The organism is Telluribacter humicola, assembly GCF_017355935.1.
In the GTDB taxonomy this organism is placed as follows: domain Bacteria; phylum Bacteroidota; class Bacteroidia; order Cytophagales; family Spirosomataceae; genus Telluribacter; species Telluribacter humicola.
On the sequence record NZ_JAFIQT010000011.1, the window covers coordinates 57,672 to 108,100 of the forward strand.

Sequence of the window (50,429 nt, forward strand, 5' to 3'; positions counted from 1 at the left end):
TGTGTCCCAGCCGTCGCTCAGGATAATGACCAGCGTCTCTCTATTAAGCAAACGCCCGTAGTCGTTGGCGAACGTCCATAGGCTAGGCCCGATGCGGGTCCCGCCCGACCAGCCGGCCGTATGCTCCGACAATTCCCGCAGGGCCTCCTGAAAACTCTGCTGCTTGAGGTCCGCCGTGACGTGGTGAAGCTGGGTACTGAAGACAAAGGTTTCGATCCGTCGAAATACCGACTGGAAGGCGTACAGAAACTGGATCAGGAAGGTGCTGTACAGGTCCATGGACTTACTCACATCGGCCAGTACCACCAGCCGTACCCGGTTTCGACGCGGACGTTTGTACACTAATTCTACCAGTTCGCCTCCCCGGCGCAGGTTACGACGCAGAGTATTCTTCAAGTCAAATTCTTGTGCAGAATGCGATTTCTCCCGGCGGCGGTTCAGCTTACGGGCCAGTGCCTGCGATACTTCCTGTATAATTCTGACAAGCTCCGCCAACTGGTCGGCGGGTACCAGCGAAAAGTCTTTCTGGCTAAGTGTTTCGGTAATGGAGTGGCTGGCCGTTTCTGTTTCTTCGTTGTTCTTTTGACCGTTCAGCCAGCTTTTCAGGGCATCGAAGGAAGGCTGCTGAGTACCATTCTGCTTTCCGTTCTTCTTCCGGCTGTCTTTGGTTTTGCTATCCACCGCTTTCTCCAGTTCCTTCCAGTACTGATCAAACAGCTCCGGAAACTGCTGAACTTGCTGTGCATTATGTGTAAGTGCTACCTGTAAGGCCAGCGCAAAGCGGGAACGATCGTCGGGCGTAACCAGCGACATGGCCCGTAGAGCCGTAGCCTCTTCCTCCGATCCAATCCTGAAATCATGTGAGCGAAGGAATCTACAAAAGTCAACTACGTTACTGGTCAGGTCGGTACGGCGGTTGATCATAGGCTTTTATTTGCTGTAGGCTTTATGCTATAAGCATTTTATTTGGTGCTAACCCTGATTTGTAATCAGGGTTGGATCTACTAGCGTTTTTAACGCGAAATTAGCCAATGCTATTTTATAACCGTCGCTGCTCATACGCGTTATAAACGCTATTTGAGTATGCACTGATTGCAAATCAGTGCAAGCATACGCCGAACGAAGTAAACCAATTGCATAAAGCATACGGCTCTAAGTTTTATAAGTTATCAAATTTTGAAACCACGCCCGTCTTTTCGTACAGTTCACTAAGCGATAGCTGGGCGGTGCGGGTATCCTTCCAGTCTTTCAGCACTACACCCAGTGTTTGCTCGACAATGTCTTTGGGTAAATGATCAAAATGGAGGATGGATAGCGCCCGGGCCCAGTCGATGGTTTCGGCGATACCGGGTGTTTTTTCCAGCCGTAGCTTACGCAGCTCCTGCATAAAGCGGCAGATCTGTTCCGCCAGTTGTTCATTGATTTGTGGTACTTTACCTCGCACAATGGCCAGCTCCTTTTCATAATCAGGATAATCAATCCAGAGGTAGAGGCAGCGTCGGCGCAGGGCTTCTGATAGCTCCCGGATGCGGTTGCCGGTCACGATCACCTGCGGGATGTGCGTGGCTTTGATGGTACCTACCTCAGGGATAGTAATCTGCCAGTCCGAAAGTACCTCGAGCAGGAAGCTTTCAAACTCCTCATCGGCCCGGTCTACCTCGTCGATGAGCAGTACCGGTTTCTTTGGATAGGTGATGGCTTCTAGAAGGGGACGCTTCATCAGGAACTTCTCCCCGAAGATTTCTTCTTCCAGGTCCTGAGTGGTACCTGTACTTTGTGCTTCCACCATTTTCAGGTGCAGGAGTTGCCGCTGGTAATTCCACTCGTAGAGGGCATGGGTAGCGTCCAGCCCTTCGTAACACTGCAGGCGGATCAGGTCGGTATCCAGCGCTCGCGCCATTACCTTGGCTATTTCGGTTTTGCCTACTCCGGCTGGCCCTTCGATGAGCAGGGGTTTCTGCAGCTGCATGGAGAGGTACACCGCCATGGTTACGCTGGGGTCGGTAATGTAGCCCTGGGACTGGAGGAGATCAGCTATTCTTTCTAATTCCTGATTGTGCATAAATATTAAAAATTAGGTTAACCACAGAGGTACGCAGAGTGATGGCCCAGAGTATCTAAGAGTAAAGTTTTGTGTCCTCTGTACCTACCTCCCTTTGACACTATGATAAAGAAAGTGCCCCAAACTATAAAACCTTGAAGCCGGTCCGAGGGGTGACGGCCCAACTTCAAGGTTTTAATCAAAAGCGAGATAGAGCTATGCCACCGCCTTCAGGGCTCGTTTGCAGTACACGCGGGCCAGGTGCTGACGGTACTCCTCTGTAGCGAAGTGGTCGCTGTTGAGGGATACGCCTTGGGCGGCTTTGGCTGCTGCTGCCTCAATGACATCATCTGTAAGCTGCTGACCCGAGAGAGCTTCCTCCACGCCTGTATCGCGGAAAGGTGCGTCGGATACTCCGGTGAAGGCTACCCGTACGGAGCCATCCGGATGACGTACCACCGAGCAGCCTACAATGGCGAAGCGCGAGGCCGGCTGGGCAAACTTCTGGTAGTTCATACGAGTACCCTCGGCCGGAACAGGAAGGCGAATCTCGGTAATGATCTCGCCTTCTTCCAGAGCCGTTGAGTAGAAGCCAATGAAGAAATCAGCCGCGGCTACCAAGCGCGAGCCATTTTTACCCCGTAGTACAACCTCACCATCGGCCGCAATGACCATAGCGGGCCAGTCGGCCGAGGGGTCGGCGTGGGCCAAACTACCTCCAAGAGTACCTTTATGCCGTACCATAGGATCGCCAATGAGGGCGGCACCTTCGGCAAACATGGGGAGGTGCTGTTTGATCAGATCTGACTTCATGATCTCGTCGTGGGTAGTACCCGCTCCAATCACAATCTCACCGTTTTCTTCGCGTATGCCCTTGAGCGAGGGGATACGGGCAATATCTATCAGTTTGCCGGGAGCGCTCAGCCGAAGCTTCAGCGCTGGTACCAGGCTGTGACCACCGGCCAGGATCTTGGCGTCGTCGTCGAGCAGGTCCAGTGCCTCCTCGACCGACTCGGGCCGGGCGTAATCAAATGCGTAGGGTATCATCTTGAAATGTCGGTTTAGGATTGAGTGATAGTCGAGTTACTGCTCTGCATGGCACGCCAGACCCGCTCCGATGTCAGCGGCATCCGGATGTCTTTAACCTTATGGCCACCGCTCCACAGTGCATTGATGACCGCGTTTACCACCGCTGGCGTAGAACCGATGCAGCCCGCTTCACCGGCTCCCTTCACGCCCAGCGGGTTGTGTGGGCAGGGGGTTACCTGTCGCTCTATTTCAAACATGGGAAGGTCGTCGGCACGAGGCATGGCGTAGTCCATGTAGGAGCCGTTGGTCAGCTGTCCGTTTTCATCATAGATAGCCTCTTCCAGCAGCGCCTGTCCGATACCCTGAGCCAGTCCACCGTGAATCTGGCCGTCCACGATCATCGGATTGATCACGTTTCCAACATCATCCACCGCGATAAAACGCTTCAGTTTGACCTTACCCGTTTCCTTATCCACCTCCACTACCGCTATGTGGCAGCCGAAGGGGTAGGTGAAGTTGGCGGGGTCGTAGAAGCTCGAAAAATCAAGTCCCGGCTCGAGGCCCTGCGGGTACACATGAGGTACGTAGGCCGTAAGCGCCACATCGCCGAAGCTGATAGACTTATCGGTACCTTTTACCGTCCATTTACCTTCAGCATATTCCAGGTCATCCGCCGAACATTCCAGCTTATGGGCGGCTATCTTGGCTCCTTTCTCAAGTACTTTCTCAATGCTCTTGACAATAGCCGAACCTCCCACAGCCAGACTGCGCGAGCCGTACGTACCCATACCAAAGGCTACCGCGTCGGAGTCACCGTGGATAATATCAATGTCCTCCATGGCAATGCCCAGCTTGTCGGCTACTACCTGTGCGAAGGTCGTAACGTGTCCCTGCCCGTGCGAATGGGACCCGGTGTACACGCTCACTTTGCCTGTAGGCTGCACCCGTACCTGCGCCGATTCGTACAGACCAGCGCGGGCACCCAGCGCCCCCACTACCGCCGAAGGCGCAATACCGCAGGCTTCAATGTAGGTAGATAGCCCCACGCCGATGAGCTTGCCGTTCCGGCTGGACTCTTGTTGGAGCCGACGGAATTCTTCGTAGCCCAGCATCTCTACGGCCCGGTCTAGTACGCCGTGGTAGTTTCCCGAATCGTACTGCAGCGCTACCTGCGTCTGGTAGCCAGGTTGCTCTACGCCGTCAAAAGACGGGATGAAATTTTGCTTGCGAAGTTGTATGGGGTCCCGGTCCATTTCCAGCGCTGCCAGGTCAATCAACCTTTCAAGCAGGTAGGTGGCTTCCGGGCGTCCGGCTCCGCGGTAGGCGTCGACAGCTACGGTGTTGGTGAATACGGCAGAGAGTTCTAGGTGAATCTTGGGCGTAGTATATAAGCCCTGCAACAGGGTACCGTGCAGGTAGGTAGGTACCGCCGGCGCAAAAGTCGAGAGATAGGCACCCAGGTTAGCGTAGGTCTTGATGCGAAGGGCTTTGATATTTCCATCGGCATCAAAACCCATTTCAGCTTTGGAAATGTGGTCGCGGCCGTGGGCGTCCAGCATGAAGGCTTCAGAGCGAGTTTCTGTCCACTTAATAGGGCGACGAATCTGTTTGGAAGCCCAGGTTACCAGTGCTTCCTCGGTATAGTGGTAGATCTTGGAGCCAAATCCACCTCCTACGTCCGGCCCTAGTACCCGTACCTTGTGCTCGGGTATACCCAACACAAAGGCGCACATCAGCAGGCGGATCAGGTGGGGGTTTTGGGTAGAGGTATACAGCGTGTACTTGTCGCTGACCTCATCGTAGTGGCCGATGTAGGCCCGGGGCTCAATGGCGTTAGGTACCAGGCGCTGGTTTACAAATTCGAGCGTAGTTACGTGCGCCGACTGCTCAATGGCCTCATTCACCTCATCAATTGGATTTCCGATTTCCCAGTCGAAGGCCAGGTTGCCGGGAGCGTCAGGGTGTACCTGTGGCGCGCCTTCCTCCGTCGCTTTGAGGGCGCTGACTACGGCAGGTAGTTCTTCCCAGTCTACTTCCACGAGTTCAGAAGCATCAAAAGCAGCCTCGCGCGAGTCAGCTATAATTACTGCTACGGGGTCTCCGATGTGCTTCACGGTACTGCCGGTAGGTACCAACAGGGGGTGCGGGGGCTCTTTCATGGTGTCCCCGTTCTTGAAGTTAACCTGCCAGCCCGTAGGTACTCCCACAATACCGGCACTGGCAATGTCGTCGCCGGTAAAGATGGCTACGACACCCGGCATATCCTTAGCGGCGGAGGTATCTATGCTGTTGACACGGGCGTGGGCGTAGGGGCTCCGTACAAACGAAGCATAGGTCATGCCCGGTAGTTTTATATCGTCGGTATAGCGGCCCTTACCGGTAATGAAGCGCTTGTCTTCGAGTCGTTTAACCGACTGACCTATATAGTTAGTGCTCATACTTGTTGTTGCTGGTTGAGGTTCACGGATGCGTAAACTGGGGAGGTACTCACAGGAGCTCCGTCCAGTGCCCTGGCACTGGTTTTCATCTTTTCGGCAGCCCACTGTATCGAGCGGACAATATTATGATAGCCCGTGCAGCGACAGATGTTCCCTTCCAGCGCGTGCCGTATGTCCTCTTCGGTCGGGTCAGGATTATTCTGAAGCAAGTCAGTTGCCGACATGATCATACCCGGCGTACAGAATCCGCACTGCAGACCGTGGCACTCTTTAAAACCTTCCTGCACCGGATGCAGCTGGTCCCCCTTGGCCAGTCCTTCAATGGTGGTAATCTCACAGCCGTCCGCCTGAACGGCCAGTATAGAGCAGGATTTAACAGCCATGCCGTCCATATGGACGGTACAGGCGCCGCAGCTGCTGGTATCGCAGCCGATGTGGGTACCAGTGAGGCCCAGTTTTTCCCGCAGGTAGTACACCAGCAGCTGGCGTGGCTCTACCTCGTGGGTTTGGGCGGTACCGTTTACAGTAACAGATATTTTGGTCATAGTTTATTGGGTAAGGGTGATTAGGTCTAAAATTCAGGAATAGGCGCAGGTACTAAGTCTGCTTCGTCGTCTGCAATTCCTTTTCAAAATTCTCGAAAAACTGCTTCGTGAGAGTATTGGCCACGCCGCTTAGGACGCGGTTGCCGGTACGGGCCAGCAGGCCCGATAGTTTGGCTCCTCCGTCGAAGGTGAGCTGGGTCTGAGCCTGCCCTACGGGAGCTAGGTCGATCCGGATGGTAGCGTCGGCGTTACCAATTTTGCTGCTTTGCTTGACATGGATGACATATCCTTCATTCTCCCGGATATCCGACAGGGTAAGACCGCCCGAGAAAGAACCGCTGACGGGGCCCATCTTGATATCGGCTACAGCCTTGTACTCATTTTCTCCGGTTTTTTCCAGACGTGAGATACCCGGTACAATACGAGCCAGTACATCAGTATCCATGAGCATTTCCCATATCTGTTCCGGTGGGGCATTTAATACGTGCGAACCTTGTAATTCCATAGGTAGGTTAGTTGTTAGTAATTAGCAGTTAGCTATTAGTCTTAGCGGGTGAACGTATATTGTACCAGCAGTTCGTATTGGCACATTTCTAAATCTGTCCCCCGCTATTGTAGGCTAAAAGCTACTGGTTAATCCAAAATTATGGTGGAATAATCTTGTTTTTAAGAACAATTATATCAATCTGCTACACTATCCTATCAGAAAATAGGGGGTATATTACAAGTACCTGACATAGACTCTACGTACCGATGAAAGGGACGAATCAGCTTTAAGCTAAGAACTAATAGCTACTAGTTAATAACTAATACGCTCCGTTATCGAAGTAGTTGGTGGTTGCCAGCAGGACCTGCTGGGCCTGTGAGCGGGAGTGGTGCCGCCGTCGGAAGTGCGATGGGGGTATACCTACCTGCCTGCGGAATACTTTCAGGAAGTAGTTTACATTGTTATAGCCGCAGGCGTAGGAGATATCCGTAACGGTGCGGTCGGTCGTAGTGAGCAGTTCGGTAGCCTGCCGAATTCGTTCGCGGTTGATAAACTCGATAGGGGTAAGACCAAACTGCTGCTTAAAGCAGCGGTAGAAATGGGGCTCGCTCATGCAGGCTTTTTGCGCCAGAGTACCTACGGTGAGGTCTTCGTGCAGGTGCTCGCGGAGGTACTGTACTGCGTAAGCCAGACGGTTCTGATTGGCCTGAGCGCCCGGATTGGTTAGCAGCAGGTGGCGGGCCTGGGTTTGCATAAGCCGGATGGTCAGCTCCTGTAACACCAATTCAGCAAATACATCCCTGGCCTGGTTGCCTTCTGTACAGATATACACCAGCCGGTTCAGAAGCTGGTTGACCGCTGCATCGTTGGTAAAGTAGAAGTTTTTGGAGGTGATCTTCCAGCCTTCCGGCATATCAACCAGGGGGTACTTCTCGTTCAGGACATCCGTAAAATGATGAATCTTTTCTTCGGAAAGAGCCAAAGCCAGGCACCGTGTAGGATTGGTCTCGGTAGCTTCCGGAAAATCAATGCACATCAGTTCGTGGCTGGGCAGCATCACCGACTCACCCGGTAGGAACTCAAACAAAGGAGTACCATTGAGGTGCATAACCTTCTTGCCCCGGATCATGCTGGCCAGTACCGGATGACCAAAACGTAGCTCTACGCGTTCGGCATAGGCATGGGTTTCGTAGATATTAAGCTCAGCGGCCTGCAGGGAGTAGGCAGTACGGTTCTCCACGATATCAGTCAGCTGGCGGGTCTGTAGATGCTTGCTGATATTGATATTTTCCCTTGCTTTCATGCCCTTATGTAGTTTATTGGTTGATGCAGAATCGATTAATCAAAATAGGCGGTAGGTATGTACTTACCAAATATATAATTAATAACGGAAATATTTAGATATAATCTACTTTAAGAAATTGTGAATGAGGGAACGGTTAATGCAGCAGTTGAGGAGGAGGGAAGTAATACATATAAGTAAGGATTATAGGAGAGAAATCTATTCTCAAAGGCAGCGGGTCGGGCTGGTGGGGGTGAGGGCTGATAAAACAGCCAGAGTAGCTGTATCAATCAGCTGCTTTGTTATAATTTAGCCTAAAGTACGCACCTGGATCTGCCACATGAGTGACGGTTATCACGCTTTATTGTTATTGAGTTTTACAAGATTTGTAAGGATATTGGCTAACAACCTAACCCTTTATAGCTACCTATGAAAGAGATCAGGAATATCTGGAACGCCTACCAGAACATTGATTTTACCCAACAACAAGCCGCGCTGGCTACCGTAGTGCGGGTAGAAGGGTCATCCTACCGCCGCACCGGTGCCCGCATGCTCGTGACTGACAATGGCGACTGGATCGGGGGCATCAGTGGGGGCTGCCTGGAAGGGGATGCTCTCAAGAAGTCCCGTCTGGCTATGGCTCAGAGGAAGGCCACCATTATCACCTACGACACCACCGACGATGATCCCTATCAGATAGGAGTGGGGCTAGGCTGTAATGGGATTATCGATGTACTGCTGACACCGCTTGACCCAAACGATAATCAGAACCCGGTCCTGCTCCTGGGCCACTACCTCGACCAGCGCCGGCCCGACGTACTGGTGACCGTGGTGGAGGCACCTGCCTACTCCGGTACCCTTACCCTGGGCAAGGCCTACCGCTACTACAACGACGCCTACTTCCGGGCTACCTTTCCCATGGAAGCCGTAGCTGAGCACGATCTGGTCCAGGATATTGAGGCATGCCTGAAAGAAGAAAAGTCGGCAACAAAAACGTACGTACTGCGTGACGGGGAACGGGTTAGCTTTTTCTTTGAAGTAATCCTGCCACCCATCCACCTGATCGCCATGGGAGGCAACTACGACATTTACCCCATGGTACGTCTGGCGAAGGAAACGGGTTGGAAAGTATCCGTAGTATGTAATATGGCGAAGGTACATCGTTCGCTGTTTGACATGGCCGACGCGGTTGTTCCCAAAGATGGAGGAGATATGGCTGTCGATCCGTACACAGCGGTGATCCTGATGGCCCATGACTACGAAACCGACTACCGCCACCTGCGCCGGATGCTGGGCACGGAGGTACCTTACATCGGGATGCTGGGTCCCCGCAAGCGTACCAACAAAATGCTGACACGGGCGCTGGACGAGAGGGATCCTATTACCGACGAGGAGATGGAGCGGGTGTACAGTCCGGTGGGGCTGGATATTGGGGCCAATACGCCCGAGGAGATTGCTATCTCAGTCATTGCCGAGATAAGGGCCTACTTTGCAGGGCGCAGTGGTTCGTCACTCAGGCTGCGCGAGAAGCCGATTTATGAAGAGTAGGGAAGGATTTGAAGTAGGGGTAGCCTGCTACGACACCTGCACGCGCTGGTGCTTCGTCATGCCGCCCATTACTTTCTCCATGATTCTTACTTTGGCCCAGCGGGGTACCGTCCGGAGTGCGTACACCAATAGCTTGGTAAGCCGACCCGGTAGTACTGTGGACTGACGGCCCAGGGCTTTCAAAATAGGAACACCCACCTGAGCGGGAGTCAGGGCCATAGTTATCTGCAGGTTGGCACGTGCTTCAAACCCACTTCTGACGGGCCCAGGTGCGGCGGCCAGTACATCGATGCCAAAATGTTTTAGTTCAACGGCCAGCGCTTCGGCCAGCCCCTGTACATAGGCTTTAGTGGCAGCATAATGAGCCGCGTAGGGTACGCCCTGAAAAGCAACCAACGAGCTCAGCAGAATAATACCACCCCGCCGCTGGTGCCGGAAGCGCTGGCTATAATGGTGGGTCAGCGACAGAACCGCTTCGCAGTTGACCCGCAGCATATTAACCTCCTGAGAAAGAGAGGAGTCAGCAAACAGCCCCGAGGTGCCATAGCCTGCCGAGGCGACCAGCAGTCCTAAATTGAGGTATTGCGTGGCCTGAACGATGGTATCCAGGCCAGCGGGAGTGGCCACGTCGGCGGCTACCGGTAGTACCTGTACCCCGTAGGTAGTTGCCAGAGAGGTAGTCACTTCCTGCAACCGATCGGTGGAGCGACCCACAATCACAAGGTGCAGACCTGATTCGGCCAGGCGGGTAGCCAGCTCAAGCCCGATGCCCGAGGTCGCCCCCGTAACCAGAGCCCAGGGACCGTACTTTTGCTGCAAACGATTTTTGTCTTTTTCAGTGAGTACCATAGATAAGCTTTGGTTGTGAGAACAAAAAATACACAACAAAGCTAGGGTACCTGCCGCGTGGCCAACGATAACAAATGTTTAGACTTTGGGACGGTCTGCTTTTTTGAGCCGGCTTAGGTGGACGGGCGTAATGCCCAGGTAAGAGGCAATCATGTGCTGGGGAGCGCGGTTATGAATATTCGGAAATACGTCGGTAATGGTGTCATACCGCTCCTTAGGGGTGCGGGCGTACAGATTCCGGATGCGGTTGTCCTGGTAAATGAAATAAAACTCGGCCACCAGACGGCCCAGTTTATCCCCCTGATAAAGGTGAGCATACCCCCACTCAATCGCGGAGCGGGGCAGTACTACTACCTGCGTTTCTTCCAGCGCCTGCACGGAATATAATGAGGGCTGCTGCAGCATAAAGCTCGAATAGTCGGTGATGAACTGGTGTTCAAGTGCGAAGTGAATGGTATGTTCCGTACCAGCCTGGTCGGTAACAACGACACGGACCAGCCCTTGTTCAATAAAAAAGATTTCGTTGGGGACAGCGCCCGGCCGCAGCAGGAGCTCCTGTCGCCTGAAAGACCGGGACAGGCACTGGCTCTGAAACTGGTCAAGTTCCGGATCCGACACTGAAATCATCTGCTTAATTGCCTGTCGTAGCTTATCCATGGATTAGCGTTAGTAAAAGCCCCTTTTCGGCTAAGATGTATGGTTTTCGACCATGCGGGTCACTACCTCCTGTACGTGCGCTACGGCGGTGGCTATATCGGTTTCGGTCGAAAATCGGCCAAGACTAAAGCGGATAGAGGCATAGGCCAGGTCGTCGGGGACTCCTAGGGCTTTGAGTACATAAGATGGCTCCACCGAGGCCGAGGTGCAGGCCGAGCCGCTGGACACGGCTATGCGGTTGAGGTTCATGAGGAGTTGCTCGCCGTCTACGTCGCCGATCGAGATATTGGTCACCTGCGGGAGGCGGTGCTCCCGGTTCCCGTTGACCTGCGTATTGTTAATAGTACTTACTATCTCATTTTCCAGCTTATCGCGAAGCTGAGCCAGGCGTTTTGCTTCTAACGCCATTTCAGCACCAGCCACTTCACACGCTTTTCCCAGCCCTACAATACCCGGTACATTGAGGGTACCTGAGCGTAGCCCCCGCTCGTGACGCCCGCCATCCTGCTGGGCCGTTAGCTTAATGCCCTTTCGTACGTACAGCGCCCCTGCACCTTTAGGCCCATATAGCTTGTGCGCCGACAGACTCAGCAGGTCTATATAGTCTTTGTCCACATCAACGGGTACTTTTCCTACGGCCTGCGTAGCGTCGGTATGGAACAGTACCCCCCGCTCCCGGCATAGTTTTCCAATCTCGGCAACGGGTTGAATGACTCCTATTTCATTATTCGCATACATCACCGACACCAGTACCGTATCAGGGCGCAGAGCCTCGGCCACCTGCTCGATGGAAACCAGACCATCGGCGGCGGGTACCAGATAGGTTACCTCCGCTCCCCAACCTTCCAGGTGCTTGAAGGTATCCAGTACTGCTTTGTGCTCCGTGGCTACGGTTACGAAGTGGCTGCCCCGGTGGCGGTTGGCTTCGTAAGCTCCTTTTATAGCCAGGTTATTAGCCTCCGTTGCGCCGCTGGTAAAGGCTATTTCTTTTTCGCTGGCTCCCAGTATACCTGCCACCTGACGACGGGCTTTCGCTACGGCTTCCTCGGCCTCCCAGCCGTAGAGGTGGGTGCGGCTGGCGGCGTTGCCAAACTGCTCCGTAAACCACGGCAGCATCTGGTCCAGCACGCGCGGGTCCACGGGGGTAGTAGCGTTGTAGTCAAGGTAGATGGGGCGGGTAGAGGTAGTCATGTTGTGCTGCTTGTTTTACCACAGTGTAACACCGAGTAGAGGCGCAGAGTTGATAAGAGTTTTTAAAACTCTGTGTTCACTGTGCTTACCTCTATTTAACTCCGTGGTTAAATTCTTTCTTTATTGAACGACAAATCTAACACATTCCCGCTACCCCAGCAGTTTCGAAAATACATCTCTGGCGTAGGCGAGGCTGCGTTGGTGTGCTTCTACAGCCTGCATGGTATGGGGTGAAGGTTTTTCGATGCACTGCTCCAGTACTATGTGCGGACGAATGCCTAATACTTTGAGTTCCTGGGCCAGGCGGCGGTAGTCAATATCGCCTTCGCCCATGGCTTCGGACCATACACCTCCCACCGACTGCCGCACGTGCAGTTCAGTAATGCGTTTGCCATAGAGCTTCAGTACATCAAAGACTGCTATCTGCGAGTTGCCGGAGCCGCGGTACACCCAGTGTACATCGAAGCAGAAGGTCACGTTACGCGGGTCGGTGGCCAGCAGCATGTGGTGAAACTCGCGTGCCCCCGCCCGTAGCTCCACGTCGTGGGTATGGTAGGAGAGGGTAACGCCCCTCTTTCTGAGTTCAGCGCCTAGCTTATCCAGATTTTTGGCCTGCTCAGCCAGCTCCTGATCATTTTTGTTCTCGGTACCACCCCAACTAATCGGACTCGGATTGGTAACCAGGATGCGGGTACCTAGTGGTTTGGTAGCTTCGGCAATCGCCAGTACCGAATCAATGGAATTCTGAGCTTCGTCCGCCTTGTGCAGCACGCTGTTAACGTAAGCGGAGGGTACAGTCAGACTATGCTTTTTTACCAGAGGTATCAGTTTCTTTACTTCATCCGCGTTGTTAAAGCTGGGTTCGTAGGCGGTCAGTCCCGACTTCTTAAATTCCGCCAGCGAAGCATCCAGGTCAGCCGTCCAGTTGCGGCCTTCGCGGCTATAAAATGTAAACCAGGTGTACTGATTGCAGGCAATGGGAGAGGCCTTCACCTCTTCTGCTTGTAGTAGCTGAGGAGCAAGCAAGGCAGCTCCGGTAAGACCTGTGACAGTACTCAGAAATTGGCGGCGATGGGTAGGCATGGCTGTGGGTAGCTTAGTCAGTACCAGTGTAAAATACGGCTTTCCCATTTTCTACTGCCTAACATCGTGTGGCTATTGTGGTGAATTAGGAGTGGGGAGTGGTTAACTTTGTAGCGTTACCTGCTTTTTGACAGTATACTTTTACTTATAACTATGCGATCAAAACACATCTTTGCTTATGCCTTATTCCTGTTGGCTCCGCTCCTGGGTGCCAACACAGATGATACCTCCCTTATAAAAAGTGGTGCTACCCTACAGAAGCTGGCGGGTGGCTTTGCCTTTACCGAAGGCCCTACCTCCGATAAGCAGGGAAATGTATACTTCACCGATCAGCCCAACAACCGTATACACAAGTGGAGTACCGACGGCCAACTGAGTACCTACATGGAGCCGGCGGGTCGGGCCAATGGCCTTTTTATAGACAGTAAGGGAGATCTGTGGGCCTGCGCCGATGCTAATACGGAGCTTTGGAAGATTGACAAGAACAAGAATGTAGTCGTAGCTCTTAAAGACTATACCGGACAGAAGTTCAACGGACCTAATGACCTGTGGGTAGCCCGCAACGGCAACATCTACTTTACAGATCCATTCTACGCTCGTCCCTGGTGGGAGCACAAAACTCCCCCGCAGGATGTACAGGCCGTATACTACCTGAGCAAGGACCGCAAGACGCTGAACCGTGTAGCTGCTGATCTGAAGCAGCCTAACGGCATTATTGGTACCCCCGACGGTAAGATGCTGTACATCGCAGATATTGGCGCCAGTAAAACTTACTCCTACCAGATTGAGAAGGATGGCTCACTCAGCAATAAGAAGCTATTCTGCGAGATGGGCTCCGACGGGATGACCCTGGACAACCGGGGGAATGTGTACCTGACCAACCGGGCGGGCGTGACGGTATTTAGCCCGCAGGGGGAGAAACTACTGAACATCCCGGTAGATGAGAGCTGGACGGCCAATGTCTGCTTTGGGGGCAAAGACCACCAAACCCTGTTCGTGACGGCTAGTAAAAGTCTGTATGCAATTGATATGAATGTAAAGGGAGTGAAGCCCTGATAGTAGCTGGATTTGAAAGCGGAGCGGGAGACTTTTTCTTCCCGCTCCGCTTTTTTTAGTACCCCAGCGTAACAAAGGCCGGATGCTCTGACTTGGTGCGGGCGGCATCGAGTAGTTGCTCCATCTGACGGAGCCGATCGGGCTGCGTAGCCGCCAGATCCTTCTGCTCACTCAGGTCTTTTTTTAGATTGTACAGTTCAGTTTTTATACTGCCGTCTTTCTTCTTCAATCGCACGATCTTCCAGTCACCTTTGCGGAGGGCCTGTGAAAATCCTCCTTCGTGGAACTCCCAGTAAAGCGGACGTTCACCTACATTAGGCGCTTTGTTATCCGTAAATAGCGAAGCCATGGAAACACCATCAGTCTCGGGACGGGCCTTACTACCTGATAGCTCGAGTAGTGTAGGGAGCCAGTCCCAGCTAGCGGCGTAGAAGTCGGTAGTCTGGCCGGGCTTGATCTTCCCTTTCCAGTACGCTATACCCGGTACCCGGATACCTCCCTCGTACATATCGCGCTTTACACCCCGCAGCGGACCGCTGCTCTTAAAGAATTCCACATCCTTCGTCGTACGTCCGCCCTCCACGTGGGTACCGTTGTCGCTGGTGAAGAAGATGAGGGTATTCTCTTCCAGCCCCAGTTCACCCAGTTTGGCCCGTACATTACCTACGTAATCATCCACCCGACTCACCATGGCCGCGTAGGCGGCACGGGGCTGGCGTTGTCCGCCGTAGTGCAGGCCCGGATAAGGTACCTCTGTACCAAATACACTGTTACCGTTGGGGTCCTGGTAGCGGCTGAGCAGTTTGTCCGGCATCACCAGTTCGGCGTGGGGAATGGTCAGAGAGAGGTAGAGAAAGAAGGGTTTCGATTTATTTTCTTCGATAAAATCAACTGCCTTTTCGGCGATAAAATCATTGGCAAATCCCTGATGTGCGGTACCTATGCGCTCCCGGATCGGAGTAGTGCCTTGCTTGAAGTGCCACAGAATACCCGGTAACTGAAAGTGCGCCTCTACATGGTGAAGGAATCCAACAAAACTATTCCAGCCTTTGAGGTCAGGCATACCGGTCGTGTTCATATCTCCCAGTCCCCACTTGCCAAACATCCCCGTAGTATAGCCTTCCTTTTGCAGGTACTGGGGCAGGATGGTGTCTTCGGCGCGGAGGGGTATCTCACCGTTGCCCCGTATGTAGTTATGCCCCGTATGCTTACCTGTCATAAGGGCGCAGCGGGAGGGAGCACATACGGTACTACCGGCGTAGAATTGATTAAACTTCAAACCCTCGGCCGCCAGTTGATCGAGGTGAGGGGTATTGATCTTTTCTTGTCCGTAAGGGCCTATATCACCATAGCCCAGGTCGTCGGCCATGATATAGATGATATTAGGCCTTGCAGCTACCGGTTCCTTTCGGGGTGATAGAGCCAGGAGTCCAAGTCCTCCGCAGAGTACCAGAAGGGCCAGAAAAGGTAAGCAGATGGATCTCATACAGGTAGGGGTTAGGAGTCGTAGGTAGGGAGCTGTCTGTCAAAGAAAAATGAACATAGCTCTCCTATTTCTGTTTTCTTTGAGAAAAACCTTTAGACCCCAAATACTACTCATGCCCCGTATCGCCTTAATCACCGGGGCCTCTTCCGGTATCGGGAGGGCCACCGCCGAAGCCTTTGCCGTGGCAGGCTACGATCTGATCCTCTGTGGACGACGCGAAGATCGTCTGAAAGAACTGGTAGATAGTGTCTCTACAAGAGTACGTGCCATTGCGCTGGCATTTGATGTGCGCAGCCGTAAAGCTATGGCTCACGCGCTGGATTCGCTGCCTAATCAATGGCGGGCCATTGATATCCTGGTCAATAATGCCGGAAATGCCCACGGCTTTGACGCTATCAACGAAGGAGAGCCGGATGACTGGGACGCCATGATGGACAGTAACGTAAAAGGACTACTGTACATGACCCGGGCCATCACTCCCGGTATGATAGAGCGCGGGAGAGGACATATAGTCAATCTCAGCTCCATTGCCGGTAAGGAAACGTACGCCAACGGTGCCGTCTACTGTGCTTCCAAAGCGGCCGTAGAAGCCCTGAGCCAGGGTATGCGGCTGGACCTTACTAAACATGGTATCAAAGTAACCAACATAGCTCCGGGAGCCGTGGAAACGGAGTTTTCCGAAGTTCGCTTCAAGGGAGATAAGGATCGTGCCAGTAAAGTATACGAAGGCTTTGAGCCGCTTCGGGCCGAGGATATAGCCAAAACGATCGTGTTCGCAGTTAGTGCGCCCGACCACGTTACTATAGCGGATATTACAATCCTGGCCTCAGCTCAGGCCGCTGCTACTACTGTTCACAGGAAGTGAGTTTTGAGGACGTGCTCATTGATAGCATGTCCACCCTGGTAGCGGATGATCTGTAAATCCGGTGCCTCCTCGTTGAGCCGGACCAGGTACTCCTGAACGTTTATTTTAGAGAGGAACTGGTCCTGCTCTCCACAAACATAGTAGGAGTTGGATTGGGGTAGTTTGTCAAGGCTGACCAGATCGGTGAGGCCATTGGCAAAGTGGCCGGCCCACAGGATCAGGCGGTCGCAGCGGAGCATGCCCCGGTCAAGCCAGCGGGAGGCAGTGGCGCAGCCCTGCGAAAAGCCCAGCACTGTTATTTCGATATTATCTAGCTTGCCCCCCTGGAGTACACTATGATAAAGCTGATCCAGGTACGAAACGTAGTCATCTATTTCCAGATCACGATCTTCGCGGGTCATCCAGGAAGCTCCTACGTGTTCGAAGCCATTCTCAAGGTAAAAGCGGGAGAGGGCCTCCGGGGCTACAACCAGCGTCTGCCCGTCGTCGAGTGCACCAAATTTTTTGATGAACTGCTGAGCCAGCTGGCCGTACCCGTGCAGTACAAACCATACCCGGCGGGTGTTTTCTCCTAATTCTCCTAATGTGTAGTACGTAGCCGTACGTGATACGGGAATATGATGTTTGGTAGCATCCATAGCAGGAATGAGTGTCTATATCGGTTCTTGTGATTTAAGAAGTTAACCTCCATAAAAAACTATACCTACTCTTCGGTCATCACAGCCAGGACTCCTTCCTTAAGGGAATACGTAGATACCCGAATGTCACGGATTCCATAGGTACGCAGCAGGTAATCTATCAGGCACACAGCCACAACGATCATATCGACCCGCAGTTCGATCATCCCCGGCAGGGTCATGCGTTCGTCGTGATTGCGGGTAAGAAGCAGTTCATAGGTACGGTAAAATTCCGCCAGAGGCAGTTCATAGCTGATCTTGTCCTGGGGAGGCCACTGCCCGGTTCGGTGCTGGTAATCCATATCCACCAGCGTATCAAAGGTACCCGAGGAGCCTACCAGTACCGTCGGAGCGTACTGATGTATGGCATTGGCCAGCGGAATAAGCTGCTCGTCAAAGTAGTTGTAGAGTCGCTTACGATCGCTGTCGCGCAGAGGGTCCGTGTGCATAAACCGCTCCATCAGACGCTGGCCACCAATCTCGAAGCTCTGCTTCCAGAAGATCTGACGGCTGTTGCAGATTATGAATTCCACACTTCCTCCACCAATATCCACGATCAGCGAAGTAGCGGGTCCCAGGTCAACGGCCGAACGTACGCCGTGGTAGATATACCGGGCCTCTTCGTCACCATTGATTACGGTGATCCTTATGCCCGTCTCGCGGAGGATGGTACTGCAGAAGTCAGCGCTGTTGTCGGCACTGCGTATGGCACTGGTACCAAAGGCAAAGGTATGTTCGGGTTGTACCTGGTACTCATCCAGCCTTTCGCGGAAGGAATGGAGTACTCCCAGGGCCCGTTGTGTAGCCTCCTCCGTAATGATCCGTTGGTTGATTCCTCCCTTACCAATCCGGGCCGGACGGCTGATCCGGTAAAGAGGTAGAATGCCGTCAGTAGTTTTTTCGATGATGAGCAGATGGAAGGTATTGGTACCTAAGTCAATGATACCCAAACGAGAGGCCATACAGAGTAAATTTGATGCGACCGCCAAAAATAGCTAAAATTAGATGAGTTAGTCCTTGATTTTCTGTTGAATCTATGTTTTCTTTGCAATCCGATTTTCTAGAAACTAACAAAAACATCTATAATTTTTAGGTATGCTCATTATTAACGTAAAAGACAACGAATCAATCGACCGCGCACTGAAGCGTTACAAGAAGAAATTTGAGAGAACAGGTACTATGCGTCAGCTTCGTGCACGTACGGCTTTCGAAAAGCCATCAGTAAAGCGTCGTTTTGAGGTTTTGCGTGCTGCTTACAAAGAGAGAATGTACGGTAACCACAACGAGCAATAGTACGTTGAGAAACTACTGCGTGTAGCTTTCTACAGGATTATTGCATCTATATAAAAAGGGGCTGTCTTGTCAAAGACGGCCTTTTTTTGTAGCTTGGGCCCTATGATAGAGCCTTTTTTAGATCATCTTCGTTACGAGAAGCGCGTCAGCGGGCACACCATCACAGCCTACGCCAGTGACCTCGACCAGTTCGGGAAGTACCTGCTGTTTCAGTACGAGTTGGATAAGCCCGAACAGGCTACCCCGCCCATGCTGCGGTCGTGGGTGGTGAGCTTGGTGGAGGAGGGGATGAATCCTACCTCTGTCAACCGGAAGATGGCTACCATCCGCTCGTACTTTAAATTTCTGCGCAAAAAGAACCATATTCTTAAAGACCCCACTACTAACCTTACTTCCCTCAAGGCACGCAGGAAGCTGCCGGCTTTTGTGGAGGAGAAGGCTATGGACCTGCTCTTTGACAACGTCGAATTTCCGGAGGGCTTTGAAGGCTTGCGTGACCGCATCCTGCTGGAACTGCTGTACGGTACCGGTATGCGTTTGTCTGAGCTGATTGCCCTGGAAGTAGGCCAGGTAGATACCGACAGCCGTATTGTGCGGGTATTTGGAAAGCGTTCCAAAGAGCGGCTGATACCGATTACGGCTAGTCTGGCGCACCTACTTACTGATTATATAAGCCAGCGGGCTCCGGTGGAGGATACCCCTGTACTACTACTTACAGATTCAGGCAAAGCCGTGTATCCGGTATTTGTGCAGCGCCTGGTAAAGAAGTACTTATCTGCCGTCACGACCCTACAGCAGAAAAGCCCGCACGTACTGCGCCACACCTATGCGACACACCTGCTCAATAGGGGAGCTGATCTCAATGCGATCAAGGAATTACTGGGTCATGCCAACCTGGCTGCTACACAGATATACACCCATAACTCCATCGAGAAACTTAAAAAAACGCATCAACAGGCACACCCAAAGGCCTGAAACCGATTTTTTAGGATATATTTGCCCTGAATCGAGTATGTAAGATAAAATTTCGTCCCTATCTCATGAGCCACGTATTTCAGGACGCAGTCGTTACCAAATACAATATTTTTAATAGCCTTTTTCTGAGTTTGCCCTACCCGGGTATATTTCAGACAGGCTCACTGTTGCCACTTCTTACTCAGCAGAGTGAGGAGGGGTTTCAGGCTGGTAAATCGCCGCGTCAGATTATCGAAGACTTTTTTAGTGAGTTTCTGGAAGATGCTACGCCCAAGGAGCGGGTCGATCTGCTGTTTGCTTTTATTCAGTACATAGAGCGGCAGGTAGTACTCTTTGACTCCGTTGAGGATGCCGCCTTTGACCAGACCCACGATCTGAGCGGGAAGGGATCAGTACCCTTTCTGGTAGAGCGTCTGGATACTCAGGAGCTGCGTCAGAAGATGCTGGACAAACTCCAGGACTTCTCAGTACGCATAGTACTGACCGCTCACCCCACGCAGTTTTATCCGGGCAAGGTATTAGGGATCATCCATGATCTGGAAGATGCCATCCGTATAAATGACTTTGCGGAGGTAAATCGTTTACTCTTACAATTAGGAAAAACCGGCTTTACCAACGAAACCAAGCCCAGTCCATACGACGAGGCGGTAAGCTTATGCTGGTTCCTTGAGAATGTATACTATCAAGCCATACCGGCTATCCTGCTCAAGCTCATCGACAGCCTGGATATGTCGGTACACGAGTGGCCTTATCCGCAGGTGTTCAGGTTGGGCTTCTGGCCCGGCGGTGACCGCGACGGTAACCCATTTGTCAATGCCGAGACGACTCTGCAGGTAGCCGATCGCCTGCGCGAAACGCTGCTTCGCTCCTACTACCGTGATATTCGTAACCTGAAACGCCGGCTCACGTTCCGGGGCGTAGAGGATGCTATATCGCTGGCGGAGCTTAAGATGAATAGTACCATATTCGGCCCCGAAGAGGAAGGCTATTCCAGCGTAACCGAACTGATCGATGAGCTGATGGCCGCCCGGGAAGTCCTGATCGAAAAGCATCAGGGGCTGTTTGTGGAGCTGCTGGATGTGTTCGTACTGAAACTACGGCTATTCGGTTTCTTCTTTGCCAGCCTGGATGTGCGTCAGGATAGCCGCAAGCATACCCAAGCCTGGAAAGACATCCTGACCCGTCTGGAGAAGAAAATACCCCTGATCAAGTACAGCGACTACGAAAGCTGGGATGAAGACCGTAAGATAGACTTGTTGCTATCGCTGAATATACCCCTGCGTGAAGACGATTACGAGGACCCGCTGACCAAGGATATACTGGGGGCTATGAAATCCATCCGTACCATCCAACAGCGTAACGGAGAGGAGGGCGCACACCGCTATGTGATCAGCAACTCTCAGAGTGCACTGAACATTATGGAGGTAGTAGCCATTGCCAAAAACCTGATCTCGGATGAGGAAGGAAAGCTGGCGCTGGATATAGTACCCTTGTTCGAGACAGTGGATGACCTGGCCAATGCATCAGAGATCATGCGGAAGCTGTACGAAAGCAGCTACTACCGCACCCACCTGACCAACCGTGGCAACCATCAGACCATCATGGTGGGTTTCTCGGATGGTACCAAAGATGGAGGGTACCTGCGGGCCAACTGGTCTATCTACCGTGCAAAAGAAGAACTAACGAAGATTTCCCGCGAGTATGGTATCAAAGTGACCTTCTTCGACGGCCGTGGAGGCCCTCCGGGCCGTGGGGGTGGAAACAGCCACAACTTCTACGCGTCGCTGGGTAAAGACATCGAAGATAAAGAAATACAACTGACTATACAGGGACAGACCATCAGCTCTAACTATGGTACCGTTTCGACGGCTATGTATAACCTCGAGCGCCTTTTCACTGCGGGCCTCGAAAACCACCTGTTCAGTTCCAGCCGTCAGGAAGAGCAGCTCACTGATGAAGACAAGGCGCTCCTGGAAGAACTGGCCCAGGCCGCGTACCACTCGTACCTCGATCTGAAGAATGGTCCGGTGTTTGTAAAGTACCTGGAAAAGAAGACACCGCTGCGCTTCTACGGACAGACCAATATCGGAAGCCGCCCCACCAAGCGCGGTAAAGATGGTGAAGGGCTTAAATTTGAAGACTTGCGGGCTATTCCGTTTGTAGGTTCGTGGGCTCAGATGAAGCAGAACGTACCCGGATTCTACGGATTCGGTTCAGCTATTGAGAAATTGACAGCAGAAGGAAAAGGAGACGCTATTAAAGCACTTTACAAGAAGTCCCTGTTCTTCCGTACCCTGATTGAAAACTCTATGCAGTCGCTGTCGAAGGCGTTTTTTCCGGCTACGGAGTACCTGCGGCAGGAGGAAGACTATCGGGAGTTCTGGGAGCAAATGCTCAGAGAATTTGAGCTTACCACCAAGCTACTACTCGACGTATCGGGACAAAAAGAGTTGCTGGACAGCAATCAGGTAACCAAAGAGTCCATTAAGGTACGTGAGCGCATTGTGATGCCGCTCATTACTATACAGCAGTATGCCCTGCAGATGCTGGCTGACGATCCCAAATCGCTGTCGGTGGATGTAGAAAGGTACAATAAGCTGGTAGTAAGGGCCATGTTTGGTATCATCAATGCCGCTCGTAACTCCGCTTAGTACTCCATAGAATACCATATCTCCAAAAATACATCACCCCCTCGGCTTGACCTGTTGGTTAACCGAGGGGGTGTTTTATTGGGTGTGGATGTGGTGGTTAAGTACGGTGTGGATATCTGACGTAGGTGTGGATGTCCGTGCCGAAATGGCAAGATCTATATATCTTTCCTGATATGAAGTACAATGCTGGTGACTGTCAGTTACCAGCAGTTGACTAAATTAAAGATAAAGAAGTAGTAATTAGTCCTGTAAGGCTACCGTGATTCTCCTGAAAGGTACTCTGGGATCCAGAGCTTGTGAGGCGATCCTATCTTTTTAACTGCCCGGCCAAACACTTTGTTGGCTACCGCTGTTTATAAGTTCCTGACAAATATATTGCTATTTTTAAATTTAAAAAGAAAATAATGCAAAAATATTTGCGTTAAATTTTTATTGTCGTTATAATTGTTGCCAAGGCAATTACAATTCAGATTACACTTCGTCATGCAGGGGTGGGCGAAGGTCCGCCCCAACTTTTTAGATACAGATGTAGACGCTAAACCGAACAAAGCCATGCCGATCTATCACCGACTCGGAAATATTCCACATAAGCGTCACACCCAGTTTGAGAAGCCCAACGGTGGCCTGTACTACGAGCAGGTATTCGGGACTATCGGCTTCGACGGGATGTCCTCCCTGATGTACCATGTGCACCGCCCCACGCAGGTACAGGCCATTGCTCCGGCTCTGGATGTGTCGCCCCGGCTGGCTGTAACCAATAACCTCACCATGCGGAAGCTGATCGGGTTTTCGCTGCCACCGATGGACGACTACCTCGAGAGCCGTATCCCGCTGATGGTGAATAAAGACGTAACCATTGGACTGGCCGCCCCGCGTAGGTCCCTGACGGAGTACTTCTACAAGAATGCTGACGCCGATGAGATGCTGTTTGTGCACAAGGGTACCGGTCGGCTACGAACCTTACTGGGTACTATTCCCTTCGAGTACGGCGATTACCTGGTGATACCACGGGGCATGATCTATCAGGTGGAGTTTGATACGGAAGATAACCGTCTTTTCTACCTCGAGTCACATTCGCCTATCTATACCCCCAAGCGGTACCGCAACCACTTTGGGCAGCTAATGGAGCACTCGCCCATGCACGAGCGGGACTACAAGCTCCCCACTGACCTGGAGACGCACGACGAGCGGGGGGAGTTTCTGATGAAAATCAAGAAGGGTAACGCCCTGCACCAACTGGTGTACGCCTACCACCCGTTCGATGTAGTAGGCTGGGACGGCTACAACTTCCCCTGGGGCTTTTCTATTCATGATTTTGAACCTATAACAGGCCGTGTACACCAGCCACCACCGGTGCACCAGACCTTCCAGACCGATGCCTTCGTGGTGTGTTCGTTCTGTCCGCGGCTCTACGACTACCACCCCAAGGCCATACCGGCCCCATACAACCACAGCAATATCGACTCTGATGAGGTACTTTACTACGTGGATGGTGACTTCATGAGCCGCAATGATATTGCGAAGGGGCACATTACGCTGCATCCCGGAGGTATTCCGCATGGCCCACATCCGGGAGCCTACGAGCGGAGTATCGGTAAGAAAGAAACCCAGGAGCTGGCCGTGATGGTGGATACTTTCCGTCCGCTGATGCTGACCGAAGCCGCCATCGCCATTGACGACGGCAAGTACTTCCAAAGCTGGCTGGAACCGGAGTGGGAGGAGAAAAGGGTAGAGTGAGAAATTTCGATTTACGAGTGCAGAATGTCGATTGAATCTTTCGACAATCCGAAATCGACACTCGACAATAAACAAGATCTTCATCAACATAGACTATGGAAGCGCTGGAATTAAATCATAACAAACAAGCCGGGATGGAACAGGAAGTAGATTTCCTGCCTATCAATGGCACTGATTATATAGAACTTTACGTAGGCAATGCCCGTCAGGCCGCGCACTACTTTCAAACAGCCTTTGGCTTTCAGCCGCTGGCTCACGCGGGACTGGAAACGGGCCTGCGCGACCGGGAGTCGTATGTACTGGTACAGGATAAGATCCGGCTGGTACTGACCTCACCCCTGGTCGGCAGCACCACCATTGGGGCACACATCGACCGCCACGGCGACGGGGTGAAGGTAGTAGCCCTGTGGGTAGATAATGCCACCTACTCGTACGAAGAAACTTTGCGTCGGGGAGCCACTTCCAGCTTAGAGCCTACTACCGAAGAAGACGAACATGGGCGCGTAGTACGCTCCGGAATCTGCACCTATGGCGATACGGTACATGTATTCGTGGAGCGCAAGGAGTATCAGGGCGTGTTCCTGCCGGGGTACGTTAAGTGGGAACCTGCCTACCAACCCCAACCCGTCGGCCTCTGCTACGTGGATCATATGGTAGGCAACGTAGGCTGGAACGAGATGAACAAGTGGGTGAAGTTCTACGCTGATGTGATGGGCTTCCGCCAGTTGGTGTCTTTTGATGACAAAGATATCTCAACCGACTATACAGCCCTTATGAGTAAGGTAATGAGCAACGGCAACGGGCGTATCAAGTTCCCGATCAATGAGCCCGCCGAAGGCAAAAAGAAATCACAGATAGAGGAATACCTCGACTTCCATGGCGGACCGGGGGTACAGCACATTGCCGTAGCGACCAATAATATCATCGAGACAGTCACGGCCCTTCGGGATCGCGGCGTAGAGTTTCTGCAGGTACCTACTACTTACTATGATGACCTGCTGGATAGGGTAGGAGCTATTGACGAAGAGATCAATGAGCTGCGCCAGCTAGGTATACTCGTGGATCGTGACGACGAAGGGTACCTGTTACAGATCTTTACCAAACCTATTATGCCCCGTCCAACGCTGTTTTTCGAGATTATTCAGCGTAAGGGAGCCAAGTCCTTCGGGAAGGGCAACTTCAAGGCCCTGTTTGAAGCCATTGAGCGCGAGCAACAACTGCGGGGAACCTTATGATTAAGTACCGGTAGTCATGGAGAATCAGGCACAGCTATTTAGCTATCCATGACAGCTAGTTTAACCTAACCAATAAAGCCATGGATCAAGCATATGATAAATATACCGCCGAAGACCATATGGTGTGGAAGCGGCTTTTTGAGCGACAGATGGAGCAGTTGCCCTCCATTGCCAGCCGGGCCTACATGGAAGGGATTGAAAAAGTAGGCTTTGTCGCGGATCATATTCCCAACTTTGTTGAGGAGACCAATCCACGCCTGCGAGACCATACCGGGTGGGAGGTATGGGTAGTACCCGGGCTGATCCCCCACAAGGAGTTCTTTGGGTTGATGGCCGATAAGAAGTTTCCGGCCTCTACCTGGCTGCGTACACTCGAGCAGCTGGACTACCTGGAAGAGCCGGATATGTTTCATGATACATTTGGGCACGTACCGTTACTTACCAATCCGGCTTTCTGCCACTTCCTGACCGACCTCAGTGAGGTAGCACTCCGATTTATTGACAGTGAGGAAGCCATTCAGCGGATATCGCGGCTATACTGGTATACCGTCGAATTTGGGCTGATACGGGAGGAGGGACAACTAAAAATTTACGGGGGAGGTATTCTGTCTTCGCCCGGGGAAAGTGTGTATTGCCTGAGTAAGGAGGTACCCAAAATCGAATTTGATGTAGCTACTCTGCTGGATACTCCGTATCATATTGACCGTTATCAGGATCACTATTTTGTTATTGATTCGTACGAGCAACTTTATGGATCAGTAACTGAAATAGCAGAATCCTTAGATAAAACCATAAATAAATTGACCGTTTACTAAAAGAATAGCAAAAAAAGGCTGGTTTATTTAGTAGGCTAATAGTTGGTGTGTACTATATTTGTAGGGTGCTGACGCCGAGCCTAACCCTAAAAGACTACTAGTATGACCCATCATTCCGACCAGCGTGCTTACTTTTTTAAGATCGACACCACCATCAAAAAAATTCGTAACGCGTTGCAGAAGCGTTTGAATGAGGCGGGTATTGATTTGACAGTAGATCAATGGGTACTCCTGGATCATATTTCCCGGGAGGAAGGCATCAGCCAGAATGCGTTGGCCGAAGTAACGTATAAAGATCCTCCGACCGTAACCCGCATCATTGATCTGCTGGAAAAGAAGGGGCTGGTGGAGCGCAGGATGGCTGCCGGTGACCGTCGTAAGTTCAACCTCTTCCTGACCGAAAAAGGAGTGGCCTGTCATAACGAAGCATTCCCGGTGGTGGCTGAGATACGCAGGAAAGGCTGGGGCGAGCTTAATGAGTCCGATTATCAGCAGTTTGTTCGGATCATGGATTCGATTTACAATAACTTTAGCGAAACAGAATGATACAATCCGCTTCTTGGCTAGCCATATCTCCTGACTCCGATTTTTCTGTTCATAATCTGCCCTATGGTATATTCAGCAGAAACGGTGAAAGTCCAGAGGTAGGAGTAGCCATCGGAGACCGGATTATAGACTTAACCGCTGCCGCCCAACTCGGACTTCTAAACGAGTGGGAGGGGGCGGTTTCTGTTTTTAGGCAAAGTACATTAAATGATTTTATAGCCCTGGGACGTCCGGCCTGGCAGCAACTGCGGGCTGTGTTGCAGCGCTTGCTGACAGATGAAGAGTCACCGCTGCGAGCTGTAGCGGGACAAGTACTGGTGCCACAGAATAGAGTTCAGATGCACCTGCCCGTGCGGATAGGCGACTATACCGATTTTTATTCCAGTCACGAGCATGCTACTAACGTCGGCAAGCTCTTTCGCCCCGATAATCCTCTGATGCCTAACTGGAAGCACCTGCCTGTCGCTTACCACGGTAGAGCCTCCTCGGTAGTGGTATCAGGTACCCTCATCTACCGCCCGCAGGGGCAGATATTACCGGCAGGGGCGGAAGTACCCGTATTCAGTCCAACCAAAGCATTAGATTACGAGCTGGAACTGGGCTTTATCATCGGTAAAGATTCATCCCTGGGCAAGCCCGTAGCAGCGGCGGATGCTGAGGACTCCCTATTTGGCTGTGTGCTGGTCAATGATTGGTCGGCGCGCGATATACAGCGCTGGGAGTACCAGCCGCTGGGGCCTTTCCTTAGTAAAAACTTCGCTACCTCCATCTCTCCATGGGTAGTGACACTCGACGCGTTGGCTCCTTTCCGTACCGAAGGGCCCCGGCAGGAGCCTACGCCGCTCCCCTATCTTCAAACGAGCGGTGCCTTCAACTTTGATCTGGATCTGCAGGTGGCCATACAGCCAGCCGATCAACCGGAAAGTACCCTTTGTCAAACCAATGCCAGATACCTGTACTGGAACGTGAGACAACAGATTGCCCACCATACTATTACGGGTTGTAATCTCAAAGTAGGTGATCTAATCGCTACGGGTACTATCAGCGGCCCTGAAGAGGGAAGTAATGGCTGTCTGCTGGAGCTGACCCGGGGAGGCACCAAACCCGTAGCGTTACAGGGCGGTGCGCAACGTACCTACCTGCTGGATGGCGATGAGGTAGTAATGCGGGGCTGTGCTACTAAAGAGGGGCTGAAGGTAGGTTTTGGGGAGGTGCGTGGCCAGATACTACCGGCTGCTGAACTCTTCTGAACCAGCCTTCCCGATAGATAGGCTCCCTAAACCTTTGCCGAAACTTCGCGGTTCTACCACAGTACACCCTTTTTGTTTTAATAGCTTCATCTACGACTGCATGAAAACCATTGACCCTTCTGAGCTCGGTGCCCGGGCCTTCTATAAGCACATGACCGCCTCGGTAGCACCCCGTCCGATTGCCTTTGCCAGTACGGTGGATGCGCAGGGGGTTGTGAATCTGAGTCCTTTCAGCTTTTTTAACTACATGGGCATTGACCCGCCCATACTGGTATTTGCGCCTAATCGTCGGGGTCGCGACAATGCCCATAAGCATACTGCTCTCAATATCCGGGAAGTACCCGAGGTAGTGATTAACCTGGTGGACTACGCAATGGTAGAGCAGGTGTCGCTGGCGAGTGCAGAGTTTGAGCGGGGAGTTAACGAATTTACAAAGGCCGGTTTTACGGCCATACCCTCCGAGCGGGTCAGTCCGCCACGGGTCAGGGAGTCACCCGTACAGTTTGAATGTAAGGTACTTGAGGTAAAGGAGATTGGCTCCATGGTACTGGTCATCGCGCAGGTCGTGCTAGCGCATTTCTCAGAGGCACTTTTTAGCGAAGACGGGCAGATAGACCAGCGCCGTACAGACTGGGTGGCCCGCATGGGAGCCGACTACTATGCCCGGGCAACGGGGGAGGCCTTGTTTGAAGTACCCCGCCCGCAGATGGGGATTGGGGTAGATGCCCTGCCCGAGTCAGTACGTACTTCCCGTATCCTGACGGGTAATGATCTGGGTCGGCTGGGGAGTGTGCTGCAACTGCCGGAGCCGACTGAGGTACAGGCGTATGGCCAGTCCGAAACAATACGGACACTATATGAGGATGCCGTACATGGGTGCCAGTACTTTCCTGATCTGCTGCACCGCCGGGCCCAGCAGTTACTGGCCGAGGGCAAGATCAAAGATGCCTGGTTGACCCTGCTGCAGGTATAGATTGTCGCTTATAGAATGCAGAATGTCGAGTGAAAAAGAGCGGTGACAGTTACAGATTCTCTCCGCGTACCTCTGCGTTTAAAATTTAAATTCTACATTCCGAACGCGACAGTCGAAAATAACAAAATTCGGGTACCCTTTAAACTATTCTACCCTTTTTTAGATCTAACACCCTAAACAGCTAATCTCCCATAATTTATTACCAACCTATGCCATGAAAAGAAACCTGTTGATGATATACCTGCTGGTGGCAACAACTGCTACCCAAATCCCCGCCTTTGCCCAGACGGTGCAGGTGCAGCAAGACAAGACCCGTAAGATAGAAGTAACAGGCTTTGCCGAGATGGAAGTCACCCCCGATGAACTCTACTTTACAGTATCATTGCGGGAGTACTTTAAGGACGAGAAAAATCAGAAAGATAAAGTCGTGATCAGTACGCTGGAACAGCAATTACTGAAAGCAGTGGCTGCCGCCGGACTACCGAAGGAGAGCCTTACCGTAAGTGGGCTGGGCGGCTACCAGAACTACTGGGATAAGAAAAAGCGCCCTAATACCTTTCTGGAAACGAAGCAGTACCAGCTCAAAGTAAGTCGTCCCGATAAATTGGATGGTATCCTGTCGGAGGTAGACAGCCGGGGCATTCAGTACGCCAATATCAGCCGGGTGGATCATTCGCAGAAAGAAGAGCTGAAAAAACAGGTAAAGATCAATGCACTGAAGGCTGCCAAGGACAAGGCTACCTACCTGCTGCAGGCCATAGACCAGAAAGCCGGACCAGTAATAGAGATCCGGGAGCTGGAAGATAACATGTACTACCCGCAGCCTATGTACGCCAAGGCTAATGTACGCATGATGGCCGCTGAATCAATGGACGCGGCGGCACCGGAAAGTGATCTGGACTACCAGAAGATAAAGCTGAGCTACCGGATGCAGGCTATTTTTGAGATTAAATAAATACAAGTAGCGGCTGAATGAACGTTGGTAGATAAGGTAACAGGCGTAACACTTTGAATGTGTTCCTGATATACCTAATTTAGGCTTTTATTTCGTTCACTTTAACCACTACCGCACAGGCATGTTCAGCAATTTTTTAATAACCTTCGTACTCGGAACTGCCGCCGGAGTTGCTTTACAGCGATTCATGAGGACCGAGGAAGGCGAAAGAATACTGGAAGATCTGAAAGCTACGGCTCATGGTCTGCGCAGCGAAGCCGAAGAATTAGTGGACCGGGCTCCCGGTTATCTGGAGCAGATGAAGGCAAGGGGAGAAGAAGTACTAAAAAGCATCGTACTCGAAGCCGAAAAGTTACTACGGGATCTGGCAGCTAACCTATCCGGTAAAAAGCCGGGTAGATCTACCGCTTCCTAACCACAAAAGCACAGCCCAGGCCGTGCTTTTGTGCTATATAAGGCACTTAGTCCATCAGGCCGTTGATCTGAGCGTACTGGAGTAGCAGGATCGTCTTGGCATCATTGATCTTACCGCTTTGTACCATCTGGAGGGCTTCCTCAAAAGGTACCTCCAGTACTTGTATGTGCTCCTGTTCTTCTTCTTCGCCTCCTCCTTCGCTTACCTTCATGTCATCCGAATATTCGGCTACAAAGAAGTGCAGCTTCTCCGATACAGCCCCCGGCGACATATACGCCTCAAATACCTTCCGGGTCGATTGTATTTCCAGTCCTGTTTCTTCTTCCGTTTCGCGTATCACGGCTGCCTCCGGATCTTTTTCGTCCATGATACCGGCACAGGTTTCAATCATCATACCGGATGGATTACCGTTGGTATAGCTGGCTATGCGGAACTGCCGCGTAAACAGGACCGTCCTCTTCTTTCGGTTGTACAGGAGTACCGTAACGCCATTTCCGTTATGGTATACTTCCCGCTTCTGCTCTTCCTGTACGCCTTCGCGGTTTTTATATTTAAAGGTGTAGTTCTTGAGTGTATACCAGTTGTCCGAAAGAGTTTCTTCTTTAAGTATCGTGATGGTGGGATTCATGCTAGTCTGGATTATATAGTCAACTACTATTCTATTAGCTATCAGTATAGCTAATGAAAAGTGTACCAGCAGGAAAGGCTGAGGCTAAAAATAGGGTAGTAGAACGTCCATCTTCACAGAAAGCACGGATGAGTCCGTGCTTTCTGTGAAGATAAATTCTCTGTGTAGATATATGTAGGTAGAAGTAGTAGTCTATCCCAGTAGGTGATTGATCTGGGCGTACTGGAGCAGCATGATAGTTTTGCCGTCTTTTATTTCTCCGTTAGTCACCATTTGTAGCGCCTGCGTAAAGGGTATTTCCATAACCTCAATGTTTTCCTGCTCGCTGGCTTCCCCACCTCCTTCACTTACCTTCATATCGTGGGTGTATTCCGCTACAAAGAAGTACAGCATTTCGGTGACGGAGCCGGGCGACATATAGGCTTCAAATACCCGTTTTACCGATTGTACCTTATAGCCGGTTTCTTCTTCGGTCTCGCGACGAATGCATTCCTCCGGATTGTCTTTGTCCAGTAGTCCGGCGCAGGCTTCAATAAGCATCCCGCTGGCATTGCCATTAACGTAGCTGGGTAGCCTGAACTGCTGCGTCAGAATAACCGTCTGCTTCTGGGTGTTGTACAGCAGAATGGCCGCTCCGTTGCCCCGGTCGTAGGCCTCGCGCTCCTGGCGCTCCCAGCTACCATCTTTGCGCAGGTAATCAAAAGTGTACTTTTTGAGGATGTACCAGTTGTTCGAGAGGGTCTCTTCTTTACTGATTTTTACATTAGGATTCATGGCTAATGATTATTTATGATCTATTTTGATTATTTTTGAACAAATGTACAACTTGTTATGAGTTTTCAAAATAGAAAAAATAAGATTTTAGCCCTTGTTGAGGAAAAAGGAGAGGTGGATGTGAAGGAGTTGGCTCTGGCTCTGGATACCTCCGACATTACTGTTCGACGTGATCTGGCGACGCTGGCCGCCGATGGGCAGATCATACGTACCCACGGCGGCGCCATGAAGGTAGAGCCCGTACGAGGCACGGTGGATTTCGCGAATAAAGCGGCGGTGAATTCTGACCTGAAAGATCGGATCTGCCGGATGGCGGCGCAGGAGATCCAGGAAGGGGAAACCATATTCCTGGACTGCGGCAGTACTGTGTTCCGGCTGTGCCAGTTTATCCGAAACAAAAAGATCAGGGTCATTACCAATTCACTACCCGTCGTGTATGAGCTGATGGGAAGTCAGGTGTCGGTCAATCTGGTGGGAGGGGAAGTAGACGCTGACCGGCAGGCGGTACATGGGAAAATAGCTGAGGAGCACATTGCCCGCTATCAGGCCGATCGGGCCTTTCTGGGAGTAGATGGAATATCGGTAGAAAGAGGGTTGAGCGCGCACAGCGAGAAGGAAGCTTCCATGACTACGGCCGTTGCCGCTCAGTCACGAGTTACCTACCTTTTGTGCGATTCAAGCAAGCTGGGGAAGGATAAGTACCTGCAGTTTGCGCCGCTTACCCTGGCCGATGTACTGATTACCGATGCTGAGGAGGAAAGCGTACAATTATACCGTGAGCAGGGGCTACGGGTGGATATTGCCCGGTAAAGTGGGGTATGGTACTATTTTTTTGTTCTCAACTGGAATAATCAAATGATGTACTTTATCTGAAATCAGCCTGCAACTATGTACATACTGGCCATTGGCGACATACACGGGCGTGATACCTGGAAGGAAATAATCGGGACGAGCGCGGACCAGATAGTATTCATAGGTGATTATGTAGACTCACGGGGAGGGATAGAAGCTTCGGACATGATCCGGAACTTCCGGGAAATCATTGAGTTCAAAAAAGAGCATCCGGATCGGGTTAGCCTCCTGCTGGGCAACCACGACATTCAGTACTTATACTACCCTGACTACCGGTGCAGCGGTTTTCGGGGTGACTTACAATCTACCTATACAGAGATTTTTACCCAGCACGCTGACCTGTTCAAGGTAGCTTACCAGTACAGTAATTACCTGTTTACTCACGCGGGTATTTCGGTTAACTGGTGCCGAAGCCATTTGCATATATTAAACAAGTATCAGGACCGGTATGGTACCTTTGGTGATACCCTCAACGCTGTTCATCAGAGTGACGACAGAGGGATACTATTCGAAATAGGTGTGAGTCGCGGAGGGATGTATTTACACGGAGGACCCGTCTGGGCGGATAAGTTCGAAACAGAAGCCCACTACCTGGATGGGTACCATCAGGTAGTAGGGCACAGTCGCGTGGATCATTTTATCCGGGTGGGCAATGAGGATGCCTCTATTACCTACATCGATGTACTGACGAAGCGAACGGATTTTTATCGGCTTGATCTGCCTTAGTAGCCTATACTTATATCATCGCCACGAGGGTCCGAAGCCCCTTCGAGCGTACCGTCGGGGCGTACCAGTATACAATCCATCCGGCCGATGGTGTTACGCTGCATCTCGAGAGTATAGCCCCGATTCTGTAATTTTCTGATGGTATTTTCGGTGAATGCCCCCTGCTCAAAGGTAGTCTTATCGGGTAGCCACTGGTGGTGGAATTTCAGCGCATTCACCGCCTGCTGCATGGTCATCCCGTGTTCCACTACGTTGAGGATGGTCTGGTATACCGAAGTAATGATGGTAGACCCGCCGGGAGTACCTACTACCATGTACAGCTTTCCGTTTTTTTCCAGTATGGTAGGTGTCATGGACGACAGCATTCGCTTACCCGGCTCGATAGCGTTGGCCTTATTACCAATCAGACCGAACATATTAGGTACACCCGGCTTGATGCTGAAGTCATCCATTTCGTTATTCATAAAGAATCCCCCGCCCTGCACCACTACTCTGCTCCCATAGCCGCCATTAAGCGTAGTTGTGATGGAGACTGCGTTCATGTCTTTATCTACTACTGAGAAGTGTGTAGTCTCCATACTTTCATAACCCGCAATAGCGCCACCACTTACGTCCTGACTATTGGTAGCCTGACTGAAGCTGAAATCTTTCCAGCGGTCCTTGAGGTAATCGTAGCTGATCAGCTTATCGACGGGTACATCTACAAAGTCCGGGTCACCCAGGAACTTGGCCCGGTCGGCGTAGACGCGTCGCTCGGCTTCGATCATGACCTGAGCGGTAGAGTCGGTATTCCAGCCCCAGCGGGTGAGCGGGTAAGGCTCCACCAGGCGCAGGAGCTGCATCAGCGCCACTCCACCACTCGAGGTAGGTGGCATGGTAATAACCTTGTATTTTTTGTAAGTACCTATGATGGGCTCCCGCCACTGTGAATGGTAGGCTTTCAGATCTTTCCTGCTGATGAGCCCGCCGCCCTTCTTCATCTCGGAGGCCAGCATTCGGGCCACTTTGCCCTTATAAAAGCCATTACGTCCTTTTTTCTGAATCAGCCGCAGTACCTGGGCCAGGTCCTTTTGTACCAGCGTGTCCCCCGCTTGCCACTCACGGCCGTCGGAGCGGAGGAAGTAGGTACTTCCCTTATTTACCTGTTGTATTGTTTCCCGGATGTTATTGAGACCACGGGCTTCGCGTTCGGTCTGGATCACGCCCCGCTCGGCCAGCTCAATGGCGGGCTGGATGAGGTCTTTCCAGGGGAGTTTGCCAAAGCGCTCGTGCGCTACCACCATACCATCTACCGAGCCAGGTACGCCGCTGGCCAGGTGCCCCAGGGTACTCAGGCGGGGGATAGGGGTGCCTTGTTCGTCGAGGTACATATCCTTATGTCCTTTGAGAGGCCCCTTCTCCCTGAAGTCCAGCGTATAGCTTTCGCCGCTCTTGTTCCGGAATACCATAAAGCCCCCGCCCCCAATATTACCCGCAGAGGGATGCACGACGGCCAGTGCAAACTGTACCGCTACGGCAGCATCTACGGCATTACCGCCTTTTTTCATGATATCAACCCCCACCTGCGAGGCATCCGGATGAGCCGAAGCGACCATACCGTTACGGGCCATGACACCCTGCCGGTCACTATAGAAGGGCTTCTGGTTGGGATCATCCGTAAGGAACTGGTAAAAGCCCTGTGATTCCTTTACCGGCTGCTGAGCCTGAGCCTGCGTCAGGAATGCTACACTCAGGGCAGTAAGGAGGAGTAGAGTACACTTATTCATATAAATTCTTTGACAGAATAGATTCATATCCATTAAATGTATGGAAGTAGGTGAATTTTAAAAAGAAAATTCCGAAATAGAAGGAGTTGATACCTACTTACTTCGATTAATACTACTCAAACTTTTTTAGAGCCACTTATCCTTATTCTGATTGTTGATTGATGGCTTGTGCTTACCTTTTGAGAATAGGTCTCTTTTTGAATGAATGAGAACAAACAGCAGAGACGGATACTGATGAAATTTATAAGACAAACATTCGAGAGTTTTCGGTTTGCATGGCAGGCTCTTAAGTCCAATCTTACCCGCACCATTCTTTCTCTGCTGGGTGTGACAGTGGGCATATTCGCTATAGTGGCGGTATTCACCATTGTGGATTCGCTGGAGCGGAATATCAAGGAAAGCCTGAGTGCCATTGGGGATAAGGTGGTGTATGTACAAAAGTGGCCCTGGGGATTTGGCGGGGAGTACCAGTGGTGGAGGTACTTTCAGTGGCCCAGCCCTTCTTATACAGAATACAAGTACCTCTATGATAACCTCGAAATGGCCAGCGCCGTAGCGGTAATGGACTTCCGGGGAGGCACTACAGTAAAGAATGGTTCCAACAGTATGGAGGCGCTTATTCAGGGAGTGTCGTACGAGTATAATAATATATCGGATGTACCCATAGCCGTAGGGAGGTACTTTTCGCCCGTAGAAACGGATGCATCCCGTAACGTAGCGATCATTGGAGCAGAGGTAGCCGAAACGCTATTCCCCAATCAGGACCCCGTTGGGAAGGAGTTCAAGCTGGCCGGTAACCGTTTTGTGGTAGTAGGGCAGCAGGTCAAAAAAGGGGAGAGTCTGCTGGATTTTGGCGGTAACCCGGATACGAAGTGCCTCATACCGTACGGAGCTTTCGCTAAGTTGTTCCAGTCGGGGCGGCCCGACCCGGACATCGTGGTCAAGGGCTACGAAACGGACGAAGGGTTGCAGGAGCTGGAGGCCGAAATAGTAGGACTGATGCGTACGCGGCGGGGCCTGAAGCCCCGTCAGGAAAACAACTTCGCCATCAACCGTCCCGAAGCCGCGGCGCAGGCCATAGCTGGTATATTCTCAGTACTAACGATAGCCGGCTGGGTGATCGGGAGTTTTTCTATACTGGTGGGAGGCTTTGGCATCGCCAACATCATGTTTGTATCCGTGAAAGAGCGTACCAACCTGATCGGGATACAGAAATCGCTAGGAGCTAAGAACTACTTCATCCTGTTTCAGTTTCTGTTTGAGGCGGTCATGCTGAGTCTGGTGGGAGGGCTGGTAGGTATCCTGCTGGTGTACCTGGGTTCCTTCATTCCGCTGGGGACGCTGGATGTACGGCTGACCCTTGGGAATATCATGCTGGGCCTGGGAGTATCCAGCATCATAGGAGTGCTATCGGGAATTATTCCGGCACTCATGGCCGCACGACTTGACCCCGTTATAGCCATACGGGCTAAGTAGGAATTGGAAAAATAGCGCCAATTGCCGAAGTTAGCACCCTCACTACTTCTATACTGTTCGTACCATGCGTAAATGGGTTATTCTCTTTGTGGTCCTCGCCGTTTTTTTCGGGATATTCTATTACCTGACCTTTGGCTATTATAGCGAAGGGAAGCGCGGCGGCTTTGTTGTTAAGCTCAGTAAGCGCGGCTACCTGCTCAAAACCTACGAAGGCGTATTGAATGTAGGAGGAATTTACGAAGGGGGCGGTACCCTCAATGCCGAGCAGTGGGACTTTTCGGTGGGAGGCAACAATGAGAAAGCCATAGCCAAGCTAGAAGAGGCCATCAAGAGCGGCCGCCGCGTATCACTGACCTATCAGGAAAAGTTTTTCACGTTTCCCTGGAACGGGGATACCAAGTACTTCGTGACGGATGTTGAGCTACTGGATGTCTATGCACCTTCTCCGGCCAATCCTATGTACCAGCCGCCAGCTCCTCCGCAGGAACCCCAACCGCTACCACCTCCACCGGATACATCAGGGACGGTGGTGCTTTGAAGTATTTAATGGTGATTGAGTGAATTATGAATGAGTGAATGTGGGAAAGAGTAGTGTATACCTAATTAGTAGTATTACCAACTTCTTCCACTCATAAACATTGATCTCATTAGCTCAAAGGATTCCATTCGCTAAATCACTCAATCAACACTCACTCATTATTTTATCCTCCTGCCTTCTTGGCTTTGTAGCCTTTGGTCTGGAGCCAGGTGATTACCTTGTCGCGGTGGTCACCCTGGATCAGTACTTCACCGTCCTTGGCGGCTCCTCCGCTTCCACATACACCTTTTAATTGTTTGGTCAGCGTTTCCAGGTCGGTAGTGGTACCTACGAAGCCCTTTACTACCGTGGCTACTTTACCGCCTCCTTTGCGATCGAGCCACACTCGCAGGTCCTGCTGAGCCGGAGCTAGTGTATCGGGCTCTTCGGATTGATCATTCTGGTATTCAAAATCCGGATCGGTAGAGTACACAATGCCGGAGCGATTTTTCTTGGACATGGGTTTTAGCCGTTAGTTAGTAGCTGTTAGTATTTAGTTAACAGTTTGTAATTTTATTGTACCTGCTCAACTGAGCTTACCTTTTGTTATTATATACTTCCTTACTAGCATTTGTACCTGCCAAATCAGCTCCTGCGAAGTTGTACGGTAGCTAAAAGCTAACCAATAATAACTAACAGCTAATAACTACTTCAACATACCACCCGCAGGCTCTTTGGTACGATCTGTACCTCTACTCTGTTGGTATCAAGCTGATAAGGCTCTCCATCGTAATGTACCAGCGCAGGGCCTTCCGTTTCGACTACGGCGCCGGTAACCGGTTCATAGTTGACGTAGGCTGACCCTTTCATTCCCTTCGAAAACAGCCGGTATACCAGAGCGGTTCCGTACCATTTAGGAAAAGGGGTCACGGTACACTGATCCAGGACCCCGTCGGTCAGGTCGGCCTGGGGAGCCACCCAGGCATTGTTACCAAACTGACCCGCATTGGCAAAACTGAGCGAAAATGCCTGTAGTGGCTGGCCGTTCAACTGGTACGTCTGGGGTTGGTAGTTCCAGTAAGCGCCCCACGACACCCGCAGGTAGGCCTCCAGGCCCCGCCGGCTGTACTGACTGAACAGGTGGCTGACGTGCGCGTCAAAGCCTAGTCCGGCTACACAAAAAAAGGGATTACCATTCAGTTGCGCACTATCGATGGTGAGAGGGCGGCCATGGAGTACCCGGTCCAGCGCTGACGGCAGTTCTAGGGGCAGCGCCAGATGCCGGGCCAGCCCGTTGCCCGAGCCCAGCGGTAGTATGCCCATCGGCGTGGAGGTATGCAGTAGGGCACGGCCTACTTCATTGACCGTACCATCACCACCTACGGCTACTACGGCGGACCATTCATCCGCCTTGATGCTCTCCCTGACCAGTTCGGTTGCGTGGCCCCGGTATTGAGTAGTAACGGTCCGGGCAGTGTGTCCTTCCTTTCTTACGCGCGACTCAATGTACGCCGCTATGTCAGCGGCACTTTGTCCGAGGCGGGTACCGGAGCGGGGGTTGAGTACGAATAGGTATGAAGGCTTGGCCACAGGTCAGGCAAAAAATAAGAACAATACCAGGATAAAAAGGATAATGAACAGGTAGTACAGGCCATCTACAAAAGGGTACTGCTGCCGGTCCAGTTTCTTAAAAAAGTCTTTAAACATGACGAGGGGGTTGAATGGTTGGAACAGAGGGCCTGATCTACTACTGGCTGTATACTATCAGGCAATAGTGGGTAGTACTTCTATAACGCCAGAACCATTGTTCTATATTTGACTATATTTTTACAAAAATCCATAAAATATATGAGAAACCAGATTGTACTGCTAATGCTTTTGCTGGTAGCAACCGTAGCCCAGGGCCAGTCGGCGGAAGACAGAAAAACGATATTAGGTATTTTGGACCGGCAGACTAACGACTGGAACGCCGGAAATATAGCAGCTTTCATGAAGGGCTACTGGGAGTCCGACTCACTGATGTTCGTAGGTAAAAATGGCGTGACCTATGGCTACCAGTCTACCTACGAAGGGTACCTCAGGCGCTATCCTGACCGGGCGACTATGGGGACTCTCAAATTCGATATTCTGCACCTGACATTCCCTAGTAACGACGTTGCCTTTGTGGTAGGCAAATGGAACCTGACGCGCCCTGAAAAAGGTGATGTGGGTGGCCACTATACATTACTCTGGCGTCGGATTAACGGGCGGTGGGTGATCGTGTGTGACCATACTAGTTGATAGAAGATAGTAATACTTTCAAACTTTACCCTGCAGGGCGGGTTGTAAATAGATACTGTTTTTGCCAGATACATCATTCTCCCCTTTCTAACTGCTATATAGTAGTAGATAGGAGAGGACTAATATGTATAATAGACAAGAATATCCTGTAAGTCTTACTAAGAGTAGTACTAATGACAAAGAAGAAAGGGACAAAGAGAGCCTTGATCAAAAAGGCGATCAAGCCCGTAACCGAACCTCTAAAGCCAATAATCACACCCATCATCAATCCGATCAGGGACCTCGCCGAAAGCGGGCGCCTGGCCGGAATATTGCTGTTGCTGGCTACGGCCATATCCATGACATGGGCCAATACGTCCGCCGGAGAAGATTACATCCACTTCTGGGAGCAGTACGTAGGAGTAGATCCCCTACGCAAAACCATCAGCCACTGGATCAACGACGGACTGATGGTTATCTTCTTCTTTTTTGTGGGGCTTGAGATCAAACGCGAACTTCTGGAAGGGGAGTTATCCTCGTTCCGGCAGGCTGTACTGCCGGCGGCATCCGCCATTGGGGGCGCGGTAGTACCCGCTACCTTATTCATACTATTTAATCCATCCCTGCCCCAAAGCGAAGGATGGGCCATACCCACGGCTACCGATATCGCTTTCTCACTGGGTATGCTGTCGCTACTGGGCGATAGGGTCCCTTTCTCGCTGAAGGTATTTCTTACCGCTCTGGCTGTGATCGATGACCTTATTGCCGTTATGATCATTGCGCTGTTCTATACCGAGGATATCAATACCTCCATGCTTATGTACTCAGCAGGTACCCTGGCAGTGCTGGCAGCGTGTAACTTCTTCAAAATAAAAAGAATCGCGGTGTATGTAGTACTGGGTGTGGTCCTGTGGTATTTTGTCCTAAAGTCAGGAATACACGCGACGATTGCGGGTGTACTGCTGGCCATGACCATTCCGCTGGCGCAGGTAGATGACATAGAACACGCTCTTTACCGGCCCGTCAACTACTTCATCATGCCCATATTTGCCCTGGCTAATACGGCTATTCTGTTGCCGGAAGATATCGGCGGTTTGCTATTCTCCTCCCTGAGCCTGGGGATCATAGCTGGTTTGTTCATAGGCAAGCCCCTGGGGATTTTGCTGATGGCGTGGGCGATAGTGAAGACAAAACTGGCGACATTACCCCTGGGGATGGGCTGGCGCCATGTAGCGGGACTAGGCTTTACGGCCGGTATTGGCTTTACGATGTCCATATTTATTACCAGTCTTTCCTTTGCAGACCTGGATCTTCAGAATGCCTCTAAGCTGGCTATTATGGCCGGTACTGTACTATCGGGTGGCGTAGGCTTGCTGTGGTTATTGAAGGCTGATAACCCGGCCATTTCGCCCTATACCGGTGAGGACCAATCTGAACAGCCCACGGAGAATCCTTATTTGGATCCAGATACCCAGAAATAAAAAAAGAGGAGCGATCATCGCTCCTCTTCTAGTTTGTGTAAAGTGTGGCGTAGTATTATTTACGCTTGAATTCGATAGTATAGCGGTAAGATTTTCCGTCGTCCGTGTCTACCTCATTATATGACCACCCCATAGTGTTGCCTTTTACTTCCAGATCATATTCTGAAACGTCGGTACCACTGGTCAGGACAATCTTGTTTCCTTTTACTTCCCACTTAGAGTTCTGGCCTACTCCAAAGTCTTCGGCTGCATCTTCAGCATCCTGGCATTCCTGAGGAACATCACCCGTGAGGGTACCATTACTTCTAAAATTAAAGGTAATTCTGGAAAGACAATCATTTCCAAGTAGTGCATTTATAAATTGTAGATAATCAGATATGCCATCCACAGATGGGTCAACTTTGATGGCTGAAATATTCCAGCTGCCTTCGACGCCGTTACCACCGTTTGGTGTTGGATCATCATCATTGTTACAGGCAACAGTAGCGAAAGCTAAAAGGAAAAGCAGCAGGTAGGTGCTACGAAAGCGGTACATCAGATTTTTCATGGGCTTTTTTGTATTTTGGTTTAAATTGTGTTAGTAACGCACAAAAGTAAGGACTCTGCCGAAATATGAGAACCGGCAGTAACATAAATGAGTATAAAAGGCTTAAATTCTTAGTGAACGGTAAATTAACTTGAGCAACTACTGTGCAGGAAGAGAGAAAGCAGTCGCCGGGCCGCAACGACGGGCAGCTCATGACCCTCCCGAACGGCTTGTTCGGTGGGGGCTATTTGATTTTGAACAGCAGGATGATTTAGAAAATGGTCTTCCAGCGCGTGACGAATGTAACTGTACATCCAGTCGAGGTGCTGGGTCTGGCGGTTGCGGGTGAAGTAGCCACTATGCTGTACCAGTGCGAAGTACTGTTGGATCAGTTGCCACAGTTCAGCGATGCCCTGCTGCTGCAGAGCCGAGCAGGTGACTACCTTCGGCGTCCAGCCTGACTCCGCTATCGGGTACAGATGTAGCGCGTTCTGGTACTCCCGCACGGCCTGTTCGGCGGGTGCCTTATTGGGGCCATCGGCCTTGGTAATAGCAATGGTGTCAGCCATCTCTATGATCCCCTTTTTGATTCCCTGTAACTCATCTCCGGCTCCGGCCAGCATCAGCAGCAGAAAGAAATCTACCATGCCGCGCACCAGTGTTTCGGACTGGCCTACGCCTACGGTTTCGATGAGTATTACCTCAAAGCCTGCCGCTTCGCACAGGAGCATGGCTTCGCGGGTACGGCGCGCTACTCCCCCCAGCGAATTACCCGCCGCAGACGGACGTATATAAGCAAGCGGATCATGAGATAGCTCCTCCATGCGGGTCTTGTCGCCCAGGATACTTCCGCCCGACCGCTGACTGGTAGGGTCCACGGCCAGTACGGCCAGCCGTTTACCCAGGCTGGTTATATGCTTTCCGAAGGTTTCAATGAAAGTACTTTTGCCCACACCGGGTACTCCGGTAATGCCTACACGCATCGATAGACCCGAATGAGGAAGTACCTGCTCGAGTACCTGCTGGGCCAGTTGCTGATCGGTCGGAAGCTGGCTTTCTACCAGTGTAATAGCCCGGCTCAGGATGATCCTATCTCCGGCAAGTACTCCTTCTACGTAGGCTTCGGCGGTCAGGCGTTTGGGCATAGAGGTTTCGTTTTTACAAGACAGCTAAGAAAGATACTATACAAAGCAGGGTTTGTTTTATCTATCTCACATAGCATTGTGACTTTATTCAGCACAAAAGAGTCTGAGTCACACGCTTTCTACCATCATTGATCACTGGTAACTGGACACTGGTCACCGTTGCCACTGGTCACTGCTTCAAAAAGGCTTCGGCCCACAACAGATCCTCCGGCGTAGTAATTTTGATATTTTCGTAAGCTCCTTCTATCAGGTTAATTGAGTATCCGGCGTGCTCCAGTACACTGGCACAATCGGTGAAAGTAGCGAGGTAGTTGACCTGAAAAGCCTGGCGCATCCAGTCGAGCCGGAAGGTCTGGGGAGTTTGAATGAGGCGGTACGCTTCCCGGTCTACGGCCTGATTGGTACCATCCGTTTTCACCAGGCGGGCGGAGTCTTTGAGTGGTACGCAGGTAACGGCCGTGCCTGCCTCCTGGGCTTTTTGATACCCGCGGGCTATGATGGCCGGCGGTATAAAAGGCCGTACCCCATCGTGTACCGCTACCAGTCCCTCTTCGGCGGTGATACTCTCTAATCCATTCCTGACGGAGTGAAAGCGGGTTTCGCCACCGGCTACCAGTTGATAGTCCAATTCAAAAGTGTACTGCTCGCATTGCTCTTGCCACACCTCAAACTGACTCTCAGGTAGTACCAGCCTTATAGACAGCGATGGCGAGTACTGCCGGAAAGCCAGCAGCGTGTGCATCAGGATTGGGCGGCCGGCTACGGGTAAAAACTGCTTGGGAATATCACTTTTCATGCGGCTTCCGCTTCCGCCGGCTACAATGATGGCAAATTCCTGCATAGAGTTAGGTAGGTATAACAAGCAAAAAGTCAGAAGCTTCGGGGAAGGCTTCTGACTTTTTGGTAAAGAGATTTTTATTTAGATAATCAGCATAGCATCGCCGTAGGTGAAGAACTTGTACTTCTCCTTGATGGCTAACTGATAGGCTTTCATAACAAGATCATACCCACCAAAGGCGCAGGCTGTCATCAACAGGATCGACTCTGGTAGCTGGAAGTTCGTGATCATGGCGTTACCAATCTTGAATTCGTAGGGCGGGAAGATAAACTTATCCGTCCAGCCTTCAACCTGCTTCAGATGTCCGCTGGCTGTTACCGACGACTCAATGGCTTTCATGGAGGTAGTACCTACGGCACATACACGTCTGCCACCATCCAGGGCCTTATTTACAATGTCGGCGCTGGGCTGGGTGATGAAATAGTTCTCCGAATCAGTCTTATGCTTAGTCAGGTCTTCCACGTCCACGTTGCGGAACGTACCTAAGCCAACATGTAGCGTAACCGGAGCAAAATGTACCCCTTTGATCTCGAGACGCTTCATGATAGCCTTGGTGAAGTGCATACCCGCAGTAGGGGCAGCCACGGCACCCAGATTCTGAGCAAAAATAGTCTGGAAGCGCTCGCGGTCCGAATTTTCTACCTTACGGCGAGAGATGATTTCGGGAGGAAGCGGTGTTTCGCCCAGTTGATCTACCAGCTTCATGAACTCCTCGTTGGTACCATCGTACAGGAAGCGGATCGTACGTCCACGAGAGGTAGTATTGTCAATCACTTCGGCTACCAGGTCGCTATCACCAAAGTACAGCTTGTTACCAACCCGGATTTTACGGGCTGGATCTACCAGTACGTCCCAAAGGCGCATTTCGCGGTTGAGCTCGCGGAGCAGGAATACTTCGATCTTAGCACCGGTTTTTTCCTTCTGGCCAAACAGGCGGGCCGGAAATACGCGGGTATCGTTGATGACCATTACGTCACCATCGTCGAAGTAGTTAATAATATCGCCGAAGGTTTTGTGCTCGATCTCACCGGTTTTGCGGTGAACGACCATCAGGCGGGCTTCGCCACGTTCGGAAGGATGAAGAGCAATTAGACTTTGGGGAAGATCAAACTTAAATTCTGATAGCTTCATAGCTTATATTCAGTGGGAGTCAGTGGGGCGGCATAGAGTGCACTTACACATATTAAAAGCACCCATTGACAGGTTTCTCTATAATTTATATCTTATAAAATGACATCATCAAAAAATAAGACCGCAAAAATAGTTAATTTATTGATACAGTATGCAAGAATACTGTCACTTTTACAAGTTAAGAATACGGAGAGGAAGCCAATAGTACTGGTTCAAATAACCTGAAAGTCTGTCTGCAAAATTGCTACTGACTGATACACGGCCTTTTATAGTAACCGAATATACTATAAATGGTTTATAAGAACAGCAGAGAGCTAATCATTATAATCTTCATTTAGTACTAGCCAGCCATTACTCAATCCTACACTTGTCTATTTCAGAAATAAAATGATGTGTATGGGTAAGGGCGGTGATGACACGCTGGTACTTCATTATATCTTCACTAGTAAGGGTACGGCCTACGTGCTCTTTAAGCCACTGCCGGGCGGGTTGGCTGTCTCCCAGGTATAGCTGCCATACCAACTCAGGTACTTCCTCAAAATAGGCTGTATCATTAATATAAACGCGGCCGTCTTCGTACCGGATGGTGTTAACCATATAGCTGTCATCCGCAGAGTGAAAAGTAATAGGTACGTTGGCTGCCGGACTTTCGAGCAGGTGAGTCCGCCGGAGTTGTGAGCCTAGCTGAACAAGCCGCCAGAAGGTGCTGGAGTCGCCAGGAATAGGAATAGTTGAAAAGTCTGTTTGTTCGATCCCAGTAGGCTGCCTGCGGTAGGGGAGGCTCAGCAGCACAGCGTAGAGGTAGTCGAACAGGTCGGTGGAGGAGAAGCTCAGCCGGAATTCCGGACGTACTTCATCACTGTTGATAAAGCAGACATTTCCTTCGGGCTCTTTATCGGAGATATAAGCGATACCCAGCCTCTCAACCAGTCGTTGTACAATATTATCAAGTAGCTCCGGATCTGTTTTGATGCTACGAATAGTACTTTGGGGGTATAGGTCAGGAGCCATAGTAGTACATAGTTTTTCTGGTTAATCCTCCAGCCGGACTATATCATCAGCAATGCCACTAATCGGTGGCATTGCTGATGGACAAGCTATGTACTTACCGCCAGACCTGGCGGTTTACTTTCCAGTTGCTTTTAGATATGGGAGCCGTTGTGGATTCGGCAGTAGCGCTAGACGTACCATTCGAGTTAGAGAGCAGATGCGCGGTCAGCAGGGCAGCCAGCTCCGCCGCGGACGGGTCAGAAGTAGGCTGTAGTACCTCAGGTGTGAAGTACTTATTGACAAAGTGCGTATCAAACTCGCCCGAACGGAAGGCCTCGTGGTTGAGTACAAACCGGCAGAAGGGCAGGGTAGTCTGCACACCCGTGATCTGGTACTCGTCTATGGCCCGTACCATTTTTTCAATAGCTTCAGTGCGGTCGTGGCCGTAGGTGATCAGCTTGGCGATCATGGGGTCGTAGTGAATAGGTATCTCCATGCCCTGCTCAAAGCCATCATCAACCCGCACGCCGCTACCCTGAGGGCGTACGTAAGTCTGTAAGGTACCTACATCGGGCAGGAAGTTATTGGCCGGATCTTCGGCGTATACCCGTACCTCCACGGCGTGGCCTTTAATGGCTAAGTCCTCCTGTCGGATCTGCAGCTCCTGTCCTTCGGCGATGTAGACCATCTGCTTCACCAGGTCCACACCCGTAATCTGTTCCGTAACGGGGTGCTCTACCTGCAGACGGGTATTCATTTCAAGGAAGTAAAAATTCAACTGATCGTCCACGATAAACTCTACGGTACCGGCTCCGTAGTACCCGCACGAGCGGGCTACATCTACCGCGCAGCGCCCCATGGCTTCGCGTATTTTGGGGGTAAGCACCGGGGAGGGAGCCTCTTCGATCACCTTCTGGTGGCGCCGCTGTACCGAACATTCCCGCTCAAACAGGTGAATAATATTACCGTGCTGGTCGCCCAGTACCTGTATCTCGATATGCTTGGGCGAGGTGACGTACTTCTCTATGAATACTGATCCGTCGCCAAAGGACGAGATGGCCTCACTCACCGCCCGGTCCATCTGCTCGTCAAACTCGGCTTCGTTCTCTACGATACGCATTCCTTTTCCACCACCACCCGCACTGGCCTTGATCAGGATGGGGTAGCCGATCTCGCTGGCGATCTGTTTGGCACTGTTTCGGTCGGTAATGGCGTCGGGGGTACCGGGTACCATGGGGATGTTGTACTGAGCGGCGGCGTGCTTGGCGGCCAGTTTGCTACCCATTACTTCGATGGACTCGGGTGAGGGACCAATGAATATAAGTCCGGCCTCCTGAACCATGCGGGCAAACTGTGCGTTTTCCGACAAAAATCCGTAGCCGGGATGGATAGCATCCACGCCCAGGCGCTTACACACATCTATGATCTTATCACCACGGAGGTACGATTCGGAAGAGGCCGCCGGGCCTATACACACGGCTTCGTCGGCAAAGCGGACATGCAGCGCATGGCGATCGGCTTCACTGTATACGGCTACGGTGGCGATACCCATCTCGCGGGCGGTACGCATGACCCGTAGAGCTATTTCTCCTCGGTTGGCAATCAGGATCTTTTTTATTGGACGCATTGGTATGTATATCGGGAAGATGAATTGAATTATTTACTTTTGAATTTGAACAAAAATAGTATTTGATTTTTTATTTGCTAATCTGCGATTTCTGCGGCCAGGCTTTAAATTGTACTGAAAGCAGACAACGTGCAGAATGTAAACGGAATGTGTGACTGTTGGTTATAACAGGGGCCTCTGCCGGGGACAGCCTTTATTCTATTTAAGTCCCTGGAATATAGTAGTAATTTAATGTTTACAATATTTTTAATAAATTTGCATTTATCTTATTTGAAATAAAGAAGTAAAACCCCATAAACATTTAGAAAGTGGATATTTTTGAGAAACTACGCGACAACTGGGGCCCAATAGGTACGCCCGCTAAGATGCTGAATAGCCATCATTACTTCTCATTCCCTATGCTGGAAGGCGAATTAGGGCCTCGTATGAGGTTCATGGGGCGCGAAGTTTTGAACTGGAGCCTTAATAACTACCTCGGGTTGGCCAACCATCCGGAGGTGCGTAAGGTTGATGCTGAAGCAGCGGCGAAGTGGGGACTGGCCTATCCGATGGGAGCCCGTATGATGTCCGGTAACTCAGTACTTCACGAGCAGTTTGAGAAAGAGCTGGCGGAGTTTGTGGGCAAAAAAGACGCGTTCCTGCTTAACTACGGCTACCAGGGAGTGATGTCGGTGATAGAGTCGGTATGTGATCACCGCGATGTAATCGTGTACGATGCCGAGTCACACGCCTGTCTGATTGATGGTATTCGTCTGCATAAAGCCAAAATGGGACAGTACTACAAGTTCAATCATAATGATATGGACAGCCTTGAGAAAAACCTCAAGCGTGCTACCAAAATGGCCGACGAAAAAGGCGGTGGTGTACTGGTGATCACTGAGGGCGTATTTGGTATGTCCGGTAAGGTAGGTGACCTTAAAGCCATCGTAGCACTCAAAGAAAAATACAGCTTCCGCCTGCTCGTGGATGATGCGCACGGATTCGGTACTATGGGTGAGACCGGGGCCGGTGTAGGTGAACTATTAGGCGTGCAGGAAGGTATCGACCTGTACTTCTCTACTTTCGCGAAGTCTATGGCCGCAATCGGTGGTTTCATTGCTGCTGATGATCCGCAGATCATCATGTACCTTAAGTATAACATGCGCTCGCAGACCTATGCCAAGGCGCTGCCTATGCCGTACGTAGAAGGTTGCCGCAAGCGTCTGGAGATGATCAAGACTATGCCTGAGCTGCGCGAAAAACTATGGGAAAATGTGGATGCCCTGCAGAACGGATTGCGTGAGCGCGGCTTCAACATTGGCGATACTGAGTCGCCCGTGACGCCAATATTCCTGCATAGTGAAGGAGGTATTCCGGAAGTAACCCGTATGGTACGCGACCTGCGTGAAAATATGGGGGTCTTCTGCTCTATAGTAGTATATCCGGTGGTACCTAAAGGACAGATTATGCTACGAATCATACCTACTGCTGCGCACTCACTCGAGGATGTAGAGTACACGCTGAATGCGTTCACTGACCTGGCCGAAAAGCTAAAGAATCGGGTGTATCAAATCGAAGATGCTCAGCCGGTGGCGTAACTATAAAAACCTTTAAATTTAACGGAAAAGGGCATTTTTTAAAAAAAGTGCCCTTTTTTTTGCTTTTTTCTCCAAATTTTTAAATCTATATAAGCTATTGAAATACAACGTGTTATGTAGGAGTGTCGATAATATTTGCACTATTCTAAGTGATTTTTTTGCTTAACCGGGTTGCGGAATTGGTTTTAATTACTAAATTTCGGTCAAAACATGCGTTTTTAGCCTGTTTTAAGCATTTTTCCACTTTAAAATAACATATCTCTTATGGCAAGATTTGATGATGTAAAGAATTTAGTGATGTCACTCGAAGGTGATTTTGACAAGTTTTACAACAAAGGAAATCAGGCAGCTGGTACCCGTGTACGTAAAGGGATGCAGGATCTGAAAACTTTGGCTCAGGACATCCGTTCGGAGGTACAAAATATGAAGAATACCGAAGAAAAGTAACCCTAAACCTAAAGGTTTTATGGTAGGCCCGACGCTCTGTCGGGCCTATTTTTTTGTCAGAATTTTTCGCGGTGCATCAGGGTGGCTACTCCCTTGGTCGTCAGTTTACGAGTAACCGCATCAAAAATCTCCGTCGAGATTTCAGCCGTATGTTTATCTGCATTGATGCTGACAATAGTAAAAACAGCTTCGTAGTCTGTTTCTACAAACATAGGTCGCATAAAATCGAGCGTTTGCTTAAGGTATACCGAGCCATATCCCGGAAACTGGGTACCCAGTACCTTCGTAAATACGCTGGCTCCGAGCATACCATGAATAATCGGACGCTTGAAAGGAGTAGTCGCGGCAAATTCAGGATCAAGATGTAATGGATTGTTGTCTCCGGTTACTCTTGCAAACTCCTCAACGTCAGCTTGTGAAAACCGAAAGGCATGGGAGAAGGAAGCGTTGAGTGCAGGTTCTATTTCCATAAAATGCAGAATGTTTATCAGATGTAAGACTATAGGTATAGCCCCAAAAATCGGCTAAACTATCCGGTCAGCCAAATTTAGGGTTCTGAATTGTCTGATGTAGCCCAGGGGGCAGCAGATGTGGAGCAATAACTTTTTCAGAACCTCGCCGGATTACCTACCTTTGCAACTCCCTTTTACTAATAGATATTTGTCTGGAGAGAGATCTTCTGTGATTGTTTAACTACTACTGCTTGCTCATGTTATTCTGGCATACTCTTTCAAAATTCATTCTCCGAAACCGCGCCTGGCTGGCTGGCCTGGTGATCCTGACTACTGCTTTTATGGGATACAAAGCCAGTAGTATCCGGCTATCCTACGAACTGGCCAAGATACTGCCCGCTACTGATCCTAATTTCAAGTTGTATGAAGAGTTCAAGGGACGCTACGGCGAAGATGGCAGTGTCATGGTTATTGGTATCGAGACGGATAGTATGTACAGTCTTCCCCTGTTTACAGAGTGGTATGAGCTAAGCCGGGAGATCAAAGCCATAGATGGCATCAAGAATGTACTCTCCAACGCAGACCTGTATCAAATCGTACGTAACGACAGCCTTAACCGCTTTGACTTTAAGCCACTGACGAGTCAGAAGCCTACTACCCAGGCCGATGTAGATACTATTGCAGCTAAGATAGCGGCCATGCCCTTCTACCAGGGATTTGTGGTGAGTGAGGATGGGAAGGCGCACCTGATGGCCGTAACCTTCGACCAGAGCAAACTGAACAGCAAGAGCCGCATTGATATAGCCAAGCAGATCAAAGCCATAGCCCTGGCTTTTGGTGAGAAGAACGGGCAGGAAGTACACCTATCAGGTATGCCTTACATCCGTACGGAGTTTATGTCGAAGGTGAGCAAGGAGATGAGTCTTTTTATGGCGTTGGCTTTTGGGGTTACAGCCCTGATTCTGCTCCTGTTTTTCCGGTCAATAGTAGTAGCACTGGCGGCAGTCTTTGTTGTGGGACTGGGGGTCGTGTGGTCGCTGGGACTGATCGGTATCTTTGACTTTCGCATCACGCTGCTTTCGGGCCTGATTCCCCCGCTGCTGATCGTGATAGGTATCCCTAACTGTATCTTCCTGGT

Annotated in this window: 49 protein-coding genes (1 of these 49 only partly in view); 23 read left to right on the plus strand and 26 right to left on the minus strand. The window is 51.0% G+C overall.

Annotation, left to right across the window (positions count from 1 at the left end; genetic code table 11):
* From JUB14_RS26210 to JUB14_RS26240, 7 genes are all read right to left on the minus strand, one after another.
* On the minus strand, nucleotides 1-924 hold the 5' portion of the coding sequence (locus JUB14_RS26210; RefSeq protein ID WP_207509840.1) for a vWA domain-containing protein. It extends 198 nt beyond the left edge of the window; only the first 924 of its 1,122 coding nucleotides appear in the window; it begins with the start codon at nucleotides 922-924; its stop codon lies beyond the left edge, outside the window.
* Nucleotides 925-1,159: 235 nt separating this feature from the next.
* A complete protein-coding gene (locus JUB14_RS26215) occupies nucleotides 1,160-2,062 on the minus strand; it encodes an AAA family ATPase (RefSeq protein ID WP_207509841.1) in 903 nt (300 codons plus the stop codon).
* Nucleotides 2,063-2,257: 195 nt separating this feature from the next.
* Nucleotides 2,258-3,088 carry an FAD binding domain-containing protein gene (locus JUB14_RS26220; RefSeq protein WP_207509842.1) on the minus strand — a complete coding sequence of 277 codons (831 nt, stop codon included), beginning with the start codon at nucleotides 3,086-3,088 and terminating at the stop codon, nucleotides 2,258-2,260.
* Nucleotides 3,089-3,102: 14 nt separating this feature from the next.
* Nucleotides 3,103-5,508, minus strand: a complete 2,406-nt coding sequence (locus JUB14_RS26225; protein WP_207509843.1) for a xanthine dehydrogenase family protein molybdopterin-binding subunit — start codon at nucleotides 5,506-5,508, stop codon at nucleotides 3,103-3,105.
* Complete coding sequence (locus tag JUB14_RS26230) at nucleotides 5,505-6,053, minus strand: (2Fe-2S)-binding protein (protein ID WP_207509844.1); 549 nt, start codon at nucleotides 6,051-6,053, stop codon at nucleotides 5,505-5,507. The genes JUB14_RS26225 and JUB14_RS26230 overlap by 4 nt, the downstream gene beginning before the upstream one ends.
* Before the next feature lie 52 nt (nucleotides 6,054-6,105).
* The gene (locus JUB14_RS26235) at nucleotides 6,106-6,558 is read right to left on the minus strand and encodes an SRPBCC family protein (RefSeq protein ID WP_207509845.1); all 453 of its coding nucleotides are present in this window, start codon (nucleotides 6,556-6,558) and stop codon (nucleotides 6,106-6,108) included.
* Nucleotides 6,559-6,859: 301 nt separating this feature from the next.
* Entirely contained in the window at nucleotides 6,860-7,843 is a 984-nt protein-coding gene (locus tag JUB14_RS26240; protein WP_207509846.1) for an AraC family transcriptional regulator, read from the minus strand.
* A 408-nt stretch (nucleotides 7,844-8,251) separates the two neighbouring features.
* Here JUB14_RS26240 and JUB14_RS26245 point away from each other — a divergent pair, with 408 nt between their 5' ends.
* Entirely contained in the window at nucleotides 8,252-9,370 is a 1,119-nt protein-coding gene (locus JUB14_RS26245) for an XdhC family protein (RefSeq protein ID WP_207509847.1), read from the plus strand.
* A gap of 27 nt (nucleotides 9,371-9,397) precedes the next feature.
* Here the strand turns inward: JUB14_RS26245 and JUB14_RS26250 are convergent, their stop codons facing one another.
* The 4 genes from JUB14_RS26250 to JUB14_RS26265 all read right to left on the minus strand — a co-directional run bounded on the left by JUB14_RS26250 (nucleotide 9,398) and on the right by JUB14_RS26265 (nucleotide 13,150).
* On the minus strand, nucleotides 9,398-10,219 hold the full coding sequence (locus JUB14_RS26250) for an SDR family NAD(P)-dependent oxidoreductase (RefSeq protein WP_207509848.1): 822 nt from the start codon (nucleotides 10,217-10,219) through the stop codon (nucleotides 9,398-9,400).
* 78 nt (nucleotides 10,220-10,297) lie between these two features.
* Nucleotides 10,298-10,876, minus strand: a complete 579-nt coding sequence (locus tag JUB14_RS26255; RefSeq protein ID WP_207509849.1) for a Crp/Fnr family transcriptional regulator — start codon at nucleotides 10,874-10,876, stop codon at nucleotides 10,298-10,300.
* Nucleotides 10,877-10,906: 30 nt separating this feature from the next.
* A complete protein-coding gene (locus tag JUB14_RS26260) occupies nucleotides 10,907-12,067 on the minus strand; it encodes a cysteine desulfurase family protein (RefSeq protein WP_207509850.1) in 1,161 nt (386 codons plus the stop codon).
* 150 nt (nucleotides 12,068-12,217) lie between these two features.
* The gene (locus tag JUB14_RS26265; protein WP_207509888.1) at nucleotides 12,218-13,150 is read right to left on the minus strand and encodes a sugar phosphate isomerase/epimerase family protein; all 933 of its coding nucleotides are present in this window, start codon (nucleotides 13,148-13,150) and stop codon (nucleotides 12,218-12,220) included.
* 153 nt (nucleotides 13,151-13,303) lie between these two features.
* On the opposite strand from JUB14_RS26265, the gene JUB14_RS26270 reads away from it, so the two are divergent.
* Nucleotides 13,304-14,206: an SMP-30/gluconolactonase/LRE family protein gene (locus tag JUB14_RS26270; RefSeq protein ID WP_207509851.1), complete on the plus strand. Its 903-nt coding sequence runs from the start codon at nucleotides 13,304-13,306 to the stop codon at nucleotides 14,204-14,206.
* 55 nt (nucleotides 14,207-14,261) lie between these two features.
* Here the strand turns inward: JUB14_RS26270 and JUB14_RS26275 are convergent, their stop codons facing one another.
* Nucleotides 14,262-15,692, minus strand: a complete 1,431-nt coding sequence (locus JUB14_RS26275) for an arylsulfatase (protein ID WP_207509852.1) — start codon at nucleotides 15,690-15,692, stop codon at nucleotides 14,262-14,264.
* 112 nt (nucleotides 15,693-15,804) lie between these two features.
* Between JUB14_RS26275 and JUB14_RS26280 the strand changes: the two genes are divergently transcribed.
* Nucleotides 15,805-16,557 (plus strand): SDR family NAD(P)-dependent oxidoreductase, encoded by a 753-nt coding sequence (locus JUB14_RS26280; protein ID WP_207509853.1) that lies wholly within the window; start codon nucleotides 15,805-15,807, stop codon nucleotides 16,555-16,557.
* On the opposite strand, the gene JUB14_RS26285 is transcribed toward JUB14_RS26280, so the two are convergent.
* Both JUB14_RS26285 and JUB14_RS26290 read right to left on the minus strand, forming a co-directional pair.
* Complete coding sequence (locus JUB14_RS26285) at nucleotides 16,545-17,195, minus strand: alpha/beta hydrolase (RefSeq protein WP_207509854.1); 651 nt, start codon at nucleotides 17,193-17,195, stop codon at nucleotides 16,545-16,547. The two genes, JUB14_RS26280 and JUB14_RS26285, sit on opposite strands and share 13 nt — an antisense overlap.
* 65 nt (nucleotides 17,196-17,260) lie before the next feature.
* Nucleotides 17,261-18,196, minus strand: a complete 936-nt coding sequence (locus tag JUB14_RS26290; protein ID WP_207509855.1) for a Ppx/GppA phosphatase family protein — start codon at nucleotides 18,194-18,196, stop codon at nucleotides 17,261-17,263.
* A gap of 133 nt (nucleotides 18,197-18,329) precedes the next feature.
* On the opposite strand from JUB14_RS26290, the gene rpsU reads away from it, so the two are divergent.
* The 11 genes from rpsU to JUB14_RS26345 all read left to right on the plus strand — a co-directional run bounded on the left by rpsU (nucleotide 18,330) and on the right by JUB14_RS26345 (nucleotide 30,079).
* Complete coding sequence (rpsU, locus tag JUB14_RS26295; RefSeq protein WP_207509856.1) at nucleotides 18,330-18,527, plus strand: 30S ribosomal protein S21; 198 nt, start codon at nucleotides 18,330-18,332, stop codon at nucleotides 18,525-18,527.
* Nucleotides 18,528-18,629: 102 nt separating this feature from the next.
* A complete protein-coding gene (locus JUB14_RS26300; protein ID WP_207509857.1) occupies nucleotides 18,630-19,502 on the plus strand; it encodes a tyrosine-type recombinase/integrase in 873 nt (290 codons plus the stop codon).
* Between the two features lie 65 nt (nucleotides 19,503-19,567).
* A complete protein-coding gene (locus tag JUB14_RS26305) occupies nucleotides 19,568-22,153 on the plus strand; it encodes a phosphoenolpyruvate carboxylase (protein WP_207509858.1) in 2,586 nt (861 codons plus the stop codon).
* A 552-nt stretch (nucleotides 22,154-22,705) separates the two neighbouring features.
* Nucleotides 22,706-23,890 carry a homogentisate 1,2-dioxygenase gene (locus JUB14_RS26310; RefSeq protein WP_207509859.1) on the plus strand — a complete coding sequence of 395 codons (1,185 nt, stop codon included), beginning with the start codon at nucleotides 22,706-22,708 and terminating at the stop codon, nucleotides 23,888-23,890.
* A 95-nt stretch (nucleotides 23,891-23,985) separates the two neighbouring features.
* On the plus strand, nucleotides 23,986-25,125 hold the full coding sequence (gene hppD / locus JUB14_RS26315) for a 4-hydroxyphenylpyruvate dioxygenase (protein WP_229368323.1): 1,140 nt from the start codon (nucleotides 23,986-23,988) through the stop codon (nucleotides 25,123-25,125).
* Nucleotides 25,126-25,205: 80 nt separating this feature from the next.
* On the plus strand, nucleotides 25,206-25,940 hold the full coding sequence (phhA, locus tag JUB14_RS26320; RefSeq protein WP_207509860.1) for a phenylalanine 4-monooxygenase: 735 nt from the start codon (nucleotides 25,206-25,208) through the stop codon (nucleotides 25,938-25,940).
* 102 nt (nucleotides 25,941-26,042) lie between these two features.
* Nucleotides 26,043-26,486, plus strand: coding sequence for a MarR family winged helix-turn-helix transcriptional regulator (locus tag JUB14_RS26325; protein ID WP_207509861.1), 444 nt, complete (start codon nucleotides 26,043-26,045; stop codon nucleotides 26,484-26,486).
* Nucleotides 26,483-27,736, plus strand: coding sequence for a fumarylacetoacetase (gene fahA / locus JUB14_RS26330; protein WP_207509862.1), 1,254 nt, complete (start codon nucleotides 26,483-26,485; stop codon nucleotides 27,734-27,736). The genes JUB14_RS26325 and fahA overlap by 4 nt, the downstream gene beginning before the upstream one ends.
* Nucleotides 27,737-27,836: 100 nt before the next feature.
* Complete coding sequence (locus tag JUB14_RS26335) at nucleotides 27,837-28,709, plus strand: flavin reductase family protein (RefSeq protein WP_207509863.1); 873 nt, start codon at nucleotides 27,837-27,839, stop codon at nucleotides 28,707-28,709.
* 214 nt (nucleotides 28,710-28,923) lie between these two features.
* On the plus strand, nucleotides 28,924-29,664 hold the full coding sequence (locus JUB14_RS26340) for an SIMPL domain-containing protein (protein WP_207509864.1): 741 nt from the start codon (nucleotides 28,924-28,926) through the stop codon (nucleotides 29,662-29,664).
* A 121-nt stretch (nucleotides 29,665-29,785) separates the two neighbouring features.
* Entirely contained in the window at nucleotides 29,786-30,079 is a 294-nt protein-coding gene (locus tag JUB14_RS26345; RefSeq protein ID WP_207509865.1) for a YtxH domain-containing protein, read from the plus strand.
* A gap of 46 nt (nucleotides 30,080-30,125) precedes the next feature.
* Here the strand turns inward: JUB14_RS26345 and nudK (JUB14_RS26350) are convergent, their stop codons facing one another.
* Together nudK (JUB14_RS26350) and nudK (JUB14_RS26355) are read right to left on the minus strand one after the other, a co-directional pair.
* A complete protein-coding gene (nudK, locus tag JUB14_RS26350) occupies nucleotides 30,126-30,707 on the minus strand; it encodes a GDP-mannose pyrophosphatase NudK (protein WP_207509866.1) in 582 nt (193 codons plus the stop codon).
* Nucleotides 30,708-30,899: 192 nt separating this feature from the next.
* Nucleotides 30,900-31,481, minus strand: a complete 582-nt coding sequence (gene nudK, locus JUB14_RS26355) for a GDP-mannose pyrophosphatase NudK (protein ID WP_207509867.1) — start codon at nucleotides 31,479-31,481, stop codon at nucleotides 30,900-30,902.
* Between the two features lie 57 nt (nucleotides 31,482-31,538).
* On the opposite strand from nudK (JUB14_RS26355), the gene JUB14_RS26360 reads away from it, so the two are divergent.
* On the plus strand, nucleotides 31,539-32,291 hold the full coding sequence (locus tag JUB14_RS26360) for a DeoR/GlpR family DNA-binding transcription regulator (protein ID WP_207509868.1): 753 nt from the start codon (nucleotides 31,539-31,541) through the stop codon (nucleotides 32,289-32,291).
* Between the two features lie 78 nt (nucleotides 32,292-32,369).
* The gene (locus tag JUB14_RS26365) at nucleotides 32,370-33,059 is read left to right on the plus strand and encodes a metallophosphoesterase (protein WP_207509869.1); all 690 of its coding nucleotides are present in this window, start codon (nucleotides 32,370-32,372) and stop codon (nucleotides 33,057-33,059) included.
* On the opposite strand, the gene ggt is transcribed toward JUB14_RS26365, so the two are convergent.
* Nucleotides 33,056-34,825 (minus strand): gamma-glutamyltransferase, encoded by a 1,770-nt coding sequence (gene ggt / locus JUB14_RS26370; protein WP_207509870.1) that lies wholly within the window; start codon nucleotides 34,823-34,825, stop codon nucleotides 33,056-33,058. The genes JUB14_RS26365 and ggt overlap by 4 nt on opposite strands.
* Before the next feature lie 234 nt (nucleotides 34,826-35,059).
* Here ggt and JUB14_RS26375 point away from each other — a divergent pair, with 234 nt between their 5' ends.
* The gene (locus tag JUB14_RS26375; protein WP_207509871.1) at nucleotides 35,060-36,301 is read left to right on the plus strand and encodes an ABC transporter permease; all 1,242 of its coding nucleotides are present in this window, start codon (nucleotides 35,060-35,062) and stop codon (nucleotides 36,299-36,301) included.
* Nucleotides 36,302-36,365: 64 nt separating this feature from the next.
* Nucleotides 36,366-36,839, plus strand: coding sequence for a hypothetical protein (locus JUB14_RS26380; protein ID WP_207509872.1), 474 nt, complete (start codon nucleotides 36,366-36,368; stop codon nucleotides 36,837-36,839).
* A gap of 163 nt (nucleotides 36,840-37,002) precedes the next feature.
* Here the strand turns inward: JUB14_RS26380 and JUB14_RS26385 are convergent, their stop codons facing one another.
* Nucleotides 37,003-37,338, minus strand: a complete 336-nt coding sequence (locus JUB14_RS26385; protein WP_207509873.1) for a translation initiation factor — start codon at nucleotides 37,336-37,338, stop codon at nucleotides 37,003-37,005.
* Nucleotides 37,339-37,529: 191 nt separating this feature from the next.
* Entirely contained in the window at nucleotides 37,530-38,408 is an 879-nt protein-coding gene (locus JUB14_RS28055; protein WP_207509874.1) for a diacylglycerol/lipid kinase family protein, read from the minus strand.
* 258 nt (nucleotides 38,409-38,666) lie between these two features.
* Here JUB14_RS28055 and JUB14_RS26395 point away from each other — a divergent pair, with 258 nt between their 5' ends.
* Together JUB14_RS26395 and nhaA are read left to right on the plus strand one after the other, a co-directional pair.
* Entirely contained in the window at nucleotides 38,667-39,098 is a 432-nt protein-coding gene (locus JUB14_RS26395; protein WP_207509875.1) for a YybH family protein, read from the plus strand.
* Between the two features lie 173 nt (nucleotides 39,099-39,271).
* A complete protein-coding gene (gene nhaA, locus JUB14_RS26400) occupies nucleotides 39,272-40,558 on the plus strand; it encodes a Na+/H+ antiporter NhaA (protein ID WP_207509876.1) in 1,287 nt (428 codons plus the stop codon).
* Between the two features lie 55 nt (nucleotides 40,559-40,613).
* Here the strand turns inward: nhaA and JUB14_RS26405 are convergent, their stop codons facing one another.
* From JUB14_RS26405 to accC, 6 genes are all read right to left on the minus strand, one after another.
* The gene (locus JUB14_RS26405) at nucleotides 40,614-41,105 is read right to left on the minus strand and encodes a lipocalin family protein (RefSeq protein ID WP_207509877.1); all 492 of its coding nucleotides are present in this window, start codon (nucleotides 41,103-41,105) and stop codon (nucleotides 40,614-40,616) included.
* A gap of 125 nt (nucleotides 41,106-41,230) precedes the next feature.
* Nucleotides 41,231-42,229 carry a methylmalonyl Co-A mutase-associated GTPase MeaB gene (gene meaB / locus JUB14_RS26410; RefSeq protein ID WP_207509878.1) on the minus strand — a complete coding sequence of 333 codons (999 nt, stop codon included), beginning with the start codon at nucleotides 42,227-42,229 and terminating at the stop codon, nucleotides 41,231-41,233.
* A gap of 169 nt (nucleotides 42,230-42,398) precedes the next feature.
* Nucleotides 42,399-43,070, minus strand: coding sequence for a 2-C-methyl-D-erythritol 4-phosphate cytidylyltransferase (locus JUB14_RS26415; RefSeq protein WP_207509879.1), 672 nt, complete (start codon nucleotides 43,068-43,070; stop codon nucleotides 42,399-42,401).
* A gap of 78 nt (nucleotides 43,071-43,148) precedes the next feature.
* On the minus strand, nucleotides 43,149-44,198 hold the full coding sequence (gene queA / locus JUB14_RS26420; protein WP_207509880.1) for a tRNA preQ1(34) S-adenosylmethionine ribosyltransferase-isomerase QueA: 1,050 nt from the start codon (nucleotides 44,196-44,198) through the stop codon (nucleotides 43,149-43,151).
* Between the two features lie 351 nt (nucleotides 44,199-44,549).
* Nucleotides 44,550-45,209 (minus strand): type ISP restriction/modification enzyme, encoded by a 660-nt coding sequence (locus tag JUB14_RS26425; RefSeq protein WP_207509881.1) that lies wholly within the window; start codon nucleotides 45,207-45,209, stop codon nucleotides 44,550-44,552.
* 94 nt (nucleotides 45,210-45,303) lie between these two features.
* Complete coding sequence (gene accC / locus JUB14_RS26430) at nucleotides 45,304-46,815, minus strand: acetyl-CoA carboxylase biotin carboxylase subunit (protein WP_207509882.1); 1,512 nt, start codon at nucleotides 46,813-46,815, stop codon at nucleotides 45,304-45,306.
* A gap of 308 nt (nucleotides 46,816-47,123) precedes the next feature.
* Between accC and JUB14_RS26435 the strand changes: the two genes are divergently transcribed.
* Together JUB14_RS26435 and JUB14_RS26440 are read left to right on the plus strand one after the other, a co-directional pair.
* Nucleotides 47,124-48,392 (plus strand): aminotransferase class I/II-fold pyridoxal phosphate-dependent enzyme, encoded by a 1,269-nt coding sequence (locus JUB14_RS26435; RefSeq protein ID WP_207509883.1) that lies wholly within the window; start codon nucleotides 47,124-47,126, stop codon nucleotides 48,390-48,392.
* Between the two features lie 264 nt (nucleotides 48,393-48,656).
* Nucleotides 48,657-48,839: a BF3379 family histone-like protein gene (locus JUB14_RS26440; RefSeq protein ID WP_207509884.1), complete on the plus strand. Its 183-nt coding sequence runs from the start codon at nucleotides 48,657-48,659 to the stop codon at nucleotides 48,837-48,839.
* Nucleotides 48,840-48,895: 56 nt separating this feature from the next.
* On the opposite strand, the gene JUB14_RS26445 is transcribed toward JUB14_RS26440, so the two are convergent.
* Nucleotides 48,896-49,309, minus strand: a complete 414-nt coding sequence (locus tag JUB14_RS26445; RefSeq protein WP_207509885.1) for a MaoC family dehydratase — start codon at nucleotides 49,307-49,309, stop codon at nucleotides 48,896-48,898.
* A gap of 239 nt (nucleotides 49,310-49,548) precedes the next feature.
* Between JUB14_RS26445 and JUB14_RS26450 the strand changes: the two genes are divergently transcribed.
* A partial coding sequence (locus tag JUB14_RS26450; RefSeq protein WP_207509886.1) for an MMPL family transporter occupies nucleotides 49,549-50,429 on the plus strand: 881 nt, incomplete at its 3' end.

What these genes read in the sequence shown, in the direction of transcription:
- JUB14_RS26230 (WP_207509844.1), bottom strand. Translation starts at nt 6,053, where the DNA reads ATGACCAAAATATCTGTTACTGTAAACGGTACCGCCCAAACCCACGAG.
- nudK (WP_207509866.1), bottom strand. Translation starts at nt 30,707, where the DNA reads ATGAATCCCACCATCACGATACTTAAAGAAGAAACTCTTTCGGACAAC.
- JUB14_RS26250 (WP_207509848.1), bottom strand. Translation starts at nt 10,219, where the DNA reads ATGGTACTCACTGAAAAAGACAAAAATCGTTTGCAGCAAAAGTACGGT.
- JUB14_RS26405 (WP_207509877.1), bottom strand. Translation starts at nt 41,105, where the DNA reads ATGAAAAATCTGATGTACCGCTTTCGTAGCACCTACCTGCTGCTTTTC.
- JUB14_RS26345 (WP_207509865.1), top strand. Translation starts at nt 29,786, where the DNA reads ATGTTCAGCAATTTTTTAATAACCTTCGTACTCGGAACTGCCGCCGGA.
- JUB14_RS26265 (WP_207509888.1), bottom strand. Translation starts at nt 13,150, where the DNA reads ATGCCTACCCATCGCCGCCAATTTCTGAGTACTGTCACAGGTCTTACC.
- JUB14_RS26290 (WP_207509855.1), bottom strand. Translation starts at nt 18,196, where the DNA reads ATGGCCTCTCGTTTGGGTATCATTGACTTAGGTACCAATACCTTCCAT.
- nhaA (WP_207509876.1), top strand. Translation starts at nt 39,272, where the DNA reads ATGACAAAGAAGAAAGGGACAAAGAGAGCCTTGATCAAAAAGGCGATC.
- ggt (WP_207509870.1), bottom strand. Translation starts at nt 34,825, where the DNA reads ATGAATAAGTGTACTCTACTCCTCCTTACTGCCCTGAGTGTAGCATTC.
- JUB14_RS26285 (WP_207509854.1), bottom strand. Translation starts at nt 17,195, where the DNA reads ATGGATGCTACCAAACATCATATTCCCGTATCACGTACGGCTACGTAC.
- phhA (WP_207509860.1), top strand. Translation starts at nt 25,206, where the DNA reads ATGGATCAAGCATATGATAAATATACCGCCGAAGACCATATGGTGTGG.
- JUB14_RS26310 (WP_207509859.1), top strand. Translation starts at nt 22,706, where the DNA reads ATGCCGATCTATCACCGACTCGGAAATATTCCACATAAGCGTCACACC.
- JUB14_RS26300 (WP_207509857.1), top strand. Translation starts at nt 18,630, where the DNA reads ATGATAGAGCCTTTTTTAGATCATCTTCGTTACGAGAAGCGCGTCAGC.
- JUB14_RS26385 (WP_207509873.1), bottom strand. Translation starts at nt 37,338, where the DNA reads ATGTCCAAGAAAAATCGCTCCGGCATTGTGTACTCTACCGATCCGGAT.
- JUB14_RS26235 (WP_207509845.1), bottom strand. Translation starts at nt 6,558, where the DNA reads ATGGAATTACAAGGTTCGCACGTATTAAATGCCCCACCGGAACAGATA.
- JUB14_RS26270 (WP_207509851.1), top strand. Translation starts at nt 13,304, where the DNA reads ATGCGATCAAAACACATCTTTGCTTATGCCTTATTCCTGTTGGCTCCG.
- JUB14_RS26240 (WP_207509846.1), bottom strand. Translation starts at nt 7,843, where the DNA reads ATGAAAGCAAGGGAAAATATCAATATCAGCAAGCATCTACAGACCCGC.
- queA (WP_207509880.1), bottom strand. Translation starts at nt 44,198, where the DNA reads ATGAAGCTATCAGAATTTAAGTTTGATCTTCCCCAAAGTCTAATTGCT.
- JUB14_RS26445 (WP_207509885.1), bottom strand. Translation starts at nt 49,309, where the DNA reads ATGGAAATAGAACCTGCACTCAACGCTTCCTTCTCCCATGCCTTTCGG.
- fahA (WP_207509862.1), top strand. Translation starts at nt 26,483, where the DNA reads ATGATACAATCCGCTTCTTGGCTAGCCATATCTCCTGACTCCGATTTT.
- JUB14_RS26415 (WP_207509879.1), bottom strand. Translation starts at nt 43,070, where the DNA reads ATGCAGGAATTTGCCATCATTGTAGCCGGCGGAAGCGGAAGCCGCATG.
- JUB14_RS26225 (WP_207509843.1), bottom strand. Translation starts at nt 5,508, where the DNA reads ATGAGCACTAACTATATAGGTCAGTCGGTTAAACGACTCGAAGACAAG.
- JUB14_RS26280 (WP_207509853.1), top strand. Translation starts at nt 15,805, where the DNA reads ATGCCCCGTATCGCCTTAATCACCGGGGCCTCTTCCGGTATCGGGAGG.
- JUB14_RS26305 (WP_207509858.1), top strand. Translation starts at nt 19,568, where the DNA reads ATGAGCCACGTATTTCAGGACGCAGTCGTTACCAAATACAATATTTTT.
- JUB14_RS26245 (WP_207509847.1), top strand. Translation starts at nt 8,252, where the DNA reads ATGAAAGAGATCAGGAATATCTGGAACGCCTACCAGAACATTGATTTT.
- JUB14_RS26440 (WP_207509884.1), top strand. Translation starts at nt 48,657, where the DNA reads ATGGCAAGATTTGATGATGTAAAGAATTTAGTGATGTCACTCGAAGGT.
- accC (WP_207509882.1), bottom strand. Translation starts at nt 46,815, where the DNA reads ATGCGTCCAATAAAAAAGATCCTGATTGCCAACCGAGGAGAAATAGCT.
- JUB14_RS26340 (WP_207509864.1), top strand. Translation starts at nt 28,924, where the DNA reads ATGAAAAGAAACCTGTTGATGATATACCTGCTGGTGGCAACAACTGCT.
- JUB14_RS26380 (WP_207509872.1), top strand. Translation starts at nt 36,366, where the DNA reads ATGCGTAAATGGGTTATTCTCTTTGTGGTCCTCGCCGTTTTTTTCGGG.
- JUB14_RS26365 (WP_207509869.1), top strand. Translation starts at nt 32,370, where the DNA reads ATGTACATACTGGCCATTGGCGACATACACGGGCGTGATACCTGGAAG.
- nudK (WP_207509867.1), bottom strand. Translation starts at nt 31,481, where the DNA reads ATGAATCCTAATGTAAAAATCAGTAAAGAAGAGACCCTCTCGAACAAC.
- hppD (WP_229368323.1), top strand. Translation starts at nt 23,986, where the DNA reads ATGGAAGCGCTGGAATTAAATCATAACAAACAAGCCGGGATGGAACAG.
- meaB (WP_207509878.1), bottom strand. Translation starts at nt 42,229, where the DNA reads ATGCCCAAACGCCTGACCGCCGAAGCCTACGTAGAAGGAGTACTTGCC.
- JUB14_RS26425 (WP_207509881.1), bottom strand. Translation starts at nt 45,209, where the DNA reads ATGGCTCCTGACCTATACCCCCAAAGTACTATTCGTAGCATCAAAACA.
- JUB14_RS26325 (WP_207509861.1), top strand. Translation starts at nt 26,043, where the DNA reads ATGACCCATCATTCCGACCAGCGTGCTTACTTTTTTAAGATCGACACC.
- JUB14_RS26255 (WP_207509849.1), bottom strand. Translation starts at nt 10,876, where the DNA reads ATGGATAAGCTACGACAGGCAATTAAGCAGATGATTTCAGTGTCGGAT.
- JUB14_RS26335 (WP_207509863.1), top strand. Translation starts at nt 27,837, where the DNA reads ATGAAAACCATTGACCCTTCTGAGCTCGGTGCCCGGGCCTTCTATAAG.
- rpsU (WP_207509856.1), top strand. Translation starts at nt 18,330, where the DNA reads ATGCTCATTATTAACGTAAAAGACAACGAATCAATCGACCGCGCACTG.
- JUB14_RS26395 (WP_207509875.1), top strand. Translation starts at nt 38,667, where the DNA reads ATGAGAAACCAGATTGTACTGCTAATGCTTTTGCTGGTAGCAACCGTA.
- JUB14_RS26275 (WP_207509852.1), bottom strand. Translation starts at nt 15,692, where the DNA reads ATGAGATCCATCTGCTTACCTTTTCTGGCCCTTCTGGTACTCTGCGGA.
- JUB14_RS26260 (WP_207509850.1), bottom strand. Translation starts at nt 12,067, where the DNA reads ATGACTACCTCTACCCGCCCCATCTACCTTGACTACAACGCTACTACC.
- JUB14_RS26360 (WP_207509868.1), top strand. Translation starts at nt 31,539, where the DNA reads ATGAGTTTTCAAAATAGAAAAAATAAGATTTTAGCCCTTGTTGAGGAA.
- JUB14_RS26375 (WP_207509871.1), top strand. Translation starts at nt 35,060, where the DNA reads ATGAAATTTATAAGACAAACATTCGAGAGTTTTCGGTTTGCATGGCAG.
- JUB14_RS26220 (WP_207509842.1), bottom strand. Translation starts at nt 3,088, where the DNA reads ATGATACCCTACGCATTTGATTACGCCCGGCCCGAGTCGGTCGAGGAG.
- JUB14_RS26215 (WP_207509841.1), bottom strand. Translation starts at nt 2,062, where the DNA reads ATGCACAATCAGGAATTAGAAAGAATAGCTGATCTCCTCCAGTCCCAG.